Origin of the sequence: Mangrovitalea sediminis (assembly GCF_002514725.1) — a bacterium.
Lineage (GTDB): Bacteria > Pseudomonadota > Gammaproteobacteria > Pseudomonadales > Oleiphilaceae > Mangrovitalea > Mangrovitalea sediminis.
In genome coordinates, this window is the sequence record NZ_NTLB01000008.1 from 115,343 (window position 1) to 171,398 (window position 56,056).

A 56,056-nucleotide genomic window follows, 5' to 3' on the forward strand; every position below is an offset into this window, starting at 1 on the left:
AGAGCTTGCGCCGCCTTAGCGGGAATACTGATCGTATCTGCCCTGACGCAGCTTGCCGGCAGCCGGATGACACGAAAGTCGCGGAAGGAGCCGTTCGAGACGAGAACGGTGTTATCCGCTGTCAACGGTGTCTCCACCTCCTGTCGACTGACAAGGGCATGTCGGTTGAAGCTCTCGCGAACAGCGCGAATATTACGAACGAATGCTTCCAGGACCGGTCCGCCATCAAAGATGTCGACCAGCCCGTTGAAGTTGAACCCTTCCTCTTCGAGCATATGCAACGCAGGCCGGGTGTTGTCGTGCACCTTGCCGATAACCTCTCGTGCGGCTTTCGGAAGGAGCGGCAGATAAATCGGGTACTTGGGCATCAACTCGGCGATAAAGGACTTGTTGCCGAGGCCCGTCAGGTAGTCGGCGTCCTGGAACTCCATGCTGAAGAAGCGACGGCCCAGGGCTTCCCAGAACGGACTGCGCCCTTCCTCGTCGGAGTATCCACGCATTTCGGCAAAGATCTTGTCAGAGAAGAACTCCTGGAAATCCGCGAGGAACAGCGACCGGCAGCGGGACAGGAACAGGCCGTTGCCGCCTTGACGATAGGGTTCCGCCAGGTACAGCGAACAGAGTTCGCTGCAGTTGGTCATGTCATTGGTCAGGAACAGGGTCGGCGTCTGCACATGGATGCCCAGCTCGCTGGAGGCATTGACCATGGTGCTGACCCGGTAGTTGTACCAGACGTCGTCCAGGCCAACTCGCGCATCGATTCCGCAAACACCGGCGCAACGCCCCGTATCCAGGTCTTCCATCGCAAAAAAGTAACGCGCGTGTTCAGGCGCAACCCGTTGCTCGATGGCATCCTCTGCCTGCGCGATCCGGCGAGCCAGCAGGTCCCGGTTGGCAGGTAGCGAGGTCACGCCGACGCCGGCCTCCTCCGCCATGCCATACAACGCATCTAGGTCTTTATTTCGTATCGGTCGAATTACCAGCATGAGCGTTTCCCCTAGAGTGCGATCATGGCAACGTCGTCGTTGTCATTAACCCGCAACACATCTGCAACGTCATTGTGAAGTCGGATCACATCGCCAATACCGTCACTGACATTCGCCAGGCCGCAGCGGAAATCCTCGTTCTCGCCATTAGCGATCATGTAGGCCAGGCCACGGCTGGCATCGCCACGCTTCACGGTTTTCAGACGATGGTTCTTGACGGAATAAAGGTCGTTCAGGCGACATTCGAGAACCGGGCCGCCATCGAAAATATCGATGTGACGTCCCGCACTGAAGCCCTCCCGCTGCAACAACTGGAGCGTTTGCGCCGCGGCTTCGTAGGGGCGGCCGATAGCCTGCCGCGCCGCATCGGACAACAGCGTCACGTAGATCGGATGCGGAGGCATCAGTTCGGCAATGAAGGTCTTACTCTTGATCGCCGAATAGTAATCCGCCGTCGCGAAATCCATGTTGAAGAAGTGACGCCCAAGACTGTCCCAGAAAGGCGACTGGCCGTCCTCGTCCTGCACACCCTGGATTTCGACAATCAGCTCATCGGTAAACCGCTCTCGGTGCTGCGCCATAAACAACAGGCGCGCCCGCGAGAGCAGTTCGAAAGCGGGTTGACCGCGCAACGCGCGGTCGATTGCGAAGGAGCACAGCAGCGAGCGCCCGGTGAGCTCGTGCGTGGGATACAACACCTCGACACGATTGGAGACACCCAACTCATGGGACGAATGAATCAGCTCGTCGCAGCGATAGTTGTAGAACGGCTGCCCCAATCCGGCATGTACGTCGATACCGGCAGTACCATGCACACGCCCGGTCTCGACGTCTTCCAGCACGAACAGAAAGCGCTCGCCCTGCTTCAGTGATGGGTCATCGGCCAGAGAGCGCAGGCTCTGGTCAATCCGCTCACTCAGCTTATCCCGTGACTGGGGCAGCGTCGTGGAGACGCTCGGCCCCTGCCCTACTACCAACTGCTCGATGCCGGCCAGATCTTCGTGGCGGGCAGGTCTAACGATCCACATCGCAATGCTCCTTCGCGCGAACGGCTTCAGGTGACAACACGCGCCACGGCACGTTCGAAGCGCTTGAGGGCTTCGTCGATATCTTCTTCGGGAATGATCAGAGACGGCGCCAGACGCATGACATCAGGGCCCGCAACCAGCACCATGACACCCTCTTCCAGACCGGCAGAGAGGAATTCCTTCGACTTGCCTTTCCATTGATCCGTCAGGGCGCCTCCCAGCAAGAGTCCGCCACCGCGAATCTCACTGAAGATTTCATAGCGGCTGTTGATGGCTTCCAGACCGGCAACCAGCCGGAGGCGGCGCGACTCGACTCCTTCCAGCACAGCCGGATCGCTGACGATATCCAGCACCGCTTCCGCAACGGCACACGCCAGCGGGTTACCGCCGTAGGTGCTGCCATGGGTACCGATGCCTAGACTCGCGGCGATATCGGCGCGGGTCAACATGGCACCTACCGGGAAACCGTTACCCAACGCCTTGGCGGTGGTCAGGATATCCGGCGTCACGCCGAATTTCTGATAGGCATAGAGATGACCGGTACGACCGACACCGGTTTGCACTTCGTCGAACACCAGCAGCGCATTATGGCGATCGCACAACTCGCGCAGGCCTTCCAGGAAACCCGGTGCCGGCGGCAGTACGCCGCCTTCGCCCTGAATCGGCTCAACGACGACAGCGCAAGTCCGCTCGCTGATCAGCGCCTCGACCGAGGCCAGGTCGTTGTAGGTCGCATGATGGATACCGGCCGGTGCGGGCTCGAAACCTTCCAGGTATTTGGGCTGCCCGCCGACACTGACCGTGAACAGGGTGCGGCCATGGAAACTGCTACGGAAGGAGATGATCTCGTGCTTGTCGGGACCGTAGTGTTCCCAGGAATAGCGGCGTGCCAGCTTGAAAGCCGCTTCGTTGGCTTCGCCACCGGAGTTGGCGAAGTAGACGCGCTCAGCAAAAGTCAGGTCACACAGACGCTGGGCCAGGCGGATTGCCGGCTCGTTGGTGAGGACATTGCTCAGGTGCCACAGGCGGTGCGCCTGATCGGTAAGGACCTCCACCAGCTTCGGATGAGCATGGCCCAACCCAGTGACGGCAATGCCGCCTGCCAGATCGATGTACTCTCGCCCCTCCTGGTCCCACACGCGCGAACCGAGTCCGCGTACCGGAATCATTTTGCCCGGCGAGTAGTTGGGCACCATGACATCATCGAACATGGATCTTGTAACTTTTGTATGGCTCATGCTATCCCCTGCGTGACAAGTAAACCTGCCTGGAGTTTACGGGCAGTCAGCTGGTGTCGCTTTCAAGAAAGCGACGCTCACTTGCAGGATTGCGCCAAAACATCTTCGACAATGGTCGGAATCAGGTCGACTTGGAGGGACGCTCGCGGTCCTCGCTGGGCGTGAGACCATAGAGGTTGCGGTAACTGTTGCTGAAGTGCGCGCCGGACGAGAAACCGCAGGCCAGAGCGATATCGGTAATCGACTCCTGAGTACCGCACACTTTCTCCCGGGCACGTTCCATGCGGATCTGCAGGTAGTAGCGGGAAGGCACCGTATCCAGGTAACGCCGGAACAGTCGCTCCAGTTGCCGGCGTGAAACACCGGCGTGGCGGGCCAGATCGTCGGCGGACAACGGCTCCGCAATATTCGCGGCCATTAGCGCTATGGCCTCCGCCAACGCCGGCTGCTCTCGCAGGGCGTTTTCCGACGGCTGCTGCCGGGCCGCGACACCGGGTTCTCCCACTCGCTCCCGCACAAACCACTGGGCCAGGGCTTCTGCCATATCCGAACCCAGCTCACGCCCTATCGCCCAGATCATCATATCCTGGGCTGCGGTCCCCCCCCTGCAGGTCAGGCGATGCCGGTCAACAACAAAGGCATCATCCGACAGGCGAATCAAAGGGTAATGCGCTCGCAACTCACCGGGATTCCAGCTATGAAGGACCGCCCTATACCCGTTAAGCAAGCCGGCTTCCGCCAGGCTAAGTCCTCCCGACGCCAGCCCCCCCAGGACGTCCACGCTATCCCCGTAACCTTTTAACCAGTCCGTCAAACCCGGAATTTCACGGTGCTGGGCAGGGGTTCCACCGCAAACGAGCAGCCAGTCCGGCAAATTTTCCCGCCCCTCGGGTAACGGCACAGGCACCAGCTGCAAGCCCGTCACCCAGGCATCCGCCAACGGATAATGATGGATACGGAAACGCTCTTCGCCAATCAGGCGATTGCACACAAAGAAAGGGTCTGCCGCAGCGGCATAAACCAACGGCGAGCTGCCCGGCAACAAGACAAAACCGACATCGATCTGTTTCAATCGAAATATCCCCGACAGACCGGCAGCCCGTCCCTCAGCATCACGCGTCCCCTGGCCACCACATGCCGCAACGCCAGTGTACGTTTCTCCAACACCAGCAGATCCGCATCGGCACCCACGGCCAGCCGACCTTTACGCGGCAACTTCAAACGCTCCGCTGGATTTTGCGTAATGGGTAGCAAGGCGGTTCCCAATGCAAAACCCGCCTCGAGCACGCACTGGCGCAAGGTGGTCAGCAAGCTGTCCATGCGGCCTATTTGCAATCCAATAAGCTGGCCCTGCGCATCAAAACGGGGCAGGCTGGCGTGACCGTCCGTGGTGAAAGTGACCTGCTCAACGGACACCCCCGCCTCAAGGACCGCAGAGAGGGCCTGGACACAAGGGATATCCCCCGCGGCAATCAGGTCCGGAGTTGTACTTGCCGTAAAGTCGATGACGCCCCCTTTCTGCGCGAAGTCGATGCCGGCCTGAAGCAGATCGCTGCTGCGATTGATGTGAGTCGGCCAGAACTGGGTCAGGGGCAGTGCCGACTGGCGAACCACGTCTAGCAAGGGGGTCAGGCGGGTATCGGCGTCGCCGGTATGAATCATGACAATACCGGCCTTGCCGGCCAGCATGCCGCCGACCCGCGCTTCCGACGCCAATCGGGTCAGTTCGTGACAGCTTGGATGACTGGAACGGTGATCCGAGATTGCCACCTCGCCAACGCCGACGAAACGATCGACCAGTACGATATCCTCCTGGACCGTCGACAGTAGGGTCCGCACCGGGACCTGATAGGAACCGGTGTAGCAATAACAGGTCAGCCCTTCACTCTCCAGGGCCCTGGCCTTGGCCAGCAGCGCAGGCAGCGTCTGGGTGATAGCATCGGTTCCCAGCGCCCCGACCATTGTCGTCACGCCACCGAGGACGGCATCGGTCAGCCGCATTTCCGGAGTCCGGGTGGCAAAACCGCCCTCGCCGCCTCCGCCGGTGATGTGCGTCAACCCGTCCACGAATCCAGGTACCACGTAGCAGTCGTCCGCACACAAACGCTCCAGCGGCAAACCCCGCAATCCTGCCACGTCGGCGCCAAGTGCGGCGACGCGCTCTCCCGCCGTCAGGATGGACAGCTCACCCAGGGGCTGGGGAGCAAAGATTTCGCCACCGTCGATCACCAGCATCATTGTATCGGCACTCATCTTGCTTAAACTCATGCTCGGCCCAAACTTCACATCTTAGGATGGAGAGGCTAAAAATAGAAAGCTGAAGTATCTGGTCTATGCTTGTAATCAGGTTGATACCCAACCCGACTCAGTCCACGGCCAGCCATTAAAAACTACCCCACGTCGGCAGGGAGCGCCAGGATACGTTCATCTTGCCGCGGGGCATAGGCAGTGGTCGATTCTCAGCTCAGTCTCGGCGCAAGGAGAGCAATGACCGACAGGTCCCGGGAATCGTGCCTTGTACAGGTTTAAAACATGAAGCTCTCGCCAAAACAGATTCGCTTTACCCTGTTCCACCGCTCCATGCTGATGACGCTGGCCCTGCTGGTCATCCTGGTCATCGCCTTCGGGCTGGTCATTCGCGGCGTCAAGTCCATCACCAGCACCATCGAAGGGCAGACGGCCTTTATCAGCAGCCAGACCCAGGCTATCAAAACCCAGAACAAACTGGTCCACGAACAGCAGGGTAAACTGCGCCTTCAGACGGCCACGTTCGAGGCCTACGGACTTTACTCGAAATACCTTTACTGGCGCCTCAACTCCGTAGCGAGTGCAGACTCCCAATCCGTCAGCGAAGGCGACAAGGCCGAGAAACAACTGCGCGCAAAGTTGAAATCCATCGGCCAGCTATCCCCGGATCTCGGCGAAGCCACCGACGGTGTCGCCCTCTACCTTGACGACTTCAATTCGGATATAAAGCAAGCCTATGACCTCGCGACAAAGGGGGCTTCGCCACAGCAGATATCGGGTCCCATGGGTTCGGCACAGAGTCAGGCCATCGCCATGAACTCCATGTTTGACGCCATCCTGAGTGAAGCGGCACAGTCGGTGACCGACGCAGGCAGCGGGGTGCTCGGCGCCGGGGAAAAACTGTCCAAGGCAGCGGAACAGGTGCAGGAATCCAGCAACGAGGTAAAGGCGCGGGGTCACCAACTGCAGAAGCACATTCTCCTGATCCTGGCCGCGTCCATCGTGATCAGCATCGTCGTCGGCTGGCTGCTGGCCCGTTCGATCAGTCGTCCCCTGCGTCGCCTCGCCGCCGTTATCATGGACATCGAGCACAACAACGACCTGTCCAAACGGGTTGCCTACGCAGGCCGAAACGAGATCGGCGATATCGGCCAGGCGTTCAACAGCATGCTGCAGAAGTTCTCCGTCATTATTCGCGACCTGGCCAGTGCTGCGGAACAACTGTCGAGCGCGGCTGACGACAGCGCATCCGCCAGCACCTCAACCGATCAGTCGGTGCAACAGCTCCGCTCGGAAACCGACCAGGTGGCGACCGCCAGTAACGAAATGGCCGTGACCGTCAAAGGCATCAACGACCACACCAATGAGGCGGTCACCCAGGCCCGCTCAGCGGCCCAGGCCTGCAAGAATGGCCAGGCCATCATCGCCCAGACCATGCACGACATCGAATCCCTCGCTGACCGCATTTTCGAAAGTTCAGAGTCGGTTCGCGACCTGGCACAGAACGCCGATGGCATCGGTTCCGTGCTGGACGTCATCCGCAGCATCGCCGAACAAACCAACCTGCTGGCTCTCAACGCCGCTATCGAAGCCGCTCGAGCTGGCGAAGCGGGGCGCGGTTTCGCGGTAGTGGCTGACGAGGTGCGTACCCTGGCGCAGCGTACGGGTGACTCCACCGACGAGATTCAGGGCATGATAGAGCGCCTGCAGGCCGAGACCCAGAATGTGGTGAAGCGAATGGAAAGCAGTCGGGAGCAGGCCTCCAGCACCCTGTCCGGCGCCGGCCAGACCACGACAGCTATCGCCGATATCCTCGGCGCCGTCACCGCCATCAACAGCACCAACGAACAGATCGCCCATGCGACCGAGGAGCAGACCGGCGCCGCGGAGAGCATCGACCAGAGTATCGTCAATATCAGTCAGTTGACCGGCGATGTCTCCGATGCCGCCACCCGCACCGCCGCGGCCAGCGAAACATTGCGCCAGATGGTGGACGAACTGCACCGCCTGGTCGTCCAGTTCCGCTGCTGACCGGCCGTTAAAGACCTAAGACCAGCAACCACATCGCTCCTCGGGAAAGGCCGTCACTCTGTGGCGGCTTCCACACCCCGGCTTTTCCAATCCTTCAGCGGGCGTGAAAACGCAGGCGCCAAGAGACGCGTTCTCCTGCAACATTTAGGTCAATGCGACGTTTACGTTAAGACATAGAGAGGGAAGAAGGGAAAGCGCTGTCTGCATACCCGCATGGCACAACGGGTAATGCAGACAGGTTGACCAATGAAACAGGGAAGAGGCACCGAAATCGTAGTGCCTCCGTCAGGGTTACCCGGGCCGCGCCCTCCTGAAACGTGGCCTCACCAGCGCAATGCGTATTCACATGTCTAAAGCCAACACCTTCAGTTGGCGAAATACATGGACTCGAAATAGTCCCGCATTTCGTCGATAACCATCGACTCAAAGGGGTGGGTCAATTCGAACAACAAACTGCTGTCACGCGTCGCTTTCATGGTAAATCCTCCAGATGGTCTGCGGATCGTTTCCCGGCACAGGACCAGGTCATCACCGTCACATTCAATAAGCATCAGGCATGCCAAGGCCGTTTACGGTCAGGTATCCCTTTATCGACACAGGTTTTTTCATCGGCAGGCAGTGGGAAAGACCCGAGCTCCGCGCAAAGAGGACGCACCACCTGAAAGCGTATTGCCCCCAAGACACCCAAAGTAGTGCATAGCACAACAGCCGGTGCTACAGGCATTGCCGCAGCAGGAAGAGAAAAGCAGGAGGGGTAAAAACCAGAAAACCTCCGAACCCAATGGATCCGGAGGTTTCCGGTGGTTCAGCTCGAACCTTATCGCGCAGCGCGTTTCCGCTCGTGCTCCTTGAGCAGTTTCTTGCGCAGGCGGATGTGGTTAGGCGTCACTTCAACGAGTTCGTCATCGTCGATGAACTCCAGCGCCTGTTCCAGCGACATCCGAATGGGCGGCGTCAGGATAATGTTCTCATCCGTACCCGCAGCACGGATGTTGGTCAGCTGCTTGGCCTTGGTCGGGTTGACGACCAGGTCATTGTCCCGGCTGTGGATGCCGATCAGCATGCCTTCATACACCTCTGTGCCCGGCGTCAGGAACAGACGTCCACGCTCCTGCAGGTTGAAGAGTGCGTATCCCAACACCTTGCCATCAACCATCGACACCAGGACGCCATTCTTGCGGCTGGCCATATCCCCGCCCTTGATCGGGCCGTAATGGTCGAAGACGTGCGTCAAGATACCGGAACCCGAAGTCAGCGTCAGGAAGGTGGAACGGAAACCGATCAGCCCCCGGGCCGGCATGACGAACTCAAGGCGGGTACGACCACGGCCGTCCGGCACCATGTTCTTCATTTCGGCGCGACGCTGCCCCATCTCTTCCATCACCGAACCCTGGTGCTGGTCTTCGAGGTCGATCACAACGAACTCGTAGGGTTCCTGCAATTCGCCATCGACTTCGCGGGTTACCACTTCCGGACGCGATACGCCCAGCTCGAAACCTTCCCGGCGCATGGTCTCGATCAGTACGGAAAGATGCAATTCGCCGCGCCCGGATACGACAAAGCGGTCGGCCGTATCGCCCTGCTCAACACGCAGCGCCACGTTATGCAGCAGTTCCTTCTCCAGACGCTCCTTGATATTGCGGCTGGTGATGAACTTACCGTCGCGACCGGCAAACGGCGAATCATTAACCTGGAATGTCATGCTGACCGTCGGTTCGTCCACGGTCAGAACCGGCAAAGCCTCAGGCTTTTGCGGATCGCACAGGGTGTCGGAAATGAACAGCTCTTCGATACCGGAGATACAGACGATATCCCCCGCATTCGCTTCATCGACATTAACGCGCTGCAGGCCGTGGAAGCCTTTGACCTCCAGTATCCGGCCATTACGCTTACGGCCATCCCGATCAACGATCGCAACGGGCTGACCGGGCTTGAGCTTGCCGCGGGTAATGCGCCCGATACCGATGACACCAACATAAGGATCGTAGTCCAGCGAGGAAACCTGCATCTGGAAAGGACCCTCGGCATTAACGTCCGGCGCCGGCACGCGGTCGACGATCATTTCGAACAGCGGCGTCATATCCTCCGCCAGCGCATCCGCCTCGAAACCTGCAATCCCGTTCAGTGCCGACGCATAGACAATCGGGAAGTCGAGTTGCTCGTCGGTGGCACCCAGGCGGTCAAACAGATCGAAGACCTCATTGATGACCCAATCCGGACGGGCGCCAGGACGGTCCACCTTGTTGACCACAACAATCGGCTTGAGACCGCGGGCGAAGGCCTTCTGGGTAACGAACCGGGTCTGAGGCATAGGGCCGTCGACGGCATCCACCAGCAGCAGCACCGAGTCCACCATCGACAGAACCCGCTCTACCTCGCCACCGAAATCGGCGTGCCCGGGGGTGTCGACGATATTGATACGGTAATCATTCCATCGAATGGCCGTGTTTTTCGCCAGGATAGTGATGCCGCGCTCCTTTTCCTGGTCGTTGGAGTCCATGATGCGCTCAGTGCCGGCATTTTTACGGTCCAGGGTGCCGGACTGCTGCAGCAGTTTATCCACCAGGGTGGTCTTGCCATGGTCGACGTGGGCGATGATGGCAATGTTACGAAGCTTATCGATCACTTGAAAATCCTGCGAAACACGCGTTGGAAAAAAGGGCTCGCAGTATAGCGGAAAGGCGCAACATCGCCTATGGTCCGATGCATAGCGAGTATCACCTAGCCACAAATGCACCATTATCGTGCGCCAAGCATGACGCAGCACCATATAAGTGCACATCATCTCGACTGCAGCACTGAAATTCTTCAAACACCCCTACCGACAAAGGCCCGCCAGCCCCGGAAAATGCCTCTTTTAAGTGCAAAACCCCATCCAGGCAAACACATTGGCAAGTAATTTGCACAACGGGCAGGCAACAGCGAGGCTGTTCATCAAGAGAGGGAGGCAAGCTATCAGACCTTCTGGTATGCTGCCGTTGCCCTAATGCGAACAACCGTCCGAAGTCAGTTTCCCTCGCTCGGGCTGCCAGCGAGCGATCTTAAAGCGGTAATCCACTTCGGGCTGTATCGGCGCGATTGCTATCGAAAATAAACGGAGCATGTCTAATGTCTACAAAGACTGTGAATCTGATCAAGGAACACGAAGTAAAGTGGGTGGACCTGCGGTTTACGGACACCCGCGGTAAAGAACAGCACGTCACCATTCCTGTCGGCGAAATCAACGACGACTTCTTCACCGACGGCAAAATGTTCGACGGTTCGTCCATCGCTGGCTGGAAAGGCATCAACGAATCCGACATGATCCTGATGCCCGATGACTCCTCTTCCGTGATCGATCCGTTCACCGAAGAAACCACGTTGAACATCACCTGTGACATCGTTGAACCCTCCACGATGCAAGGTTATGAGCGTGACCCCCGCTCCGTTGCTCGCCGCGCCGAAGATTACCTGAAGTCCACTGGCATCGCCGACACGGCGCTGTTCGGCCCGGAACCTGAATTCTTCGTCTTCGACTCCGTGAAGTTCGAGTCGAACATCTACAAGTCGATGTACGAAATCTACTCCGAGGAAGCTGCCTGGGTTTCCGGCGAGGATTTCGATCGCAACAACACCGGCCACCGTCCGGGCGTTAAGGGCGGTTACTTCCCCGTTCCGCCAGTAGACTCCCTGCACGACCTGCGCGCAGCCATGTGTGCGGCGATGGAATCCATGGGCCTGCACATCGAAGTACACCACCACGAAGTCGGCACAGCCGGCCAGTGTGAAATCGGTGTTGGCGCCAACACCCTGGTTCGCAAGGCCGACGAAGTACAGATTCTCAAGTACTGCGTACACAACGTCGCTCACGCCTATGGCAAAACGGCAACCTTCATGCCGAAGCCGCTGGTTGGCGATAACGGTTCTGGTATGCACGTTCACCAGTCCCTGTCCAAAGACGGCAAAAACATCTTTGCCGGCGACAGCTACGCTGGCCTGAGCGAAACCGCACTGTACTACATTGGCGGCATCATCAAGCACGCGCGCGTGCTCAACGCCTTCACCAACGCCTCCACCAACTCTTACAAGCGCCTGGTTCCGGGCTTCGAAGCACCGGTTATGCTGGCTTACTCCGCACGCAACCGTTCGGCTTCCATCCGGATTCCGTACGTCAACAGCGCCAAGGCCCGTCGTATCGAAGTACGGTTCCCGGATCCGTCCGCGAACCCGTACCTGGCCTTCTCCGCTATGCTGATGGCCGGCCTCGACGGCATCCAGAACAAGATCCACCCGGGCGATGCCATGGACAAGGATCTGTACGACCTGCCGAAAGAAGAAGCCAAGAGCATTCCGACCGTCTGCGAAACCATGCAGCAGGCGCTCGACTACCTGGAGAAAGACCACGAGTTCCTGACTCGCGGCGGCGTCTTCACCGAAGACATGATCCAGGGCTATATCGACCTGAAGCGCGGCGAAGTCCAGCGCCTGAACATGACCACTCACCCGGTCGAGTTCGAGCTCTACTACTCCGTCTAAGTCGACGAGTCCACACTAGTCGCAAGACAAGGCCCCGCTCCGGCGGGGCTTTTTTATGGCATAGATCGCCGGGCCACTCGCCCCACGCCTTAAGATTAACCACCGCCCCACACCCCATCCTTGCATATTTAATAAGCTTACTTATAATATCAACACCAACCATGTGACCCGTTATAAATCATGACAGAGAATACCGAACAGAATTTCGGCTTCCTGCTTTCCGATGCCGCCCGACTCCTCCGACGCAATTTCGACAGACGCGCCAAGACCCTGAACCTGAATCGCGCCCAGTGGTCCGTATTGGCCCGCCTTGCCCGCAATGAGGGCGTCAAGCAGACGGTGCTGGCCGACATATTGGAGGTTTCCCCAATCACCCTGGCCCGCCAGATCGACCGGCTGGAAGCCGGTGGCTGGGTGAAACGGCAACCGGACCCACAGGACCGCCGGGCTAATCGGCTTTACCTGACACCGAAAGCCGGCCCCATGCTGGATGAACTTCGATCCCGAGGCAATGAGAGCCGAGCTGAAGCGCTTGCCGGCCTGAGCGAGCAGGAACGCGCGCAACTCGTCGGCCTCCTTGCGCGGGTGCGAGAGAATCTCGCCAGGGAAGAGTGCCTCCAGAATCAACATGCCGACAAATGAGCAGGACAACGATGCCTGAATCATCACCATCCCAAGCTCGACCCGGCAAGCGCCGACAGACGCTGAGGCGCTGGTTGCTGATCGGCGGTCCATTGATCGCAGCCCTGGGCTGCCTGTATGCATGGATCTTCGGCGGTCGTTATGTGGGCACTGAAAATGCCTATATCAAAGCGCACCTAGTGGAGGTTGCACCACAAGTCAGCGGCCCCATCGATGACATTGCCGTCACCGAGAACCAACCCGTCAAGCGCGGTCAGTTATTGGTGGAAATCGACCCTAAACCCTATCAGGTCGCGCTTGCACAAGCCAAGGCCGAACAGCGCCAAACCCGTAGCGATATCGAAACCCTTAAGGCGAATTACCAGGAAAAACAGGCCCAGCTCACCAAGGCTCGCAACGACCTGGCCTACGCCGACCGGGAATACCAACGCCAGCTTACGCTGTCTAACCGCCACCTGAACTCCGCGTCCCAACTCGATGCCGCCCGGCATGAACAGGACTCGGCAAAACAGCAGGTCCTGGCACTTAACTTTCAGCTACAGAGCATTCGTGCCAGCCTTAACGGCAATCCGAACCTGCCCGCCGAACAGTATCCGGACTACAAGGCCGCTGAGGCCAAGGTCGAGCAGGCGCAACTGAACCTGGATCATACCCGCGTCACGGCGCCCTTTGACGGCATCGCGTCGCAGACGCCAAATGAGGGAGCCTACGCATCGGCAGGACATCCGATCATCAGCGTCGTGGCCAATCGCGATGTCTGGGTGGAGGCCAACTTCAAGGAAACCGACCTGACCTGGATGCACCCGGGAAACCCTGTGACCATTGACGTCGATACCTACCCCGGCCACACATGGAAAGGCGAAGTGGAGAGTATCGCCCAGGCGACCGGCTCGGAGTTTTCTGTACTGCCCGCACAAAACGCCACCGGCAACTGGGTAAAAGTCGTGCAGCGAATTCCGGTCCGCATACGTCTCCAGCCGGCCCCGAACCAACCCGTGTTACGGGCAGGGATGAGCGTCGATGTCGACGTGGATACCGGCTATCACACTGAAGGGCACGGCCCGGTGGCTTCAGCCCTGGCCTGGATTCGTGACTGTATCGCACCTCCCGCCAAGGCCGCCGAGCCGACACCGTAATGACGACCTCAGGCAACGCCGAATATCGGGGACTGGTCACCGTCTCCATCATGCTGGCCACTATCATGCAGGCGCTGGACACCACCATCGCCAATGTTGCCCTGCCACATATGCAGGGCAGCATGTCTGCAACCGACGACCAGATTTCCTGGGTACTCACTTCCTATATCGTCGCGGCAGCGATCATGACCCCCATGACCGGTTTCCTGTCGGCGCGTATCGGCCGCAAACGCCTGTTTCTCCTCTCCGTCGTCGGTTTCACGATATCATCAGTCCTCTGCGGCCTTGCCGGCTCACTGAACGAGATCGTCCTCTTTCGACTGCTACAGGGAGTTTTCGGGGCGGGGCTGGTGCCCTTGTCTCAGGCCGTTTTGCTCGACACCTATCCCCGGGAGCAGCATGGTTCTGCCATGGCCATGTGGGGCGTCGGCGTCATGGTCGGCCCCATTCTCGGCCCTACGTTGGGAGGCTACCTGACAGAATCCTTCAACTGGCGCTGGGTCTTCTTCATCAATATCCCTTTCGGCATTCTCTCGCTGCTCGGCATCATGACGTTCGTCAAGGAAACCGAGCGGGAGCACAAACGCTTCGACCTCTTCGGCTTCGCGCTGCTCAGTATTGCTATCGGCGCGCTGCAGTTACTGCTTGATCGCGGCCAGAGCCAGGACTGGTTTTCCTCGACGGAGATCGTTATCGAAACCCTGGTCGCTGCTGTCGCCTTCTATATGTTCGTCGTGCATATGGTCACCGACGACGCCCCCTTTATCGAGGTCGGCCTGTTTCGTGACCGAAACATGGTTGTGGGACTGATCTTCATTTTTGTCGTCGGCATTATCCTGTTGGCAACGCTAGCCCTGCTGCCCCCCTTCCTGCAGAACCTGCTGGGTTATCCCGTCGTCACCACCGGCCTGGCGCTGGCGCCTCGCGGGATTGGCAGTATGACCGCAATGCTGGTGGTCGGACGACTGATCAACCGTGTCGATACCCGGCTGCTGATTCTGGGCGGTCTGCTGTTAATGGCGCTGAGTCTCTGGCAGATGGCGCAGTTCAATACTAATGTCGACACCCTGACCATCGCCATGACGGGCATCGTCCAGGGATTGGGACTGGGCTTTATCTTTGTGCCCTTGAGCACGCTGACATTTGCGACCCTCAATCCACGCTTCCGCACCGAAGGAACGGCCATGTACAGCCTGATGCGCAACATCGGCAGCAGCATTGGCATATCCATTATGGTCACGCTGGTAGCCCGGAATACACAGATCAACCACGCCACGCTGAGCGAGTACCTGACGCCCTTCCGGAATGCTTTCCAGCACGCCCGCTGGCCTACAGGCCTCTCACCGGATACCGTAAGTGGACTGGCGTATCTCAATCATATGGTGACGGACCAGGCCGCAACCATTGCCTATCTCAATGACTTCCGCCTGATGACCTGGATCTCACTGGCCGCCATCCCCCTGCTGTTACTGCTGCAGACACCGGGCAGGAAGGCAGCGCCGACTGAAGAAAACCTGGAACTGGCTCTGGAGTGAACGGCGTCGGTTTGCCTTAGGCCCGCTTATCGGTCGATAATCCTGCAGGTATCAGCGACCTCGCTATACTGAAGCAGTGCATAGCGGAGACAACAGGATTACCCCCGTGAAAACAGTGTCGAAGAAGTTACTGACGGCGGCGTTTGCCGTCGCCCTCGCCGGACTTACCGTCGCGCGCACCGTATCTGCCGCCGATGTCTACTATTACGATGACAACGGCACGCCAACCTTTACCGACAACCCCAATAAAGGGAAGCCCATCGCGGTCAAACCCCTGCCGACGATCTCGCTGCCGAAATCCGTGCAGGACGTCAATGCCAACAGCACAAACGTCAAGCAAACCAAAATGGCCAAGGGCTATACCATCGTCCATTTCACCTACCCACAAAACGACATCGCGTTCTGGAGTGGTAATGGCAACGTGGTCCTGACCGTAGAGTCGAAACCGCCCCTGCGCAATGGAGACCTGTTCAGCGTTTCCCTGGATGGAAAATCCCTGGGCACCAACACGAATGGCCAATTCCCGATCAACCATATCGATCGCGGTACCCATTCGGCGACGGTGTCGGTGGTTGCCAATGACGGCAGTCTGGTCCAGACCGGACAAACCGTTACCTTTACGGTTCACCGCCCTTCCGCTCTCCGCAAGCAGCCCAACAACTAAATCGAAGCGCACCAAAATAGCGCCATCGCACCGGAAAACGGCGCAATGGCGCACTATTTTTGACCACTCCCTTTTCGATGTTATTCTGACGTGCACCTCCTGCGGGCGCGCTTAGGCCGCGCTGACGCGAGCTCCCCATTTCAAGGCGCCGACGATCCGTTCTGGTTCACTTTTTGCAGAACCGGGAAAGAACCCAGAGGAAGCCCATGCACGCAACGTCATTCTTCAAACGTTTATTGGAAAACCAGACGACAGCGGTACTCGCGCTGGACAATGCGCTGCGGGTGCAATACATCAATCCGTCCGCTGAAATGCTGCTGGAGACCAGCGCCCCGCGCATTATGCAATCCCCCATAAGCGACCTCTTTCTGGAGACCGCCGAGGCGCTGGAAGTGTTGCAACAGTCCGTGCTGACCGGCCACCCCTATACCAAGCGCGAAGCCGAATTCCTGCTGCAGTCCGGGAACCGGATCAAGGTGGACTACTCCGTGTCGCCGCTACTGGGAGAGCAGCCGGGCCTGCTGATGGAGATTCATCCCCGCGACCGCTTGCTGCGAATCACCCGCGAAGAGGAAATGCTGGCGCAGCAGGAGACCACCCGGATTCTCGTTCGCGGCATGGCACACGAGATCAAAAACCCTCTGGGCGGCATTCGCGGTGCAGCCCAACTGCTCGACCGGGAACTCGACAGTCCCGACCTGAAGGACTACACCAGGGTCATCATTGAAGAGGCCGACCGCCTGCGCACCCTGGTCGACCGTATGCTGGGGCCTCGCAAGGCACCTCGCATGGCAAAAACCAATATTCACGAAGTCCTGGAACGCGTTCGTACCCTGCTCGATGCAGAAAGCAAAGGCACCGTTCTTTTCTCTCGCGACTACGACCCAAGCCTGCCCGAGTTTATGGGCGACAGCGAACAGCTGATCCAGGCATTCCTGAATATCGCCCGCAACGCCATGGAAGCACTCGAACAACACAGCGGGCAACAGAACACCCCGGAAATCATGATCCGTACCAGAGCACTGAGGCAATTTACCATTGGCCACTGCCGTTACCGCCTGGTTTGTCGGGTCGACATCATTGACAACGGCCCCGGCATTCCACCCGAGCTGTTGCAGAACATCTTCTATCCCATGATCAGTGGTCGAGCCAACGGAACCGGCCTCGGACTCGCCATCGCACAAGGTATCATCGGCCAGCACCACGGCCTGATCGAATGCGACAGCGAACCCGGACACACTGATTTCATTATCTTTATTCCACTGGAGTTGCCATCATGACTCGAGCCGCCGATGTCTGGATCATCGACGACGACCGTAGCATCCGCTGGGTGCTGGAACGGGCGGTCACGCAGGCCAACATGCAGCCCCACTGTTTTGAAAGTGGCGCCGGCATCATGGAGCGTCTGCAACGGGAAGAGCCCGATGTCATCATCAGCGACATTCGCATGCCCGGTATCGACGGCATTGCGTTACTGTCGCAGATTTCCGAACAGTACCCGGATGTCCCGGTCATCATCATGACCGCGCACTCTGACCTCGAGAGCGCCGTTTCGTCGTATCAATCGGGCGCATTCGACTATCTGCCCAAGCCCTTCGACGTCGATGACGCCATGGAGCTGGTCAAGCGTGCCGTTGCGCACAGCCAGGAGCGCCGCGCCACCCACGAGCCTCCCATCCAGGACAACAGCGGCGGACATACTGAAATCATCGGCGAGGCGCCGGCGATGCAGGAAGTATTTCGTGCCATCGGACGCCTGTCGCACTCGAACATCACCGTCCTCATCAACGGCGAAAGCGGCACCGGTAAGGAACTGGTCGCCCGCGCGCTGCATCAGCACAGTCCCCGTGCCGACCGCCCTTTCATCGCCTTGAATATGGCGGCAATTCCCCGCGACCTGATTGAGTCGGAACTGTTCGGTCACGAGAAAGGCGCCTTTACCGGAGCCGCCGCCGCGCGCCAGGGGCGCTTCGAACAAGCGAACGGTGGCACCCTTTTCCTCGATGAAATCGGCGACATGCCGGCAGATACACAGACACGACTTCTTCGCGTATTGGCTGACGGCGAGTTCTATAAAGTCGGTGGCACAACGCCAATCAAGGTCGACGTCCGCATCATCGCCGCGACTCATCAGAACCTGGAATCCCTGGTCCACGAAGGTAAGTTCCGTGAAGACCTTTTCCACCGGCTGAACGTCATCCGTATCCACCTGCCCCGCCTGAGCGAGCGGCGCGAGGATATTTCCCGCCTGGCACGGCACTTCCTCAAGCAGGCCGCCACGGAACTCAGCGTTGAGCCCAAGCTGTTACGGCGCGAAACCGAGGCCTACCTCTCCACCATGCCCTGGCCCGGCAACGTCCGTCAGTTGGAAAATACCTGCCGCTGGCTGACCGTGATGGCCAGTGGGCGGGAAATCCATATTTCCGACCTCCCGCCGGAACTGCTCAACCGCGAGGACACACAGGCAACAGGAGTCAGTTGGCAGGAAGGCTTACGTAACTGGGCCGACCAGGAATTGAAACGGGGTCAAAAGGGCATTCTGGACAGCGCTGTGCCGGAATTCGAGCGCGTCATGATCGAAACCGCCTTGCGCCATACCGGAGGCCGTCGACGCGATGCAGCCAACCTGCTGGGTTGGGGCCGCAACACGCTGACCCGCAAGATCAAGGAGCTCGGCATGGATGACGGCGACGCCGACAACGAAGGTGAAGACGACGAGGACTAGGCGGTACCTGGGTGGAACAGGGCACTAGGGCCCAGTTCCACCCTCTCCATCACTGTCCCATTTCCCGCCAGTAAATGATGTGGTCATTGCCGCGATAGGTTCCGAAGGTGGCCACCGCGGAGGGATTCGAAAGGCTGCCGACACCGTTGTAGTCATCCTGCAGCCAGAGCGGCATCACCCAGTCTACCCGCACATCCCCCTGATGCCCTGCGCCCGGCGCCTTCAAAACCAAAGCCTCCCCGGCAGCAGGCAAGCCCGCATTCAGATTGAAGGTACCCGGCGCCACCACGCTGGTGGATATCCCCGCGCTCTGGGGTGTCAGCGACACCGTGCTGGTGTCATAGCTGCTGCAGCTGTCATCCCCATTGACGACAAAAGTGCTTCCGTCGAAGTACTCCGCCCGGAAGGGCACGGTCAGGTCATGGGTTTCCGGGCCAAACGCATTGAACAGGGTCATCCGCCCATAACGCACCATAAAGGACGCCGCCGGCTGGAAGCTGAAGAGTGGATTCGCCCCGCTCGCCTTGATCCCGTCGCTGTCGGCCAGACTGTCGATACTGAATGTCAGCGCAGGCGTAAAGGGTGCCACCCGGGCAACCAAGGATTTGGTGTAGGCCACCTGATCCAGCGCGCTGAAGTTGTAGGTCATGACACCGGGGCTGGCGACCCCCAGCCCGGCAGCATGGTCCGTGACCGATACCGCCAGCGGCTTGCCGTCGGTCCCGAGGGCAGCGCTATCCGCGGTCGGCAGCGTCCGCAGGATATCGGACGCCTGCAACTTCTGGAAACCGCCCAAGGTGTAGTTCTGCGTCACCTTACCGTCGGCCGACAGTGCCGTCACCGTCACACTTGGCGGGGTTTGCCAGCTCATCGGATGTCCGGTATACGCGAATGCCGTCGCGCTTGAACAGGTCGGCGCAAGGCTCCCCGGCCCAGCCAGCGTCGCCGTGAAATGATCCGGTGTAAAACGACCGACGGTAGCACTTTCGCCGCCGGGCAGACTTTGCCCCATGTAGTTCTGACCTGCCTTCAACTGGAAGGTAAAGGCACCGACCTCGGAAAGCGTTTCGTTGTTGATTGTGGCCGTTCCCTGATCCGCCGCCGAAAAACTGACCGTGCCGATACCCAAGGTGCCGGTCACGCCACCACTGGGCGCCACCAGGCTGTCGGTCAACGGCAGGTTGTTGGCCTGGAAATTTGGCGTAACGTGATTGCCGGAACAGAATGCCGCCCCGGTTTCACCGGCGCTTTGCCAGCCCACGGCCTGCACTTGCAGAGTGAAGGGCGCACCGGCCGCGCGGAACACGGAGCACTGAGACAGATCGCTTCCCGTGCAGTCGCTGTTCGCCTGCGGCGCCTTGAGACAAAAGCCCGCCGGTACGGTGACAAACGCATTGCTGCTTCCCTGGATTACCTCGCCCGTGGGCTGGCCCTGATTATCCGTCAGCGCCATCCTGGCATGCAGGATCACCTGGCCGGCGTCCGGATAGCGCACATTGAAGGTGGCGGCTGAGGTCGTTGCGTCACCAAAGTTCAGCGGTATCGGACTGAAATTGGTCTGACTCCCCTTATTGTTTGCGGCAATCGCGGTTCCATTGATCGCCAGCTGATTGTTGCTGACACCCGTCTGACAGCTTCCTGGCGCAATGCATTCATACCCCATATCGATCGACTGGGTGCCGGTCAGGAAAGCCTTACAGGCACCCGTCTGGTTATCCGTGCGGACCGCTTCGATCGACAACGTATGGGCATTGGGCGCGATGTCTGAAGCCTTATCCGAAATCTGTCCCGGAATCGGCTGACTGGCGCCATCCACCAGGAACAGGAAGCCGCTGGGACTGAACAGGATATTCGGGTCGTAGCTGGCGCTTTCCGTGACACCGCTGTCGTTAACATTGACGTTGGTCGTCTCAGGATGGGTATCGCGAAGTTCCAGCGTGGCCACCCCCTGATCGCCAGTGGCGAAGGTATAAGTGGCCTTACCGCTGTCGCCAGCGCCATTTGACAAGGCGCCCTTAGCGGAACCCATCGACCAGTCGCCCCGTCCCGTTGAGGTGGACAGGCTGATGGTTCCGGTGTAATCGGTGACCGCCGAGCCATCGCTGGCCGAGGCCTGGATGGTGACCGGCGTCGGCGCGCAGTTGACGGCCGAGCCACTGTGAACGATCTGGAAGTGATCAAGCGAACTCACATTGGGGCAGGAAAACAGCACACCGGTCGGGACCGGCACCCGGCTCCCGCTGACCGGTGTTTGCCAATACAGGCGCGCTCCCGCCAGTCCGGTGTGCTCATACATTTCCATCCGCACGCGATATACCTGCCCCTTGCTCAGGGTGATGGCGTTGGAGGAATGCCAGGTCATCGACTGCAGATGCCAGGCATTGATAATGGGGTTGGAAAGATCGTCCAGATAGAGACGCCCCCCATCATCCGTCTCAATCCAGAGATGATAAGTCCCGGATTCCGGGGCCTGTAGGTAACCATCCCAACGGATCGAGAAGTGATCGGTATTGACGGTTCCGGGGATCGGGCTGCCGCTGCCCCAATAGTTGTCGATCGCGCTGACGCTCTGTTGCGCCACAGGCGAGCCGGATAAGGTTTCGTTGTTCCAGTAGGACGCGACGACGCCACTGGTCGCCGCGGTAAACGTCGTTTGACTCGGATTGGGGCTGATCATCCGCCCGCCGGTATCGAAGAGGTCTTTGACTGTCAGTTGGTAGGTATTGTTATCCTTCAATGGGGATGCCAGTTGCAGCGTTATATCGTAGCCGGACGAACCATAGGCGGCGCTGTTGACCGTGTAGGGCAGACCGGTGTTCTGATCAACAACACTGTAATTGCCCGGTAGGGTCGCCACCGTAGGATCCAAGACACGGGTCCGGCTGGACTGCACGAACTTGACCGTCACCTTGCTGCGGTCGCCGCACACCGAAGAGGCACCTTCCAGACTGGGAGCCGATAACGGCAGACAAGCATACAGATTGGTGGTGGGAATCGTCTGGAAACTGCCACTGCCAGGCGTTTTCCACTGCAGTTTCGCAACGGTCACGCCGCCATTCTCGTAGTACTGCATTCGCACGGCATAGCGTTGGCCGGCGACCAGATGCACCGCTGGCGACTGGTCCGCGTGCGCCGAATGGTCGGTCCAGTTATCGATGATCGGCGTCGACAGGTTGTTCACCCATAACCGGACACCGTCGTCGCTGACGGTTTGAAAGACATAGTCGCCCGTCGTCGGCGCCTCGATCGAACCGTCCCATTCTATGGCGAACTGGTTATCGTTGATGACCGGATCAGGCGATCCGGCTCCCCAGTTGAAGTCCACCGTCGCATCCAGCCGGGTCAGGTCCGGTGTGGTGGTCGGAAACGCCTGGCTGCTCTTGTAGTTATTGTAATAACGGCCGACCAAACCATTCTGGTCGCATTGACACTGCACGACGTCGGTCCATTTCTTACCCGCCGCAACACGACCGACTTCGAAGCTTTCACCGCTGCCCAGGCTCTCGCTCCGCAATCCCAGCTGGCTGATGGACGACACCTGATTGGCACCTGTCAGGGAAATCGTCGCCGTGGGCGTTCCCGGCGCGGATTCACAGTCCGGGTCGACCCACAGCTTGCCCTCATCATAATAACCATCGGAACCCTTGGTGAAAGCCGCAACGACAAAATAGGTCTGGCCCGGCATCAGGCTCTGCGCCCATTGCCGCGAACTCCCCAGGCTGACGAAAAAGTCCTCGGTGCCGGAGCCATTACCATGGTTCATCTGGATACCGTATTCCGGCGTGCTTCCACTGCCGGGCGATGCCAGCCAGAACCCCAAGCCGGCATGACTGCTTGCACTGCCATTGAAGCGGACCAGCATGCCCATATAGATCGTCGCGGCGGTAGACGTCGCCGCCAGGGGGCGATAAGCGACCTGAGGATTGCTCGCCGTGATATCGAGAGCTTTCGTCGCCTTGATACTTTCGCCATTGTCGGCGGTATAACGCAGGGGTGAACTGCTGAGGTCCTCGACACTTTGGCCGCTGTTGCCGGTCCAGGGGCCGCCCCAACCGGTTCCGCCGTTATCGCCGTTGACAGAGCCAACGGAGTAGGCAGAAAAATCATCGAATACGGGGAAGGCCGGAGCGGTCGGTGCCGAGCATAATGCCCCCAGGTCGGCATTCGCCACGGCATTGGCATCATAGCTGTAGCTTGCCGAGGGCGGATAAAACCCGAACCAGCCACTTTGGTTCTGCTCAACACCTGCCACCGTGGTGGCCCCGTCAATCAGCCCGCCGCTCACGTAGTAAGCCCAATACAGGTTACCGGTCACATACACCAGACCGTGTACCGTCGCGTTGCTGCCATAGACCGCTACATTGCCGTTCACCACCAACAAGAGGTGTGAGGGGTTTCCAGACACATTGAACTGCAGGTTGTCGCCGTCAACCTGAAGGTTACCGTCGACGTAGATGCGAACGGTACCGGAACCCTGAACATTCAGCGTGTAGTTATTGTTGTATATCGTCGTGCCTTTAAAGTAATAATCCCCAGCCGTCAGCGTGGTCCCCGACGACGGCCAATTCTGCCAAAGTTTTTTCTGATTCCACTTAATACCGGACAGATCCAGCTGTTTGGCGGGGGTGACCGCGACCTGACTGGTCAACGCCTGCGAAAACACATCACTGCACAACGCCGCCCAGGCCCGGACCGGAACAAGGAACAGCAAACACCAGAAAATCAGCCTGACAGATGCACCCGCTGCGCGCCGCTCGCCCCACCTCATCAGCGAGCCCTCACTTCAACTTCGCGACTCGCCCGATCCAGCCCGTTTCCGCAGAGTCCGGTACTGTGCAGCGTGTAATAATTGACACCGGAAACCTTGTCCGCCCGGCAATCGACGGTCACCCGGCAGCCGCCCAGGCCAGGCTGACTGAATGACTGCTGATACAGGGGAGACACACAGCTGGCGCCGGCACTGCCACCAGGCGGAATCAATTTGCTCAGGGCGACCTGGGCACCGGATTCCGCCGCCAGGAACGCCCGCTCTGACTGGATCTGCAAACTGCTCATTTCGCCACTGCCTCGCTGCATTTCCGCCATTGCCGTGACCACCAGGGCCAGCACGACGATGATAAACAGAGCCAGCGGCAGCCCTACACCGCGCTGCCGCCCGATATGATCCAGTGATTGATGAGTGAAGCGGCGTTCAGGGCACATTATGCAACTGCACCTCCTGCGTCACCGGCATCGTCTCACCGCTGGCCGCATCCACCAGCGTGTAATTGAACGTCACGACCGCATTCCGGTGCAGACTGGCCGGGATATAGACGAAGCTGACGCTGTTCAATTGCAGTGGCGCGCCCACGACCTCCCGGTTCGGATAGGCTCCCGGCAACTGCCCCTCCAAAGTCGATACGTCGGAGACAAATCCGTAACTGCGGTAGCGGTAGAGATACGCCCCTTCCCCGCAAAATGCCATGGGGGCACCTACCACGAAAAAGCGCTGTGTCGGTGAGTCCGTTGGGAATTGCTGGGTTCCGCTGGCAAAAGTCACCTTCACCTGCCCGCTGCCTGAGGGCACCGTAGCAACGGAGGCTGACAGGCTGCCTGTGGTACTGGGACTGTAGAGCGTGGAGTCGATAATCGGATAAACAGCAATATGGCCCGTCAGCGACTGGGTGGGGGAAATGGCCACAGCCTTGAAACTGGAAGCCGCCTTGTCGCGCGGTATCGAAACATAGACGGAGGCACCCAGAACGGGCATAAACTCGACACAGCGCCCATCCGGCGTCACCCGGATACTACCGGGGAGGGCCTGTCGCAAGGCCCGACTGACCTGCTCGGAAATTACCGATGCAGCAATCCCCCGCTGCTGGCGCTGCCCGGTATCAATCGCGCCGCGGGTGCTGTCGCCGACGAATTTCACCGAAACCAGGGCGACGATCGATAGCAAGACGATCACCATGACCAGCTCCACCAATGTGAAACCTGTCTGCCGCCTCATCAGAAATTCCCCCGGTATGCCGAGAACACCATCCTTGACCCGTCCGGCGGAATAATCGTCACCTGAATGCGCTTGGCATTGGCGTTGGTTAACCCAACCTCGGCACCGGCACATTGCACCGAGACCTTCACCTCGTAGCCGTTATATTCGGGCCCCAATGCTCCCTGAGAGGTACGGGGCGGCTTATCGTCCAACCCGTTGTAGTCGTCGACGTCGTTATAGGTGGATCGCGTCTCGCCGGCTTCCGGCCCCGTATGACAGGGACCCGTGTAAGCCGGAATTCCGCCGTTCGGCGTGGCGTTATCGTATTTCTGCGCGAGGATTTCATCCAGGTACAGTTGAGCCAGGGTTACACTGCGGGACTGATACAACGGATCGGCATTGTGACTGGTGAGCGCAGAGAAGGCGCCGACGACGCCAACCACGGCAATACTGATGATAACGATGGTCATCACCAACTCGATCAGGGTCGCCCCTCTCTGACAGAAACCGGCAGCCGATTTCATGGCTGACAGGCTCCCGGATACGCCAAGCCCATGGAGCTGATGCACAGTTGACGTGTGCTATCACCGCTCACGGAAACCTGGGTATTGCTGCCCGTCCTGCCGGCACCATCGTAACTCAGGCTCTGGCTGGCACCATTTCCCAGCTGCACACCATTAAGACTCAAAGTCGCACCGTCACGGCTGGCCTGGAAGGTATCGAGCGTGGTGCCGCTGTCGACCACAGCGAACAACCAGTCCTTTGCCGTTTGGCTGATCACCAGGGAAACCGGGTTACCACTATCCGCATCCGCTAGTGCACGTTGCTGGGCAAAGAGGGCTGCGCTTTGCAGGGTATTGGTGGCGAGTAATGGTGTGTATGTGGAGCGACCGGCAAAAAGTCCGACGCCTAAGGCAGAGAGAATGCCGACGAGGACAAGGACTGTCACTAGTTCAACGAGCGTAAACCCGTACACGCGCAACTCTGAACTGGTTTGTCGCACGTCGCGAAACTCCAATCAAAAGCGGGGTATCGTGTGACAACGATAACCCCGCTCCACATTCAATAGGGGTTACTGACAACCCGTAATATCGTAGGTGATGGTAGGGCTACCACCGGATGCCGCTTCCACGTATTTCACTGAGCAGGTTGGAGGCGACTTTGCCCCCTTCAGCTCAATCAACGCAGTCCCTGCAGTTGAGGTGTCCATGGTGTAATCCTGCGAGCTAATCTGGGCGGCATCCACGATGCTGCCGTTGGAACCGGCTTTTGCCGCCGGGTATCCATTGGTCAGATCGATCTTGGTTCCTTCCACAGTGGCCGTTGTGGCGGCGCTATCGCCAGCGGCCAGAAAAGCCGAGTGTACAATAGAGGACGCCGAGCGAACGGCACCCGCAGTGCCTTTCAAGGTCGCAACCTTTGCATCTCCCCCCAAATCCGCAAAACGCGGCAAAGCGAACGCCGCCAAAATGCCCAAAATCACGATCACCATGACCAGTTCAATCAGGGTGAAACCTTTTTGTTGTTGCATGCATGCCTCCAGGAAAGTACAGCTACTACGTTTAATTATGGTTGAGTCTTCAGGTTTTTCTAGAAATCAGTGGATCAACGTTGTAACGGCGCCGGTATTGGGGTCGTATTCGATGTAATCTCCCGCCGTCGTTGCCTGATAGGTGAAATAACAGTTCCCTCCCGACAGCGAGACCAGGTAATCGATGCCGGTTCCGGCCGTGGTACTGACTTTGGGCCCGTTCGCCTGGAGCAGGGCCCCCCATAGCTGAGCGCAGTCGGTCGCGGTGATCGCCGCTGGGTCGGTATTGCCACTCACCCCCGTCGGCCAGCCGTCGGCGCCGACATCCACAACGTTTTCGCCAAAACCCTGAACGTTCTGCATTGCGCCGGGCGCGCCGTTCGCCGTCCACTGGGAGCGCACCAGTGCAACCGCCGAACCCAGTGCACTGGCTGTACCCTTGACGCTGGACTGATGGGCAGCATCGGAAAGGCGGGCAAACCGGGGCAAGGCAAAGGCCGCCAGGATGCCCAGGATGACGATGACCACCACCAGCTCAATGAGCGTGAAACCCGTTTCTCTTTTCATCTTTATCCCTGCCCTTTGCCGTTTTCCGGAGCCGGCCACCAGCGCACCAGCTCCAACCCGATCAGTCGATCGCCCCGATCGAACCGTCCGTTCCCGTTCCTGTCCTCGAAGTTCAGGCGAACCCGCCAGCGGAACAAACCCTCCCGATCCGCAGCCTGTCCCTCTATCGTCCCGATATCCCGCGAGCGATAGACCAGAACTCCGCCGTCGCCATAAAACCGCTGATAGCACCAGTGCCCGGAGGCGAGCGCCGACGGCGACACACAGATACCACTATAGTTACCGGGTGCGCCCTGCATCCAATTCATGGGATTTGCACCCGCCCATACGGTCGCCATCGGCTCCTGCCGCGGCAACTGCAAGGTTGCCGTCTTGATGACCAACGTTGCCCGAACCTGATTCAGCACCTGTCGAACCGATGCACGCTCTGCCCGCTCGGCCTCCTGCTCAAGACTCCAGAGCAATCGCGAAACGAGCACCGCAATAATCAGCACCGACAGCCAGAACGACAGCCGCCGTCGCATACTGACACGCGTCACCCCATCGACGTAGGGCGACCCCGACATCAGCCTTTCCCCAGCGCAGCCCGTCCCAGATCCCAGATCGGCAGAAAGACGCCCAATGCCAGGATCAGAACCAGAACCCCCATTGCCACGATCAGCAGCGGCTCAATCGACTCCGCCAGCCGCTTCAAGCCGAAGTCGACCTCTTCATCATAGAAATCGGCGACACTGACCAACATCTCATCGACCGCGCCGGTCTCTTCGCCCACCGCGATCATTTGCAGGATCAACGGCGTAAACATCTTGCTGGCACTGGCTGTACGCAACAGGCTGTCGCCCCGCTCAATCCCTGTACGCATATCGCGGATATGGTGTGCGATCCAGGCGTTGTCGACCGCATCCGAGACGACGGTCAGCGCATGCGTCACCGGCATCCCTGCCGACAGCGTGTTGGCAAAATTGCGGGCAAAGCGGCTTAACGTGATCTTTTCCAACAGGTCGCCGATGATGGGAATACGTAGTTTGTAGCGGTCCCAGACCTCCCGCCCCTGGGATGTCTTAACCCAGGCCGCCAGCGCGTAGGACACCACTGCAGCGACAAGCATCATCAGATACCAGTAGTTGATCAGGAAGTTGGAGGTTGCCACCAGCAGCTTGGTCACCCAGGGCAGATCGGCGCCCAGCTTGTTAAAGACCGCCGCAAATTTCGGGATGACCAGGAAGTTGACCACCATTAGCGCCGCAAACAGGGCGGTCAGCACGAAGGTGGGATAACGCATCGCCTGCTTGACGCGACGCTTGGTCTCCCGCTCCAACTCCAGCATCTGCGCCACGCTGAGGAACGACTTATCCAACTGCCCCGTGTTCTCACCCACGTGGATCATGGCGATAAACAGCTCGGAAAACACTTTCCGGTGCGCCTGCATTGCGGTTGCCAGAGAGACACCTCCCTCCAGACGGTTCGCGAGATCATTGAGCACTTCGGACAGGCGTGGTGACCGGGTCGTTTCGGCCAGCCCTCGCATGGTCCGGATAATCGGGATCCCCGCCTTGGTCAGCGCATGCATCTGCCGGGAGAACACAACGAGATCGTCCAACGTGATCTTGGGTTGAAAGATCGGCAATTGGGCTAGGGAGGCGCCCGCCTTACCCGCCGAGGACGACGAGATTTTCAACGGGGTGATACCCCGTCGCATCAGTTCCCCCGCGGCGGCATCCTGACTCGCAGCATCCAGCGTGCCCTGCTGCAGACCACCCTGTGCGTCCCGCCCCCGATACTCGAACTGCATGCTACCGCCCCCTTGGTTCCGCTCAGACCACAGCGTCGTCAGTGAAGACGTCGTTTTCGATGGATGCCGACACGCGGGCGACCTCCGCCAGCGTGGTCACCCCTTCGCGGGCATAATCCAGAGCACAGCTTTCCAGCGGCCGATAATAGGGACTCTGCCGCGCCGCGCGCGCAAAACCGGAGGCGTCGCTACGACGCAGCGCATCCAGCATCTTCTCATCCAGTTCCAACAACTCATGAACACCTATGCGGCCCCGGTATCCCGTGTTACCGCACTGGTAGCAACCCCGTCCGTGGACGAAATGGCCGTCCAAAGACTCCCCCTCCGGAGCCAACGTTGCCTGCAACCAGATCTGTTCCTGCTGGGTGGGCGTATAGGGCGCCTTGCAGTTATCGCACACCCGCCGGATCAGTCGTTGCGCAACCACGGCCACCAGGGAACTGGCCACCAGGAAAGGCTCCGCCCCCATATCCATCAGGCGCATGGCACTGCCGATCGAGTCATTGGTGTGCAGCGTCGACAGTACCAGGTGGCCCGTCATGGCCGCGCGCAGGCCGATCTCAACGGTTTCCTGGTCCCGCATCTCGCCGACCAGGATGATATCCGGATCCTGACGCAGACTGGCTCGCAGGATAGACGCGAAATCCAGTCCGATCTTCGGGTTGACCTGCACCTGGGTGATGCGGGGCAGCCGGTATTCCACCGGGTCCTCCGCCGTGATGATCTTGACCTCGGGACGGTTCAGTTCGGACAAGGCACCATAGAGCGTGGTCGTCTTACCGCTCCCGGTGGGACCGGTGACCAGAATCATGCCGTGGGGACGCTGAATCAGACGCCGAAAACGTTCGAGCAACCTGGCCGGCATCCCCGTCGACGCCAGGTCCAGACTCCCCTCGGACTGGTCCAGCAAGCGCATGACCACGGTTTCACCGAACTGCACGGGCATGGTCGACATCCGCACATCGATGCTGCGCCCCTTGACCCGGATGTTGAAGCGTCCGTCCTGGGGCATCCGCTTCTCGGAAATGTTCAGGCCAGCCATCAGCTTGAGGCGCAAGACCAGCGCTGAGCTGATGCGTTTCTCCTTCATGACATGCTCGTGCAGTACCCCGTCGATCCGCTGACGGATACGCACCACATTCTCGTCCGGCTCGATATGGATATCCGAACTGCGGCTCTGGACCGCATCTTCGAACAGGGTTTGCAACAGCTTGACCACTGGCGCTTCATTAACGTCGGTTTCCGCCGACAGGTCCGCCAGGTCGAAAGCATCTTCACCCAGCTCGTCTTCCAATTCCTCCGCCAGGGAAGCGATCTCATCGGTACGGCGGTAGACGAGGTCCAGGGTGGTCAGCAATTCGCTTTCCCGGACGACCGCCTGTTTGACCGGCTGCTTGAGAATACGGACCAGCTCGTCATAGGCGAAGATATCCATCGGGTCGGTCATGCCGACCAATAGTTCGCCGGACTGCTCAGAGAGGACAATGGCCCGGAACCGGCGGGCCTGGGTTTCCGGTAGCTTCTTGATCAATTCGTTGTTGAACTGGAAGTGGCGAAGCTGGACAAAAGGAATCGCCAACTGCCGCGACAGGAAGTTGAGCAGATTATCTTCGTCGATATACCCCAGGTCGATCAGCGTCCGCCCGAGCTTTCGGCCTGTATTCTTCTGCTCGCGCAATGCGGTCATCAGCTGATCGTCGGTGATGACCTGGTTCTGTACCAGCAGGTCACCGATCCGGATTTTCTTGCGCGGTTCCACCATAACCCTTACTCGTTCTCTTGCGCACTCAAGGTGCTCAACCGCTGAGCGACATACTGCCGCAGTGGCGGATTCAAACCGGAGAGCATCATGGCCTGCCGATAGGCTTCGCGGGCACCTGCCACACGGCGCTCACTGTCCAGCGCAATCCCCAACCCCGCCCACCAGTCAGCGCGACTGTTATCGAGCTGTAGCAACTTGCCCCAAATGGTTGCCGCCTGCGCAGGCTGGCCAGTCTGCTGGTACAGTGTCGCCAGCATGGTGTGGTAATCCGGCCAGTCGCTCAGTTCAGGGATACTTTTTTTCAGCTCGGCCAATGCCGACGGCGCTCCCGATGTTGCCAGCAGCGCCCGGGCCCGGAGCATACGCAGCCGGGGCGACTGCGATGACAGCGATTCCGGCACCAGATCCAGCACAGCCCCATAGCGCTGACCGCTCAATAGACCGCTGACAAGCGCAATGCGGCTGCGGTGCCAGGACTGCCCCGGCGTCGCCGTCTGTCGGAAAAGTGCCATCGCCGCATCATCGTCACCGCGTTCAAGCAGCGTCTGCAACCGCGTCGACAGGGCTTGATCCTGCTCGTCCGGCGTCAGCTTCGCCGGTCGGATCACAGCGGTGTCGGGCGAGGCATCGGCGCTCGCTGCCGTCGCGGCAGCTATCGCTGGTTCCTGCATCGCGACTGCAAAAGGTGCGACCGTCTTGGCGACAGGCTGCGAAACCTCGGCTTGCGCAATACGTGTCGGTTGCGTGTCGGCAGGCGCAGCCTTGTGCCGGTGGGCAACGGCTTTCGGTGGCAAAGGCTTCGGCACAGATCTCGCCTCCGACGCCTTGTGGTGTCGGGTTGCCTGAGGGGCATTCGCCGTCGAAACCGGTGCTGAAGGTTTCGGCGCCGCAGCCGTGGCGGCAACGACTTCTTTCACCACAGGAGGGCGAGCAACGCTCTGCTCATGCACGGTCTCGGGAGCAGTCTTATCAGCAGCAGACATGGCTGAGGGCAAAACCGGTCCGGCGGCAGGAGCGGCCTCCGCAGCTTTCGCGACCGGCGTAACCGGCGTTCGCCAGAACCTCCAACCACCGGCGCCAACGAGTACGGCCACCACGACCATCAGTGCCATCGCCAACCATTTCCAACGCCGAGGCGCCGCTCCAGGCACTGGCGCCGCACCCAGTTGGGGGGATACCGGCACCCCATGCTGCTCCTGACGCTGCCGCTTTTCCACATTCCGCAGCGCATCGTTCAACAGGCTCATGTCCAGCTCCCCAGCCAGTACCAGCGCCGCGGCTGAACACTATCCGTATCGCGAATCGCCTGTCTGACGTGCCAGCGCCCGATAGCTCTGTCTCCACGCCCCCAGGCCGCCAGCAGGGCTTTGTGGGCAAGAATATTCACCAGCCGGGGAATGCCACCCGAGGCGCGTCCAATCATTTTCACCGCCACCGGCTCGAACAGCACAGGTCCGTTATACCCCGCCTGCGCCAACCGGTGCTGCAGGTACTGCGCCACCGCCGGACGATCCAACGGCTGCAATTTCTGCTGGAAGGTAATACGTTGTTTCAGCTGACGAAGACTGGGGCGGTCGAGCATGGCGTCCAACTCCGGCTGGCCAAAAAGCACCACCTGCAGAAGCTTCGTCCTTTCGGTTTCGAGATTGGTCAACAGGCGCAGGGATTCGATGGTTTCCTCCGGCATGGCCTGAGCCTCATCGATCACCAGAACCGGCGTACGCCCGTCTTCCGCCAGCATGATCAGCCGCTCGGAAATGGCCTTGACCCGGCGATGGGTATTGCCTTCAATCGCCATGTCGACGCCCAATTCGTCCGCAACCGCCTCGTACAGGCCGTCCGGCGACAAATGAGGATTCGGGATATAGGCGGTCACGGCGTTGCCCTCGAGGGCGTTGAGCAGCATCCGGCACAACAGTGTCTTACCGGTGCCCACCTCGCCTGAAATCTTGATGAAACCTTCCCGCTGCTGCAGCGCCGCAAGCAACAGTTCCAGCGCCTGGCGATGGGTTTCCGCCCGCAGGAAATAGCGCGTGTCCGGTGTCAGCGCAAAGGGTGTTTCCTGCAGGCCGAAATAGCTCTCGTACATGGGCTGGCACCTATTGGGCGAACATCGGCGCCGGCGACGGGTAGGACTGCAGCGTATCGCGCAACGCATTGAAGCGCTGGCGGCTGCGGGACAGATCCTGATCCCAGACCTGATTGTCGGTCACCACCGGTCGCAGCAGGATGACCAGCTCGCTCTTCGTCGACTGGAAACGCTTCTGCTTGAACAGTTCACCGATTACGGGAATATCGCTGAAGAAGGGAACAGACGCATTGTTGTCCTGGCTCTGGTTCTGGATAAGCCCACCGATCACCACAATCTGACCGTTCCGTGCCTTGATGATGCTGTCAGTCTCACGCACGGTGCTGAGCGCCAGCGGCAGCGTCACGTCCTTATCGCCGATGGTGACGACCTTCTGCTGATCCGTCACATTGCTGACAGAGGGATGCACATGCAGGATGATGGTGCCGTTCTGGCTGATCTCCGGCGTCACATCCAGCGAAATACCGGAGAAAAACGGCGTCAACTGAACGGATGTGGTGGTATTGCTGGTGGTGTTGACGTTGTTCTGGTTGTTGAAATCGATATTGGTTACAAAGAACTCGTCTGTTCCGACCTTGATCACCGCCTTTTGATTATTGACGGTGGAGATACGCGGACTGGACAGCACCTGCACATTACCCTGCTCGCCCAGCAGCTGGATCAGAGCGGTAAAGTCGCTGATTCGCAGCGACGCCGAAAACACGCCACCGATCTCATTACTCGCGATGGCCTTGCCTCCGACCGCTGTCTGCAGATAGCTCTTCTTGTTGCCATCTGCCGCCAGCGACGCGGACAGGTCCTGGAAATGGGTCCAGTCTATGCCCTGCTGATAGCTTTTATTAAGCCTCACTTCGAGGATCTTCGCCTCCAGGATGACCTGCCGTTGGATGATCAGCTGGGTGCGCTGCAGATAGTCTTCTACGGAATGGATCTCGTCCGGCATGGCGCGAACGACCAGCAAGCCCGCGTCGGCATTGGTAATGACCTGACGCCCCTTGCCGTCACCCACGATCATTTTGACCGACTTGTTGAGATCGCCCCAGAAATCGGATTCGGTTTCAGTCGTGATCCGGGTCCCGATCACCTGATTGTTATTGTTGTTCTGGCCAGAATTCGAATTGCTGGACGTGTTACTGGAGTTGCTGTTGCCGTTATCGACCGAGGTGACCTGGCCAGCACTCACCTGAATCTCCGAACCACCCTTGCGCTTGAAGTACAGGTAATTGATGTGAAAGATGTGTGTCTGCAAGCCGCCGGGCAATACCTTGTAAAGATTGCCCTCATGCTGGATATCATAGCCATAGAGCTGGGAAACCACACTCATCACTTCAGGCAGGGTGACCCGTTTCAGCTGCAGACTGATATTACCCTTGACCGCCGGATGCACCACAACGTTATAGCCGGTCCCCTGCACCAGGCTCTGGAAGAAAGTCTGTGCTGGCAGGTCTTTGGCATTGACGTCAAAACGGGCTTCGCTGGGCGTCGGTGCTGGTTTATTCAGCGGCGGCAACAGCGCCTGGGTCACTTCTGGCGGAACCTGATATCCGGGAGCTGGTGTCGACTTCTCCGCCTTCTGGTCAGCCGATAATTCCCGGGAAATCGCATTCACACTGTCCGTCGACGATGCCTGCGCCGTATGCAACAAAGGGTGATTGGCACACCCCGCAAGCAGCAGACAGCCGGCGGTCATGACCGCATTAAACCGAATTTTCATGCGCGAGCCTTTATTGTTACCTGATTCATTGGCGCACCTGAGGCGGCAAGTGCCACTTCAGTACATGCCGAACCCCGTGAATATCCAGAACCACTTCAGTCCGTTCGATCCGCATCACCCTGGCGCCATCAATACGTTCGCCGGGACTCACGGCCGTTCCGTTGATCACGGCAACACGGCGTGACGGGCCAAACAGAATCGACTCAAGGCGAAACGCCGACGCCGCTTTCTGATGCGCTTGAGGGTGGGCCTGGTAATCCGGTGGCCGAGTAGGGTCCTTAAGGCCCGCCGCTATTGCGGAACCCGTGAACAGGACTAGCATCCATGCCGCCAGTTGCTGACGGTCAAACACCAAGCCACTCCTTACTCAAACTGAGGGTTTCCACCTGCAGGTGTACTTCGGCCCGCGGATAATCCGTGACCTTGTACTTAAGAAGCCGCCAGCCAAAATGCTGGTGCATGCTTTCCAGGCTTTTCAGATAGTCCAACACACTAAAAAAGGAGCCCGACACCACCAGCTCGACATCGTGTGCGTACAAGGCAGGCTGCTTTGCCTTTTCGCGTTCATCCGCACCGGTGGACTTTACCTTTTCGCGTTTTGCAGTATCACCATCCAACATCAGCGGCTGCGGCGGTAAATGCCGGACCGCGAGCAACTGGAGCCCCTTTTGGGCACTCAACATACGCCGCAGCAACGGTACCATGGCTTCCGGTGAAACCAGTGTCGCCATCTCGCCCTGAAGTTGTTGCTGGAGCTGATCCCTACGTTGCTCCAACTGCTGGCGCTGCTGGCGCAAGGGTTGATTGGGGTCCTGACGCAGGCGTTGCTGCAACTTCACGACCTGCCCCTGCAACGCAGATTGTTGTTGGTTCAGCTGCGCAATCGCACTGCGTAAATCCTGGTTGCCCGACCATAGCGGCGACACCACCAGTTGCCAGCCCAGGAAGAGCAGAACGAGGGCCAGCGTCGCGGCCATCAGGATACGCTCCCGCATGACCCGCTGGTCAAAAGCCTGCGCCAGATTCCGCGCGATGTCAGGCAGGCTCATGGCTTACCTCCCACGGCGTCTTTCCCCTGGGTAGACAGCACAAAATCCAGTATCGGTTTCTTGTCGTCACGCTGCATATCGAACTCGGCAAAGCTCTTGCCCTTGAACGCTGCTTCCTGCCGCAACCGTTCCAGATAATCCGGAACGGCTTCTGGTTTGGTGGTACGACCCGACAGCGTAACGTCACCCGTCGAACCGTTGAGCACGACTTCCCGTAACCAGAGATCGGAAGCTGACTGGCGAGCCAGGGCTGTCAGGTAGGGAGAGAAGCCCATCTGCCCGGCACCGGACAGCGTGTGTATTTGCGACAGTAAGCGCAGGCGTTGATCGATATCGTTTTTCAGGGCCACGACGGACTGACTCAGCACCGGGTCGATGTGCATCTCGCCCACCGCCTTGGCCAGGCGGTCATCGTCTGCCTGTAGTGCAGAAACACTCGCCTGCAGCGCAGCCTGCTCCGCCAGCAGCGCATGGTGCCGATGCCACAGCCAGAACCCGGCAATGACGAACATTGCCACAAGCGCCGTCGCGCTCCAGGCCAACTGCCGAAAGACCAACGGCTCCTTGCGGGGACGCAGTTCGGCAGTATAGAGATTGACCTCCTGCCTCATGCCGTCACCCCCTGATCGGAAAGCAAAGCTGCACAGGCCAGCACGCTGCGCTCGTCAAGCTCGGGGATCCCCACCCTGGCCGGATCGAGACGAACCACTTCCGCGGCAAGATTGACGTTCAGCATCTCCGCCAGCGGCAGCCCGTCCGCACGTGCAAGCAGATGAATCTGTCGGGGCGGAACCTGCCCCATCTGGCTTTCGTAGTAATCGAGCGAGCGTTGGAGCTCCAGCGCCAACCCCTGTACCGCCATTTCCTGCTGAACCACATCCGACAGGCTCTCTGCCGTCACATCGATACGTCTCGACAGGTACAGCACCGGGCCCTGGGTCAGCACCACCTGCCCGTGATTGGATCGCAGGTAAACGAGCGCCACACATCGATTCCCGCTTTCCAGGCGTGCAGCAAGATTCCGTAGTGCCAGCTCGGCAATGTCGACCCGCGCCAATGTGAGCGCGGCCTCTTCGGTCAGCTTGGCCAGTTCCCGTATCAGGCTTTTCCTCGCGGACACGACATTGATCAGTGCACCACGGCCGCGGGCGGCATCTTCCGGGAATGGAAACACATCGAAAACCGCATCGTCTGGGCTGTAGTCGAGCAAATCCTTCAGGCGCCAACGCACCGCATCCACCAGTTCATTATCTTCGACAGCAGGGCGCTCGATTTGGAAGATCTGGTAGTGGTCCACCGACACAACGGCGTCAACCGGACTCCCCTGAAGGCGACGGGTTTCGACCAAGGCTGTCAGCGCCGGTAGACGCCCCGCGGGGGTACAGTTCTCAAACCCCGTTGCGACCAACGCGCCACTGGCTGACAACTCGGCCCAGGCGATACCGTCAGGACGCACCTCCAGCCCAAGTCGGCCAGTACGTTGCTGGCGCCGGAAAAAATGTGTGATACGGCGAAAACTCACGGGTTTCTCACTAACTTAGAGCCCAATGCGCAGAAGTATAGTCAATATGGACAGACAACCATGTGAATCGAAGTGAAAATTGAAGAAATATTGCCAAATGTAATGCTTTGTTACCATCCACCCCGCGCGACAATGGTAGAAATCGTCCGGGAATGTCAGGAACAGGGCACCCGTAACCGTCATACGAGTAAGCACCAAGGCGCGCCCAACCGCCCATAAAAAAACCCGCTGCGTAAGCGGGTTTTCAAGGTGAACGCATCGATCAGAACGGAATATCGTCGTCGAAATCGTCGACCGTCTCCGGCATACCACCACCGCTCGGCGGCGGTGCATATCCACCGGCAGGTGCATCCTGCGGGCCACTGCTCTGCGCGGGCGCTTGTGAAGGTGCTCGTTGCTGGCTGCCCGCTGACGGACCCGGCCCCATGCCACCTTCACCTCCACGGCTGTCGAGCATCTGCATCTGACCATTGATATCGACAACGATCTCCGTCGTGTAACGATCCTGGCCACTCTGATCCTGCCACTTGCGAGTTTGCAGGCGCCCCTCGATGTAGACCTTGGAGCCTTTGCGCAAATACTGCCCAGCCACTTCGGCGACTTTGCCGAACATGACAACGCGATGCCACTCCGTACGCGGCACCATTTGACCCGTCTGACGATCCTTGTAGCTTTCGTCAGTCGCGATATTGAGATTGGTCACTGCATTGCCATTCGGGGTGTAACGGGTTTCCGGATCGTTACCCAGGTTACCGATCAGGATAACCTTATTGATACCTCTCGCCATTGCTAGCTCCTGTAAACGCGGCCTTGTTTATCGAGCTTCCATGCTCACCATGGCTAACCAGCCACAAAGGGCAACTGTTTGAGCGTTTCCTCATCCAGCGCCTTCTTGTCCACCTTCAAATAGGCAGCCTGCTCGGCGGGGACGATCATCACGTCTTCCACACCGCGAACAGCTGCCAGGGACTGACTGACTTCACCGATGTTAATCGAGTCTAAAGACGCCAACTTTAACACGAAACTGGTGGAATAGCTTGGCTGCGGCATACCGATAATGATCACCAGCCAGATCAACAACAGCGCCACCATCAGCACCAGAACGGGCACTACGCCGAAGTGCTGCAGCACAATACCAGCGATGGCTCCTCCCAGGAAGGCACCGATAAACTGGCTCGTCGAGTAGAGCCCCATCGCCGTGCCTTTACTGCCGGCACGGCACTCCTTGCTGACCAAAGAAGGCAGGGAGGCTTCCAACAGATTGAACGCCATGAAATACAGGAAAATAAAGAACCATACCGCCGCCAAGCTCTGGTGCCAGACCGCCAGCAGAGCCATCGACACAGCCATCAGCGCCACGCTGCCACCCAGGACCTGCTTCATCTTACGGCGCTTCTCACCAATGATGATGAAGGGGATCATGGCAAAGAAAGCGGGCGCGACAACGCTCAAATAGACCCAGGAATGATGCGCCTTGGGGATATGCAGGTTATTCTGGAGGATTGTCGGCACCGAAACGAAAAAGGCCACCAGCACCATATGGAGGGTCATGACGCCATAATCGAGGCGCAGAAGGCGACGATTTTTCAATACGGCAGCAATCCGTCCGGCCACAGCCTCCGTATCGGCATGCACCACCAGTTTAGGCGGCGTTGGCACCACAAAGATCACCACCAGCAGCCCCACACCGGCAAACGCCGCGGTGAGTCCGAAGATACCCTCGAGCCCCCAGAGCTGGCCCAACAAGGGACCGATAACCAGAGAGATGGAGAACGCTACACCGACACCGATACCAATAGTGGCCATCGCCTTGGTGCGACTCTCTTCGCTGGTGACGTCGCTGACCAACGCCATCAGCACACTGGCGATAGCACCAGATCCCTGCAGGAACCGGCCGGCGATAACACCATAGATCGAATCGGAGAACGCAGCCAGCAAACTCCCCAAACCGAACAGGATCAAGCCAATGATAATCAGCGGCTTCCGGCCAAAACGATCGGACAGCATGCCATACGGAATCTGCAGCAACGCCTGGCTAAGCCCGTAGGCGCCAATCGCGAGGCCAGCAAGGCTCTCGGTATAGCCTTTCAGGTGAGTACTCATCAGCATGAAGATGGGCATCACCATGGCCAGACCGAGCATGCGCAGACCATAGACCGCCGCGATGGCGGATACAGATTTGAGTTCGGTTTTCGTCATGAATAGTAACCAGTTGTATGAAGAGTTCTGATTTCGGTCGGCTCACACCGACCCGAAGCGGCGCATTTCGCCAGCGGCAAAGCCAAAATTGGCGGCCATTGTATCAAATACCTTTTTCAACGGATCTTGCTTTGAGCCCAGTAGCACGGAACCAGTATACTTTTCCCTTTGCGTATCGAGAGCGTATATGGACAAAATCCTGATCAAAGGCGCCCGAACCCACAACCTTAAGAATATTGACCTGGATATTCCACGGGACCAGTTGATCGTGATCACCGGACTGTCGGGCTCCGGGAAATCTTCGTTGGCTTTCGACACCCTCTACGCCGAGGGACAGCGTCGCTATGTCGAGTCACTGTCCACCTACGCCCGGCAGTTCCTGTCAATGATGGAAAAACCGGACGTCGACCACATAGAAGGCCTGTCGCCAGCCATTTCTATCGAGCAGAAATCGACCTCACATAACCCCCGCTCCACCGTCGGCACCATTACCGAAATCTACGACTACCTGCGCCTGATGTTCGCACGGGCCGGCGAGCCACGTTGCCCGGATCACGACCTTCCCCTGGCCGCACAGACCGTCAGCCAGATGGTCGATCAGGTCATGACCCAGGATGACGATGCCCGGTTCATGATCCTCGCCCCGGTTATCCGTGAACGGAAAGGCGAGCACGTCCAAGTGATCGAGTCCCTAAGGGCACAGGGTTTCATCCGGCTGCGTATCGACGGTGCCGTCTATGACATCGATGACTTGCCCACGCTGGACAAGAAACGGAAGCACACGATCGAAGTCGTCGTCGACCGCTTCCGCATCAAAGCCGGCATACAACAGCGCATCGCCGAATCCTTCGAAACGGCCCTGGAACTGGCGGACGGCATCGCTATTGCCGCGCCCATGGAGCAAGGCGGCGATGAGCTGATTTTCTCCGCTCGCTACGCCTGCCCCGTTTGTGGTTATTCCATCAGCGAACTGGAACCCAGGCTGTTTTCGTTCAACAACCCCGCAGGAGCCTGCCCCGGCTGCGACGGCTTGGGCGTCAAACAGTTCTTCGACCCCGACAAGGTCATTCAACACCCGGAGCTGACCCTTGCGGAGGGTGCAATAAAGGGCTGGGACCGGCGAACCGTCTACTACTTCCAGATGCTGAACAGTGTCGCCCAGCATTATGGCGTCGATATGGACACGCCCTACACCGACCTGCCAGAAAGCTTCAGAAAGACAGTACTGAACGGTTCCGGCAAGGAGGAAATCACGTTCAAATACGTCAATTCGCGCGGTCATATCATCGACAAGGCTCACCCCTTCGAAGGTGTGTTACCCAACCTCGAGCGCCGTTATCGGGAGACCGAATCCCAATCCATGCGGGAGGAACTGGCACGCTACCTCAGCCAGCAGCCCTGCCCGGACTGCCAGGGATCGCGCCTGCGGCGTAGCGCTCGTCACGTCTATATCAATGATCGCACGCTACCGGACCTCGTACGCCAACCCGTCGGTCAGGCACTGGCGTATTTTGGCACACTGTCACTGGAGGGGCGCCGGGGCGAAATTGCGGACAAGATCCTCAAAGAGATTCGTCAACGCCTGCAGTTCCTGGTCAACGTCGGCCTCGACTACCTGACGCTGGACCGTAGCGCCGACACCCTGTCCGGTGGTGAAGCTCAGCGTATCCGCCTTGCCAGCCAGATCGGCGCCGGCCTGGTCGGAGTGATGTACATACTGGACGAGCCATCCATTGGCCTACATCAGCGAGACAATGACCGCCTCCTGGCCACCCTGACCCACCTGCGGGATCTCGGTAACACTGTGATAGTGGTTGAGCACGACGAGGACGCCATACGCACGGCAGACTATGTGATAGACATCGGCCCGGGTGCTGGCGTCCATGGCGGTCAAGTCATTGCCCAGGGGCGCCCTGCGGACATCATGCGGAACAGGGACTCCCTAACCGGGCAGTACCTGTCCGGCACACGACGCATTCATATCCCCAAGCGGCGAACCCCGGAGAGCGGGCGCTACCTTGAATTGAAGGGCGCCAGCGGCAACAACCTACAAAACGTCGACCTGCGCCTTCCCGTTGGCCTTTTTGTCTGCATAACCGGCGTTTCCGGCTCTGGTAAGTCAACGCTGATCAACGGCACTCTTTACCCGATCGCCGCCACACAGCTTAACAAGGCTTCCACCCTGCCCCACCAGCCCTTCGACAGCATCCACGGAATGGAGCACTTCGACAAGGTTATCGATATCGATCAAAGCCCGATCGGACGCACCCCCCGCTCCAATCCGGCCACCTACACCGGCCTCTTCACGCCGATTCGGGAGCTGTTTTCCGGCACCCAGGAAGCACGGGCACGCGGATACAAGCCCGGACGTTTCAGCTTCAACGTCAAGGGCGGGCGCTGCGAGGCCTGCCAGGGAGACGGGGTTATCAAGGTGGAGATGCACTTCCTCCCAGACATTTATGTCCCTTGCGATGTCTGCAAAGGAAAACGCTACAACCGGGAAACCCTGGAAGTTAAATACAAAGGTAAAAACATCAACGAAGTGCTGGACCTGACGGTCGAGGATGCCCGCGAGTTCTTCGACGCGGTTCCCTTCCTGGCCCGCAAGTTACAGACGCTGATCGACGTTGGCCTTTCCTATATCAAGTTGGGACAAAGCGCCGTAACGCTGTCCGGAGGAGAAGCGCAACGCGTCAAGCTTGCCAAAGAGCTGTCAAAGCGGGATACGGGACAGACACTTTATATTCTGGACGAGCCGACGACCGGGCTGCACTTCTACGATATCGAGCAACTCCTTGGCGTACTCCAGCGACTGAGAGATCACGGAAACACCGTCGTTGTCATCGAACACAACCTGGATGTGATTAAAACAGCCGACTGGATTATCGACCTAGGACCAGAGGGTGGAACCGGGGGCGGAAAAATCATTGCAGAAGGTACGCCGGAAAGGGTTGCCGAAAACACGGACTCGCACACAGGCCGTTACCTCAAACCGCTACTCGAGCGTCATCGCAACCCGGCACCAGACCACGACACCGTGGACGAGGGCATATCCTAACCCCATTGCCTTAAAGAAGCGGGGAGGAGGCCGGCGAAAGCCGGCCCCATTCCTACACAAACCGGGAACTCAAAATCCCGGGACAAAAAAAAGCCGGAATCGAGATTCCGGCTTTTTCTTTTGATGCAGCCCGACGTCGGAATCAATCCTCGTCGTCAACCTCAACAGCGCTGGCTGGACGATCTACCAGTTCTACATAGGCCATGGGCGCATTATCACCAGCTCGGAAACCGCACTTAAGTACGCGCAGGTAACCGCCGGGACGTGCCTTGTAACGCGGGCCCAGCTCGTTGAAAAGCTTGGCAACCGCATCGCTGTCGCGCAGCCGGGCAAAAGCCAGACGGCGGTTCGCAACAGAATCGCTTTTGGCGAGCGTGATCAAGGGTTCCGCCACGCGCCGCAGCTCTTTGGCCTTGGGCAGTGTGGTTTTGATCAGCTCATGCTCCACCAACGACGCCGTCATGTTACGGAACATGGACTTACGATGCGCGCTGGTCCGATTGAACTTACGACCACTCTTACGATGACGCATTGCTCTGATTCCTTACTTAAACTACTAATTGGCGGTCAAACGCCCAAAACCCGATCATCATTCCTGAGACTGGCCGGCGGCCAGTTCTCAAGCCGCATGCCCAGTGACAGGCCACGAGACGCCAAGACATCCTTGATCTCGGTGAGCGATTTCTTACCCAGATTCGGGGTCTTCAGCAGCTCGACTTCGGTACGCTGAATGAGATCGCCAATGTAGTAGATGTTTTCGGCTTTCAAACAGTTGGCCGAACGTACGGTCAATTCCAGATCGTCGACGGGACGCAGGAGAATCGGATCGACCTCCTCCTCTTCCTCAACTTTTTCCGGCTCCTTCTCGTGATCGAAGTCCACGAAAACAGCCAACTGCTGTTGAAGAATAGTCGCCGCGCGGCGAATAGCCTCTTCCGGATCAATCGTGCCGTTGGTCTCCAGGTCGATGACCAGCTTGTCCAAGTCGGTACGTTGTTCTACGCGAGCATTTTCGACTGCGTAGGCTACACGCTGTACCGGGCTGAACGTGGCATCCAACTGGAGACGGCCGATCGCTCGGGTCTCATCATCATTCAGGCCACGCTGATCTGCCGGCTCATAGCCGCGACCACGCGAAACCTTAAGCTTCATGTTGATCTGACCGTTAGCGCCAAGGTGACAGATCACGTGCTCCGGATTGACGATTTCAACATCATGATCCAGTTGAATATCACCAGCCGTAACCGCACCCTCACCCTTCTTGACGACGCTGAGTTCAACTTCGTCACGACCATGAAGCTTGATAGCCAGGCCCTTGAGGTTCAGCAGGATCTCAATAACATCCTCCTGAACACCCTCAATGGCGCTGTACTCGTGGAGAACGCCCTCAATTTGGGCCTCCACCACTGCACACCCCGGCATCGAAGACAGCAAGATTCGACGGAGAGCACTGCCGAGGGTATGACCGAACCCCCGCTCTAGAGGCTCAAGCGTGACCTTCGCATGGGTCTTGCTGATTTCCTGTACTTCGATGTTACGAGGAGTCAAGAATTCATTTACTGAACGCTGCATAGACGCCCCTATCTGCTCTCGTTGGCTACTCACGCTTTACTTGGAGTAAAGCTCGACGATGAGGTTTTCGTTGATGTCGGCAGGCAAATCGATACGTTCCGGAGTTGCCTTGAATACGCCGGACATCTTGTTGGCGTCAACCTCGACCCAGTTCACCGCGGAACGACTTCCAGCCAGCTCCAGTGCACCTTTCACACGGAGTTGATTGCGCGATTTCTCGCGGACGCTGACGGTGTCACCCGGGGCAACCTGATAAGACGGAATGTTGACCGCTTTACCGTTGACCAGGATGGCTTTGTGAGAAACCAACTGACGCGCCTCAGCACGAGTTGAACCAAAGCCCATCCGGTAAACCACGTTATCCAGACGGCTTTCGAGCAACTGCAGCAGGTTTTCACCCGTCGCACCTTTCAGGCGCGCCGCTTCTTTGTAGTAGTTGCGAAATTGACGCTCGAGTACGCCATACATACGACGGACTTTCTGCTTTTCGCGTAATTGCTGACCGTAGTCGGACAAACGACCACGACGAGCACCATGCTGTCCCGGCGCAGATTCGAGATTACACTTCGAATCCAGCGCACGTACGCCGCTTTTCAGGAAAAGATCTGTCCCTTCACGGCGAGACAGTTTGCATTTCGGACCTATGTACCGTGCCATTCCTCACTGTCTCCTGTATTACACGCGACGCTTTTTCGGCGGACGACAGCCGTTATGGGGGATCGGCGTAACATCAGTGATGTTCGTGATCTTGTAGCCGCACGCGTTCAGCGCACGAACCGCAGATTCACGGCCGGGACCAGGCCCCTTGACCAGTACGTCCAGGTTTTTAAGACCGTATTCAGCAGCCGCGTTACCGGCTCTTTCAGCTGCTACCTGTGCAGCAAAAGGCGTACTTTTACGTGACCCACGGAAGCCTGAGCCGCCGGACGTCGCCCAGGACAGCACATTGCCCTGGCGATCAGAAATGGTCACGATCGTGTTGTTGAAGGACGCATGAATGTGCGCGACGCCATCAACAACCGTCTTTTTCACCTTTTTACGGGTACGTGTACCTGGCTTTGCCATGTTTGCCTACCTGTTACTTGCGAATCGGTTTGCGAGGACCTTTACGAGTCCGGGCATTGGTCTTCGTACGCTGCCCTCTAACAGGCAGACCGTGACGATGACGCAGGCCGCGGAAGCATCCGAGATCCTTCAAACGCTTGATATTCATCTGCACTTCACGACGCAGATCGCCTTCAACAGTCATTTTGCTGACTTCATTACGCAACGTATCAAGTTGCTCATCCGTCAGGTCCTTGACCTTAGCGACCGGGTTAATACCCGTTGCATCGCAAAGCTTAGTTGCCGTGGTCTGACCAATACCGAAGATATAGGTCAGAGAGATCACGGCATGTTTATTGTCGGGTATATTGACACCGGCTATACGTGCCATCCATCTAACTCCGCGTTTAAAGCTTCGCTGTGTGGGTTACCGCCACAAAAGGGGCGCAAAATAATAGCGCCTGATCATTAAAAGATCAAGCGCCATTATTCCTCAGCCCCGTCGGGGGGATTAACCCTGACGTTGCTTGTGGCGAGGTTCAATGCAAATGACCCGTACAGAGCCATTGCGGCGGATAATCTTACAGTTACGGCAAATCTTCTTTACCGAAGCGCGTACTTTCATTGTCGACTCCAGTTCACGGGAAGGGACTCACCCCCTTCCGTAGCCCTTAAGATTGGACTTCTTCATCAAGGACTCATACTGATGGGACATCAGGTGAGCCTGAACCTGGGCCATGAAATCCATCACGACCACAACAACAATCAGCAGTGAAGTACCCCCAAGGTAGAAGGGAACGTTACCCGCAACCACCAGGAACTGGGGCAACAGGGACACCGCTGCGATGTAAATAGCGCCGAACAGCGTCAAGCGAGTCAGCACACCATCGATGTACTTGGCGGTTTGATCTCCCGGGCGAATCCCAGGGATAAAAGCGCCGGACTTCTTGAGGTTGTCCGCGACTTCTTTCGGGTTATACATCAAGGCTGTATAGAAGAAGCAGAAGAACACGACGGCCGCTGTAAACAACAACACATACAACGGCTGGCTCGGTGCCAACGCCTGCGAAATCTGATTCAGCCACTCCATGCCTTTACCCTGACCAAACCACTGCCCCAACGACGCCGGGAACAACAGGATGGACGATGCAAAGATCGGAGGGATTACACCCGCCATATTCACCTTGAGCGGCAGATGGCTGGTCTGCTGCGCATACACCCGGCGGCCCTGCTGACGCTTGGCATAATTGATTGTCAGTCGGCGCTGGCCGCGTTCCATGAACACGACAAAAGCAACCACGACAATCGCAAACACCGCGATACCCAACAGGACCAGCAGACTCATTTCACCATTCCGAGCCTGCTCAAGGGTTCTGCCCAGTGCACCAGGCAACCCGGCGACGATACCGGCGAAGATAAGCAGCGATATACCGTTGCCGATACCCCGCTCCGTAATCTGCTCGCCCAGCCACATCAGGAACACCGCGCCGGCGACGAAAGAGATCACCGCCACGAAGTAGAAGCTGAAGCTGTCGGTAAAGGTGACGCCTTGCGACGCCAACCCCACCGCGATACCGAAGCCTTGAACGGCGGCAAGCAGCACGGTCCCGTAACGGGTGTACTGGTTAATCTTGCGCCGGCCGGCCTCACCTTCCTTTTTCAGCTGCTCAAGCTGAGGACTCACTACCGTGAGCAGTTGCATGATGATCGATGCCGAAATGTACGGCATGATCCCCAGCGCAAAAATACTCATGCGCTTGAGTGCACCGCCAGAAAACATGTTGAACATGCCCAGGATAGTTCCCTGGTTCTGATCGAACAGTTGCGCCAGACGCTCCGGGTTAATACCCGGAACCGGAATGTGAGCACCTACTCGATAAACGAGCAGGGCCAAAAGCACATACCAAAGCCGCGAACGCAGCTCTGCCAGGCCCTTTCCCATTCCGGACGGTAATGATGCTGTCTTGGCCATTGAGTCCTCGACGTATCTTAGTCTTCGACTTTACCACCGGCAGCCACGATAGCATCGCGGGCGCCTTTGGTTACACGCAGTCCCTTGACCGTAATCGCACGGGAAAGCTCGCCCGCCAAAATAACTTTGGCTTCGCGAATTTCCTCACGCAGGATATCGGCCTTTTTCAACGCCGCCAGATCGACGACATCGCCTTCGACCTTAGCCAGCTCGTGAAGACGCACTTCTGCGACAAAACGAGCCTTGCGCGACGTGAAGCCAAACTTCGGCAGACGACGCTGCAAAGGCTGCTGACCACCCTCAAAACCGGGTGCGACAGAGCCGCCGGAGCGGGAGGTCAAACCTTTGTGACCACGGCCACCGGTTTTACCCAACCCACTACCGATACCACGACCCAGACGCTTCTTGGAGGGCTTGGAACCAGGTGCAGGGCTCAAATCATTCAGTTTCATCTTACTGCTCCTCGACCCGAACCAAATAGTTGACCTTGTTCACAAGGCCTCGGATGGCCGGCGTGTCCTGTAGCTCAACTGTTTGCCCGATCTTCCGCAGGCCAAGACCTTTAACACACAGACGGTGCTTCGGCTGACAGCCAATCGGACTGCGGGCAAGAGTAACTTTCAATGTTTTATCGTTCGCCATGACTTCAACCCAGTATCTCGTCAACGCTCTTACCGCGTTTGGCTGCGATATCCTCAGGCGCCTGCATTGCCTTGAGGCCCTTGATCGTGGCACGAACAACGTTGACCGGGTTGGTCGAACCATAGCACTTGGCCAGGACGTTGTGGACACCAGCCACTTCCAGCACGGCGCGCATCGCACCACCGGCGATGATACCGGTACCGTCGGAAGCCGGCTGCATGAATACACGGGACGCACCATGCTGGGCGGTAACCGGGTATTGCAGCGTGTGCGCATTCAGCGGAACGTTGACCATGTTCTTGCGCGCAGCTTCCATCGCCTTCTGAATAGCGACAGGCACTTCACGTGCCTTACCGCGACCGAAACCGACGCGGCCTTTGCCGTCGCCAACAACGGTCAGTGCGGTAAAGGCAAAAATACGACCGCCTTTAACCACTTTCGCGACGCGGTTAACCTGCACCAGCTTTTCCTGGAGCTCAGGCGCCTTCTGTTCAGTAACGCTCATCTTCTCCACCTCTTAGAATTGCAGTCCAGCTTCGCGAGCAGCATCGGCGAGAGCCTTGACGCGCCCATGATAACGGAATCCTGAGCGGTCAAAGGCGACGCTCTCGATACCGGCTTTTTTGGCACGTTCGGCAATCAACTGACCAACTTTCTTGGCCCCATCGATGTTGCCCGTAGAGCCCTGACGCAATTCCTTGTCCAACGTCGAAGCCGCGGCCAAAACCTGGCTACCGTCAGCGGAGATGATCTGGGCATACATGTGCCGCGGAGTCCGGTGTACGCTCAAACGATTGACACCCAACTCGCGGATCTTCGTGCGCACTTTCCGTGCGCGACGCAATCTGGATTCTTTCTTCGCGCTCATAATCTATGCCTTATTTCTTCTTGGCTTCTTTACGTCTGACCTGTTCGTCGGAATAACGAACACCTTTACCCTTATAGGGCTCCGGGGGACGGAAAGCGCGGATTTCCGCGGCAACCTGGCCAACCTGTTGTTTATCGATACCGCGAATCACGACCTCAGTTTGAGTCGGGGTTTCTGCGGTGACACCCTCCGGCAGGTCATATTCAACCGGATGGGAGAAGCCAAGCGTCAAATTCAGCTTTTTACCCTGGGCCTGGGCACGATAGCCAACCCCAATCAGCTGAAGCTTACGCTCAAAACCGGCACTAACACCCGTGACCATATTGCTGACCAAGGCACGGGTGGTGCCAGCCAGCGCACGAGACTGCTTTGCGCCATCACGGGCAGCGAAAACGAGCTGATCGCTGTCCTGTTTGACTTCGACCGCCATATGAACGGTCATTTTGAGAGCACCTTTGCTCCCCTTAACTTCGATATCCTGTCCGTTGAGCTTGACCTCGACACCCGAAGGCAGCACGACAGGATTTTTAGCAACCCTGGACATGTCTTACTCCTAGAATACCGTGCAGATTACTTCGCCACCGACACCGGCTTTACGCGCGGCACGATCCGTCATAACGCCCCGGGAGGTGGAAACAATAGCCACTCCCAGACCGCCAGCAACCTTCGGCAGGTCATTAGCACTTTTATATTGACGCAGGCCAGGACGGCTAACGCGCTTGATTTCTTCAATAACCGGCTTGCCCTCAAAATAACGGAGGGTAACCGTCAATGCTGGCTTGTCGTCACTGGAAACGCTGAAGTCTTCGATATAACCCTCGTCCTTTAGGACCTGGGCTACCGAGATCTTCATTTTTGAAGATGGCATGGCCACATCGGCCTTGGATGCCATCTGGGCATTGCGGATACGTGTAATCATATCCGCAAGGGTGTCTTGCATACTCATTGGTATGAGGCTCCTGATCTTTTTAGTTGTGCAGCGGCTCGCCGCACCGCTTACCAACAAACTTGCGTAACGAACTTACCAGCTGGATTTGGTCAATCCCGGTACATCACCGCGCATGCCGGCTTCGCGCAACTTGATACGCGACAGCTTGAATTTACGCAGCACACCGTGAGGACGGCCTGTCAACTGGCAACGATTACGCAGACGGCTGGCACTGGAGTCACGCGGAAGCGCTTGCAGCTTCATTTGCGCGTTCCAACGGTCCTCGTCCGAGCTGTTGGGGTTCTTGATAATCGCCTTGAGTTCAGCGCGCTTGGCAGCATACTTCTCAACTGCCTTCTGGCGCTTCAGCTCACGCTCTTTCATCGATACTTTTGCCATAATTCCCAATCTCTACTTTTTGAACGGGAAACTGAACGCCTGCAACAACGCACGACCTTCGTCATCCGTACGTGCCGTAGTGGTGATCGTGATATCCAGCCCACGGACCTTATCGACTTTGTCGTATTCGATCTCGGGGAAGATGATCTGCTCACGCACGCCCATGCTGTAGTTACCGCGACCATCGAAGGATTTCGAGTTCAGGCCACGGAAGTCACGAATACGGGGCACGGCAATGTGCACCAGGCGATCAAAAAAGTCCCACATGCGCTCCCCGCGCAGCGTTACCTTGCAGCCAATCGGGAAGCCCTCACGGACTTTGAATCCAGCAACGGAACGCTTCGCCTTGGTAATGACGGGCTTCTGACCGGCCAGCTGCTCCAGGTCACGCACTGCATTCTCAAGCTGCTTCTTGTCGCCAATGGCTTCGCCAACACCCATGTTCAGGGTGATTTTCTCGATACGCGGCACCTGCATGATGTTCTTGTAACTGAACTCCTGCTGCAGCGCCTGTATCACTTCCGACTTATAAAGCTCTTTCATGCTCGGCATCGTAACCACCGCTACACTTACTGGTTATCGATAACTTCTTTCGTGGAGCGGAAAATACGGGCCTTGGACCCATCTTCCTTCTCCAGAAAGCCCACCCGATCCGCTTTCTGTGTCTGCGGGTTATAAATCGCCACATTAGACAGATGGATCGGTGCTTCTTTTTCAATGATGCCGCCAGGTGCGTTGGCCATCGGGTTAGGCCGCGTGTGGCGCTTGATCATGTTGATGCCGGATACGATCACCCGGTTATCATCCAACACGCGAAGCACTTTACCACGCTTATCTTTGTCCTTACCCGCAATGACGACGACCTCGTCATCTCGCTTGATCTTTTTCATAACCGGCCTCTAGTCCTTACAGTACTTCCGGTGCCAGTGAAATGATTTTCATGAACTTCTCATTCCGGAGCTCGCGAGTTACCGGCCCAAAAATACGGGTACCGATAGGCGCGTCCTGGTTGTTGAGAAGTACTGCGGCATTACCGTCAAAACGGATCAGGGACCCGTCAGGACGACGCACACCGAATCTGGTACGCACTACCACAGCCTTGAGGACCTGGCCCTTGCGCACTTTACCGCGGGGAATTGCATCCTTCACGGTCACCTTGATGATATCGCCAACGCTCGCGTACCGGCGGTGTGAGCCCCCCAGCACTTTGATGCACATCACTCGACGGGCACCGCTGTTGTCCGCGACGTCAAGCATTGTTTGAGTCTGAATCATGGTTATTCTCCAGCAGAAACCACTTCGTCGTTACGGCAAGACCCACCGACGGGGACGTTAAACCTTCGATGCCTGCTCGACGACTTCCACCAGTTTCCAGGTCTTCGTCTTCGACAGAGGACGACTTTCCTGAATGGTGACGATGTCGCCGATATTGCACTGGTTATTTTCGTCGTGCGCATGGATCTTGGTCGAGCGCCGAAGATATTTGCCATAAATCGGGTGCTTCTCACGGCGCTCAACGAGAACGACAATGGATTTCTCCATCTTGTTGCTCACGACCTTGCCGCTCAGCGTTCTGGCATTCTTTGCAGCTTCAGTCATGTCAGTTTCCTGCCTTCTGAGTCAATACAGTTTTCACGCGGGCGATGTCACGCTTGACCTTGCCGAGTAAATGGCTCTGGTTCAGCTGGCCGGTAGCCTTACGCATACGCAGATTGAACTGCTCTTTGAGCAGGCTCATCAGGTCGCCTTTCAGCTCTTCGACCGACTTTTCGCGAAGTTCTTGAGCATTCATCACATCACCGTCCTAGTCACAAAGGTGGTAGACAACGGCAGTTTGGCTGCAGCCAGCGCAAAGGCTTCACGTGCGATGGACTCAGGAACCCCTTCCATCTCGTAAAGGATTTTTCCGGGCTGGATCTCTGCGACCCAATATTCGACAGAGCCCTTACCGTGGCCCATACGAACTTCCAACGGCTTCTTGGTGATCGGCTTGTCCGGGAAAATCCGGATCCAGATCTTACCACCCCGTTTGATATGACGGGTCATGGTTCGACGAGCCGCCTCGATCTGACGCGCGGTAATACGACCACGATCCGTCGCTTTCAGACCGAATTCGCCAAAGCTCACTTTACTGCCGCGATGAGCGAGACCGCGATTACGGCCCTTCATCATTTTTCTGAATTTAGTGCGTTTTGGTTGCAACATGCGAGCGCCCCCTTACTTGGAACCTTTCTTGCGAGCAGTTCCTTTGTCGGCACGGACTTGGTCCATCCCGCCAAGGATCTCGCCTTTAAAGATCCACACCTTGACACCGATAACACCGTAGGTGGTATGGGCTTCGTGTGTGGCGTAGTCGATATCGGCACGCAGGGTATGCAAAGGCACTCGGCCTTCACGATACCATTCGGTACGCGCGATCTCGGCACCGCCCAAGCGACCGCTCACCTGGATCTTGATACCCTTGGCGCCCTGGCGCATTGCGTTCTGCACCGCCCGCTTCATGGCGCGACGGAACATCACGCGACGCTCGAGCTGATTAGCAACACTTTGCGCGACCAATTTCGAATCCAGGTCCGGCTTGCGGATCTCTTCGATATTGATATGAACAGGAACGCCCATCATGTCGCTGACTTCCCGACGCAGACGATCCACATCCTCGCCTTTCTTGCCGATTACGATACCGGGACGAGCCGTGTGAATCGTAATGCGAGCATTCTGTGCTGGACGCTCGATGACAACCTTACTGACAGACGCCTTTTCCAGACGCTTGTTCAGGAACTCACGAACCTGAATATCGTTAAGCAGGTTCTTGGCGTAACTTTTCTTGTCCGCGTACCAGATCGAGTTGTGCTCTTTGATCACACCCAATCGGATACCGGTCGGATTTACTTTCTGACCCATCTGAGCATCTCCTACTTGTCGGCGACCTTGACGGTAATGTGGCACGAACGTTTCAGGATCCGGTCGGCACGGCCCTTGGCACGAGGCTTAATACGCTTCATGACCGGACCTTCGTCGACACAGATCGTGGAAACCTTCAGTTCATCCACATCCAGGCCTTGGTTGTGCTCAGCATTGGCAATCGCAGACTCAAGAGCTTTCTTGATGATATGCGCTGCCTTCTTTGGGCTGAAAGTCAGAATATTCAGGGCTTCCTCTACGGCCTTACCGCGAACCTGGTCTGCAACAAGACGAGCTTTCTGAGCAGAGAGGCGAGCGCCCTTTAACTTAGCCGCTACTTCCATTTTCTTTCCCCTCAGCTTCAGCGTTTCGCTTTCTTGTCGGCAGCATGGCCGCGGAAAGTACGCGTTGCAGCGAACTCCCCAAGCTTATGGCCGACCATATCTTCAGTCACATACACAGGTACATGCTGACGACCGTTATGCACGGCAATGGTCAAACCTACCATCTCTGGAAAAACCGTCGAACGACGAGACCAGGTCTTAATCGGCCGTTTGTCGTTACTTTCCAGAGCTGCTTCTACCTTCTTCAACAGATGCAGGTCAATGAATGGACCTTTCTTTAAAGAACGTGGCACAGCGTAATCCTCTAAGTCATCAATTACTTGGCCGAACGACGACGTACTATCATCTTGTCAGTACGCTTGTTCTTACGAGTCTTATGCCCTTTGGTCGGGACACCCCAAGGAGTAACCGGGTGACGTCCGCCAGAGGTACGCCCTTCACCACCACCATGGGGGTGGTCAACTGGGTTCATAGCAACACCGCGTACCGTCGGCCGCTTACCGCGCCAACGTGTTGCACCCGCCTTACCAAGCTGCTTGAGGCTGTGTTCGCTGTTGGAAACTTCACCCAACGTAGCGCGACACTCACTCAGCACCTTGCGCATTTCACCGGAACGCAGACGCAGGGTGGCGTAAGAACCTTCCCGCGCGACCAACTGGACAGAAGCACCAGCGCTGCGTGCCAGTTGCGCACCCTTCCCAGGCTTGAGTTCGATACAGTGAATAATCGAACCCACCGGGATGTTGCGCAGCGGCAACGTGCTACCGACCTTGATCGGCGCATCGATGCCAGAACGCACAGAATCACCTGCCTGCAAGCCTTTGGGAGCGATAATGTAACGACGCTCACCGTCGGCATATTTCAGCAAAGCGATGTGTGCAGAACGATTAGGATCGTATTCCAGACGCTCAACAACGGCCGAAATCCCATCCTTGTTACGTTTAAAATCAACTGTCCGATAATGGCGCTTGTGACCACCACCCACGTGACGGGTAGTAATGCGGCCAAAATGGTTACGCCCACCGGTCTTTTTGAGAACTTCCGTCAAGGAGGCTTCGGGGCGCCCCTTGTGCAGCTCCGCACTGACGACTTTGATAACGTGACGGCGGCCAGCGGAAGTCGGTTTCGTTTTAACGATCGACATGATAAGACCCCTTTACCTTATTCCACATCCAGGAAGTCGATATCCTGGCCTTCCGCCAAACGCACATAAGCCTTGCGAACGTCTTGGCGCTTGCCAACACCGCGCATGGTGCGCTTCAGCTTGCCTTTACGGTTCAGCACTTGAACACCTTCAACTTTTACATTGAAGAGCTGCTCAACAGCTTTCTTGATTTCGGGCTTGGTGGCGTCAGGCGCTACACGGAAAACGACCTGGCCGCTTTCGGCACACATCGTGGCTTTTTCCGAAATGAGCGGTCCGAGCAGAACCTTGTAGATACGTTCCTGATTCATCCCAGCAACTCCTCGATCTTCTTCAATGCCGGCACTGTAACCGCGACTTTCTCGAAGGCGATCAGACTTACCGGATCCACGCCAGCAACATCCCGCACGTCAACGTGCGGCAGGTTACGAGCGGCCAGGTAGAGGTTCTGCTCTACGTTATCGGAAACAATCAGCGCGTTACCCAAACCCAGATCGTTCAACTTGGCAGTAAAGGCCTTGGTTTTCGGTGTTTCGAGGACCAAATCCTCAAGCACGACCAAACGATCCTGACGCACGAGCTCAGAGAAGATGGAGCGCATGGCGGCGCGATACATCTTCTTATTGACCTTCTGCGAGTGATCCTGCGGACGCGCCGCAAAAGCAACACCACCAGAACGCCAGATCGGGCTACGGATAGTACCGGCCCGAGCGCGCCCGGTACCTTTCTGGCGCCAAGGCTTCTTGCCGCCGCCGCGCACATCAGAACGGGTCTTCTGTGCACGAGTACCCTGGCGACCAGCTGACATATAAGCGGTCACAACCTGGTGAACCAGCGCCTCGTTAAACTCTTTACCGAAGGCGGCATCGGAAACGGAAACGCCCTTGCCGCTACCAGTGATTGTCAATTCCATCACACCACCCCTCAGGCTTTCACTGCTGGCTTGATAATCAGGTTTCCGCCGGTTGCACCAGGCACGGAACCTTTAATCAGCAGCAGATTGCGCTCAGCATCAACACGGACGATTTCGAGACTCTGAACGGTCACCCGCTCATCACCCATGTGACCGGCCATCTTCTTGCCTTTGAAGACACGACCCGGAGTCTGGTTCTGACCAATGGAACCGGGAGCGCGATGCGACAGGGAGTTACCGTGAGTGGCATCCTGGGTAGCGAAATTCCAGCGCTTGATAACGCCAGCAAAGCCCTTACCCTTGGATTGACCAATAACGTCTACGTATTGGCCTGCCTCGAACTGGGAAACCGTCAGCTCACCACTGGCCGCAAGATCTTCGCCCTCGCCATCAGCAAGACGAAACTCCCACAAACCGCGACCAGCCTCTACACCAGCCTTGGCAAAATGCCCGGCAGCCGGTTTCGTGACACGGGAAGCGCGGCGCGCACCAACAGTAACCTGAACAGCGCGATAGCCATCGGATTCCGGAGTTTTCACTTGCGTGATGCGGTTTGCCTCAACTTCGACAACCGTTACCGGAATAGCTTGACCATCATCCGTAAAAATACGGGTCATACCGGCCTTACGACCGACAACACCAATTGCCATTTTTCACCTCTAAAGTGTACGGGGCTCTAACCCTCTATGGCCTTTCGACAGTTACACTCAGGTCAACGCGAGAGGGCGCGTTAACCCAGGCTGATCTGAACGTCTACACCGGCGGCCAGATCCAACTTCATTAAAGCATCAACTGTCTTTTCAGTAGGCTCGATAATATCGAGCATCCTTTTGTGCGTACGAATCTCGTACTGATCACGCGCATCCTTGTTGACATGCGGAGAAACCAGCACTGTGTACTTCTCTTTGCGCGTCGGCAAAGGAATCGGGCCACGCACCTGTGCACCTGTACGCTTTGCCGTATCGACAATTTCCTGTGTCGACTGGTCGATCAGGCGATAATCAAATGCCTTCAACCGAATTCTGATTTTTTGGCTTTGCATGATGCCCAAAACTCCACGAATTGCAGCTAGGTATTAGCCGACCTTTAAAAAAAGGAGCCGCATTGTATGCATAATACTCAGGGGTGTCAAGCTAACACCTGACACCCCTTCACCTTGCGATTGCGCAGAAAAAAGGGGCTGCACCAAGACAGCCCCTTTTTTCACAGGTTATTCGATTACTCGATCACCTTGGTCACAACGCCCGCACCAACGGTACGACCGCCTTCGCGAATCGCGAAGCGCAGACCATCTTCCATTGCGATCGGCGCAATCAGCGTCACGACCA

General features: G+C 57.8%; 63 protein-coding genes (1 of these 63 only partly in view). 9 read left to right on the forward strand and 54 right to left on the reverse strand.

Annotated features, from left to right (window positions below; genetic code table 11):
• From astA to iadA, 5 genes are all read right to left on the reverse strand, one after another.
• Positions 1–986, reverse strand: partial view of an arginine N-succinyltransferase gene (astA, locus tag CLR77_RS19270; protein WP_097462346.1) — the 5' portion only. 85 nt of this gene lie to the left of the window's left edge; the window shows 986 of its 1,071 coding nt (coding positions 1–986); the start codon lies at positions 984–986; its stop codon lies beyond the left edge, outside the window.
• Positions 987–997: 11 nt separating this feature from the next.
• Positions 998–2,014: an arginine N-succinyltransferase gene (locus tag CLR77_RS19275; RefSeq protein WP_097462347.1), complete on the reverse strand. Its 1,017-nt coding sequence runs from the start codon at positions 2,012–2,014 to the stop codon at positions 998–1,000.
• A 26-nt stretch (positions 2,015–2,040) separates the two neighbouring features.
• Positions 2,041–3,252: an aspartate aminotransferase family protein gene (locus CLR77_RS19280; protein WP_097462348.1), complete on the reverse strand. Its 1,212-nt coding sequence runs from the start codon at positions 3,250–3,252 to the stop codon at positions 2,041–2,043.
• Between the two features lie 121 nt (positions 3,253–3,373).
• Positions 3,374–4,324 (reverse strand): GlxA family transcriptional regulator, encoded by a 951-nt coding sequence (locus CLR77_RS19285; RefSeq protein ID WP_198962838.1) that lies wholly within the window; start codon positions 4,322–4,324, stop codon positions 3,374–3,376.
• Positions 4,321–5,505 (reverse strand): beta-aspartyl-peptidase, encoded by a 1,185-nt coding sequence (iadA, locus tag CLR77_RS19290; protein WP_227520011.1) that lies wholly within the window; start codon positions 5,503–5,505, stop codon positions 4,321–4,323. The genes CLR77_RS19285 and iadA overlap by 4 nt, the downstream gene beginning before the upstream one ends.
• An 816-nt stretch (positions 5,506–6,321) precedes the next feature.
• Here iadA and CLR77_RS19295 point away from each other — a divergent pair.
• Positions 6,322–7,530 (forward strand): methyl-accepting chemotaxis protein, encoded by a 1,209-nt coding sequence (locus CLR77_RS19295; protein WP_454786175.1) that lies wholly within the window; start codon positions 6,322–6,324, stop codon positions 7,528–7,530.
• An 817-nt stretch (positions 7,531–8,347) separates the two neighbouring features.
• Here the strand turns inward: CLR77_RS19295 and typA are convergent.
• Positions 8,348–10,156 carry a translational GTPase TypA gene (gene typA / locus CLR77_RS19300; RefSeq protein WP_097462350.1) on the reverse strand — a complete coding sequence of 603 codons (1,809 nt, stop codon included), beginning with the start codon at positions 10,154–10,156 and terminating at the stop codon, positions 8,348–8,350.
• 482 nt (positions 10,157–10,638) lie between these two features.
• Here typA and glnA point away from each other — a divergent pair, with 482 nt between their 5' ends.
• The 7 genes from glnA (at position 10,639) to glnG (ending at position 18,747) form a co-directional block, all read left to right on the forward strand.
• Positions 10,639–12,045: a glutamate--ammonia ligase gene (gene glnA, locus CLR77_RS19305; RefSeq protein ID WP_097462351.1), complete on the forward strand. Its 1,407-nt coding sequence runs from the start codon at positions 10,639–10,641 to the stop codon at positions 12,043–12,045.
• A 180-nt stretch (positions 12,046–12,225) separates the two neighbouring features.
• Positions 12,226–12,687: a MarR family winged helix-turn-helix transcriptional regulator gene (locus CLR77_RS19310; protein ID WP_097462352.1), complete on the forward strand. Its 462-nt coding sequence runs from the start codon at positions 12,226–12,228 to the stop codon at positions 12,685–12,687.
• An 11-nt stretch (positions 12,688–12,698) separates the two neighbouring features.
• The gene (locus CLR77_RS19315; RefSeq protein WP_158227246.1) at positions 12,699–13,823 is read left to right on the forward strand and encodes an HlyD family secretion protein; all 1,125 of its coding nucleotides are present in this window, start codon (positions 12,699–12,701) and stop codon (positions 13,821–13,823) included.
• Positions 13,823–15,358: a DHA2 family efflux MFS transporter permease subunit gene (locus CLR77_RS19320; RefSeq protein WP_143269449.1), complete on the forward strand. Its 1,536-nt coding sequence runs from the start codon at positions 13,823–13,825 to the stop codon at positions 15,356–15,358. Before CLR77_RS19315 ends, CLR77_RS19320 begins: the two co-directional genes overlap by 1 nt.
• A 106-nt stretch (positions 15,359–15,464) precedes the next feature.
• Positions 15,465–16,022: a DUF4124 domain-containing protein gene (locus tag CLR77_RS19325; protein WP_097462354.1), complete on the forward strand. Its 558-nt coding sequence runs from the start codon at positions 15,465–15,467 to the stop codon at positions 16,020–16,022.
• A gap of 206 nt (positions 16,023–16,228) precedes the next feature.
• Positions 16,229–17,302 (forward strand): nitrogen regulation protein NR(II), encoded by a 1,074-nt coding sequence (glnL, locus tag CLR77_RS19330; RefSeq protein ID WP_097462355.1) that lies wholly within the window; start codon positions 16,229–16,231, stop codon positions 17,300–17,302.
• On the forward strand, positions 17,299–18,747 hold the full coding sequence (glnG, locus tag CLR77_RS19335; RefSeq protein WP_097462356.1) for a nitrogen regulation protein NR(I): 1,449 nt from the start codon (positions 17,299–17,301) through the stop codon (positions 18,745–18,747). The genes glnL and glnG overlap by 4 nt, the downstream gene beginning before the upstream one ends.
• Before the next feature lie 49 nt (positions 18,748–18,796).
• Here glnG and CLR77_RS19340 read toward each other — a convergent pair whose 3' ends face one another.
• The 19 genes from CLR77_RS19340 to CLR77_RS19430 form a co-directional block, all read right to left on the reverse strand.
• Complete coding sequence (locus CLR77_RS19340) at positions 18,797–23,515, reverse strand: DUF6701 domain-containing protein (protein WP_097462357.1); 4,719 nt, start codon at positions 23,513–23,515, stop codon at positions 18,797–18,799.
• Positions 23,515–23,949: a pilus assembly PilX family protein gene (locus CLR77_RS19345; RefSeq protein WP_097462358.1), complete on the reverse strand. Its 435-nt coding sequence runs from the start codon at positions 23,947–23,949 to the stop codon at positions 23,515–23,517. The genes CLR77_RS19340 and CLR77_RS19345 overlap by 1 nt, the downstream gene beginning before the upstream one ends.
• On the reverse strand, positions 23,939–24,736 hold the full coding sequence (locus tag CLR77_RS19350) for a PulJ/GspJ family protein (protein WP_097462359.1): 798 nt from the start codon (positions 24,734–24,736) through the stop codon (positions 23,939–23,941). Before CLR77_RS19350 ends, CLR77_RS19345 begins: the two co-directional genes overlap by 11 nt.
• Positions 24,736–25,242 carry a type IV pilus modification PilV family protein gene (locus CLR77_RS19355; protein WP_097462360.1) on the reverse strand — a complete coding sequence of 169 codons (507 nt, stop codon included), beginning with the start codon at positions 25,240–25,242 and terminating at the stop codon, positions 24,736–24,738. The genes CLR77_RS19350 and CLR77_RS19355 overlap by 1 nt, the downstream gene beginning before the upstream one ends.
• Positions 25,239–25,721, reverse strand: a complete 483-nt coding sequence (locus tag CLR77_RS19360) for a prepilin-type N-terminal cleavage/methylation domain-containing protein (protein WP_097462361.1) — start codon at positions 25,719–25,721, stop codon at positions 25,239–25,241. Before CLR77_RS19360 ends, CLR77_RS19355 begins: the two co-directional genes overlap by 4 nt.
• A 69-nt stretch (positions 25,722–25,790) precedes the next feature.
• The gene (locus CLR77_RS20530) at positions 25,791–26,249 is read right to left on the reverse strand and encodes a prepilin-type N-terminal cleavage/methylation domain-containing protein (protein ID WP_097462362.1); all 459 of its coding nucleotides are present in this window, start codon (positions 26,247–26,249) and stop codon (positions 25,791–25,793) included.
• Between the two features lie 66 nt (positions 26,250–26,315).
• Positions 26,316–26,816 (reverse strand): type II secretion system protein, encoded by a 501-nt coding sequence (locus CLR77_RS19370; RefSeq protein WP_097462363.1) that lies wholly within the window; start codon positions 26,814–26,816, stop codon positions 26,316–26,318.
• A gap of 2 nt (positions 26,817–26,818) precedes the next feature.
• Positions 26,819–27,382: a hypothetical protein gene (locus tag CLR77_RS19375; RefSeq protein WP_097462364.1), complete on the reverse strand. Its 564-nt coding sequence runs from the start codon at positions 27,380–27,382 to the stop codon at positions 26,819–26,821.
• A complete protein-coding gene (locus tag CLR77_RS19380) occupies positions 27,382–28,608 on the reverse strand; it encodes a type II secretion system F family protein (protein ID WP_097462365.1) in 1,227 nt (408 codons plus the stop codon). The genes CLR77_RS19375 and CLR77_RS19380 overlap by 1 nt, the downstream gene beginning before the upstream one ends.
• 22 nt (positions 28,609–28,630) lie before the next feature.
• Entirely contained in the window at positions 28,631–30,370 is a 1,740-nt protein-coding gene (locus CLR77_RS19385) for a GspE/PulE family protein (protein ID WP_097462366.1), read from the reverse strand.
• 5 nt (positions 30,371–30,375) lie between these two features.
• The gene (locus tag CLR77_RS19390; protein WP_097462367.1) at positions 30,376–31,617 is read right to left on the reverse strand and encodes a tetratricopeptide repeat protein; all 1,242 of its coding nucleotides are present in this window, start codon (positions 31,615–31,617) and stop codon (positions 30,376–30,378) included.
• Entirely contained in the window at positions 31,614–32,459 is an 846-nt protein-coding gene (locus CLR77_RS19395; protein WP_097462368.1) for an ExeA family protein, read from the reverse strand. Before CLR77_RS19395 ends, CLR77_RS19390 begins: the two co-directional genes overlap by 4 nt.
• A gap of 10 nt (positions 32,460–32,469) precedes the next feature.
• The gene (gene mshL, locus CLR77_RS19400; protein ID WP_097462369.1) at positions 32,470–34,173 is read right to left on the reverse strand and encodes a pilus (MSHA type) biogenesis protein MshL; all 1,704 of its coding nucleotides are present in this window, start codon (positions 34,171–34,173) and stop codon (positions 32,470–32,472) included.
• Between the two features lie 25 nt (positions 34,174–34,198).
• Positions 34,199–34,525, reverse strand: coding sequence for a hypothetical protein (locus CLR77_RS19405; protein ID WP_097462370.1), 327 nt, complete (start codon positions 34,523–34,525; stop codon positions 34,199–34,201).
• A complete protein-coding gene (locus CLR77_RS19410; RefSeq protein ID WP_097462371.1) occupies positions 34,518–35,222 on the reverse strand; it encodes a type II secretion system protein GspM in 705 nt (234 codons plus the stop codon). Before CLR77_RS19410 ends, CLR77_RS19405 begins: the two co-directional genes overlap by 8 nt.
• A complete protein-coding gene (locus CLR77_RS19415) occupies positions 35,219–35,833 on the reverse strand; it encodes a PilN domain-containing protein (RefSeq protein ID WP_097462372.1) in 615 nt (204 codons plus the stop codon). Before CLR77_RS19415 ends, CLR77_RS19410 begins: the two co-directional genes overlap by 4 nt.
• Entirely contained in the window at positions 35,830–36,744 is a 915-nt protein-coding gene (locus CLR77_RS19420; RefSeq protein ID WP_227520012.1) for a type IV pilus biogenesis protein PilM, read from the reverse strand. Before CLR77_RS19420 ends, CLR77_RS19415 begins: the two co-directional genes overlap by 4 nt.
• Positions 36,745–37,006: 262 nt before the next feature.
• Complete coding sequence (gene ssb, locus CLR77_RS19425) at positions 37,007–37,531, reverse strand: single-stranded DNA-binding protein (RefSeq protein WP_097462373.1); 525 nt, start codon at positions 37,529–37,531, stop codon at positions 37,007–37,009.
• Positions 37,532–37,584: 53 nt separating this feature from the next.
• On the reverse strand, positions 37,585–38,943 hold the full coding sequence (locus CLR77_RS19430) for an MFS transporter (protein WP_097462374.1): 1,359 nt from the start codon (positions 38,941–38,943) through the stop codon (positions 37,585–37,587).
• Positions 38,944–39,130: 187 nt separating this feature from the next.
• Here CLR77_RS19430 and uvrA point away from each other — a divergent pair, with 187 nt between their 5' ends.
• A complete protein-coding gene (uvrA, locus tag CLR77_RS19435) occupies positions 39,131–42,001 on the forward strand; it encodes an excinuclease ABC subunit UvrA (protein ID WP_097462375.1) in 2,871 nt (956 codons plus the stop codon).
• Between the two features lie 142 nt (positions 42,002–42,143).
• Here uvrA and rplQ read toward each other — a convergent pair whose 3' ends face one another.
• The 29 genes from rplQ to CLR77_RS19580 form a co-directional block, all read right to left on the reverse strand.
• Positions 42,144–42,533 (reverse strand): 50S ribosomal protein L17, encoded by a 390-nt coding sequence (gene rplQ / locus CLR77_RS19440; RefSeq protein WP_097462376.1) that lies wholly within the window; start codon positions 42,531–42,533, stop codon positions 42,144–42,146.
• A gap of 35 nt (positions 42,534–42,568) precedes the next feature.
• Positions 42,569–43,573: a DNA-directed RNA polymerase subunit alpha gene (locus tag CLR77_RS19445; protein WP_097462377.1), complete on the reverse strand. Its 1,005-nt coding sequence runs from the start codon at positions 43,571–43,573 to the stop codon at positions 42,569–42,571.
• A 36-nt stretch (positions 43,574–43,609) separates the two neighbouring features.
• Positions 43,610–44,230 carry a 30S ribosomal protein S4 gene (gene rpsD, locus CLR77_RS19450; RefSeq protein ID WP_097462378.1) on the reverse strand — a complete coding sequence of 207 codons (621 nt, stop codon included), beginning with the start codon at positions 44,228–44,230 and terminating at the stop codon, positions 43,610–43,612.
• Between the two features lie 18 nt (positions 44,231–44,248).
• The gene (rpsK, locus tag CLR77_RS19455; RefSeq protein ID WP_097462379.1) at positions 44,249–44,638 is read right to left on the reverse strand and encodes a 30S ribosomal protein S11; all 390 of its coding nucleotides are present in this window, start codon (positions 44,636–44,638) and stop codon (positions 44,249–44,251) included.
• 13 nt (positions 44,639–44,651) lie between these two features.
• Positions 44,652–45,008, reverse strand: coding sequence for a 30S ribosomal protein S13 (rpsM, locus tag CLR77_RS19460; protein WP_097462380.1), 357 nt, complete (start codon positions 45,006–45,008; stop codon positions 44,652–44,654).
• Positions 45,009–45,128: 120 nt separating this feature from the next.
• Complete coding sequence (gene rpmJ / locus CLR77_RS19465) at positions 45,129–45,242, reverse strand: 50S ribosomal protein L36 (protein WP_097462381.1); 114 nt, start codon at positions 45,240–45,242, stop codon at positions 45,129–45,131.
• A 27-nt stretch (positions 45,243–45,269) separates the two neighbouring features.
• Entirely contained in the window at positions 45,270–46,589 is a 1,320-nt protein-coding gene (gene secY, locus CLR77_RS19470) for a preprotein translocase subunit SecY (protein ID WP_097462382.1), read from the reverse strand.
• A 17-nt stretch (positions 46,590–46,606) separates the two neighbouring features.
• Positions 46,607–47,041, reverse strand: coding sequence for a 50S ribosomal protein L15 (gene rplO, locus CLR77_RS19475; protein WP_097462383.1), 435 nt, complete (start codon positions 47,039–47,041; stop codon positions 46,607–46,609).
• A 1-nt stretch (position 47,042) separates the two neighbouring features.
• Positions 47,043–47,231, reverse strand: coding sequence for a 50S ribosomal protein L30 (gene rpmD / locus CLR77_RS19480; protein ID WP_097462384.1), 189 nt, complete (start codon positions 47,229–47,231; stop codon positions 47,043–47,045).
• Positions 47,232–47,235: 4 nt separating this feature from the next.
• Positions 47,236–47,736 carry a 30S ribosomal protein S5 gene (rpsE, locus tag CLR77_RS19485; protein WP_097462385.1) on the reverse strand — a complete coding sequence of 167 codons (501 nt, stop codon included), beginning with the start codon at positions 47,734–47,736 and terminating at the stop codon, positions 47,236–47,238.
• 12 nt (positions 47,737–47,748) lie between these two features.
• Positions 47,749–48,099 (reverse strand): 50S ribosomal protein L18, encoded by a 351-nt coding sequence (gene rplR / locus CLR77_RS19490; RefSeq protein ID WP_097462386.1) that lies wholly within the window; start codon positions 48,097–48,099, stop codon positions 47,749–47,751.
• Positions 48,100–48,109: 10 nt separating this feature from the next.
• Positions 48,110–48,643, reverse strand: a complete 534-nt coding sequence (gene rplF / locus CLR77_RS19495) for a 50S ribosomal protein L6 (RefSeq protein WP_097462387.1) — start codon at positions 48,641–48,643, stop codon at positions 48,110–48,112.
• Positions 48,644–48,652: 9 nt separating this feature from the next.
• Positions 48,653–49,045 (reverse strand): 30S ribosomal protein S8, encoded by a 393-nt coding sequence (gene rpsH / locus CLR77_RS19500; RefSeq protein WP_097462388.1) that lies wholly within the window; start codon positions 49,043–49,045, stop codon positions 48,653–48,655.
• Between the two features lie 75 nt (positions 49,046–49,120).
• The gene (gene rpsN, locus CLR77_RS19505; protein WP_097462389.1) at positions 49,121–49,426 is read right to left on the reverse strand and encodes a 30S ribosomal protein S14; all 306 of its coding nucleotides are present in this window, start codon (positions 49,424–49,426) and stop codon (positions 49,121–49,123) included.
• 12 nt (positions 49,427–49,438) lie between these two features.
• A complete protein-coding gene (gene rplE, locus CLR77_RS19510) occupies positions 49,439–49,969 on the reverse strand; it encodes a 50S ribosomal protein L5 (RefSeq protein ID WP_406564975.1) in 531 nt (176 codons plus the stop codon).
• A gap of 26 nt (positions 49,970–49,995) precedes the next feature.
• On the reverse strand, positions 49,996–50,316 hold the full coding sequence (rplX, locus tag CLR77_RS19515; RefSeq protein WP_097462391.1) for a 50S ribosomal protein L24: 321 nt from the start codon (positions 50,314–50,316) through the stop codon (positions 49,996–49,998).
• Positions 50,317–50,332: 16 nt separating this feature from the next.
• Positions 50,333–50,701, reverse strand: coding sequence for a 50S ribosomal protein L14 (rplN, locus tag CLR77_RS19520; RefSeq protein WP_097462392.1), 369 nt, complete (start codon positions 50,699–50,701; stop codon positions 50,333–50,335).
• A gap of 57 nt (positions 50,702–50,758) precedes the next feature.
• Complete coding sequence (gene rpsQ, locus CLR77_RS19525; protein ID WP_097462393.1) at positions 50,759–51,025, reverse strand: 30S ribosomal protein S17; 267 nt, start codon at positions 51,023–51,025, stop codon at positions 50,759–50,761.
• A gap of 1 nt (position 51,026) precedes the next feature.
• The gene (gene rpmC, locus CLR77_RS19530; RefSeq protein ID WP_097462394.1) at positions 51,027–51,218 is read right to left on the reverse strand and encodes a 50S ribosomal protein L29; all 192 of its coding nucleotides are present in this window, start codon (positions 51,216–51,218) and stop codon (positions 51,027–51,029) included.
• Positions 51,218–51,631 (reverse strand): 50S ribosomal protein L16, encoded by a 414-nt coding sequence (gene rplP / locus CLR77_RS19535; protein ID WP_097462395.1) that lies wholly within the window; start codon positions 51,629–51,631, stop codon positions 51,218–51,220. Before rplP ends, rpmC begins: the two co-directional genes overlap by 1 nt.
• Before the next feature lie 12 nt (positions 51,632–51,643).
• Complete coding sequence (gene rpsC / locus CLR77_RS19540; RefSeq protein ID WP_097462396.1) at positions 51,644–52,327, reverse strand: 30S ribosomal protein S3; 684 nt, start codon at positions 52,325–52,327, stop codon at positions 51,644–51,646.
• Between the two features lie 11 nt (positions 52,328–52,338).
• Positions 52,339–52,671: a 50S ribosomal protein L22 gene (rplV, locus tag CLR77_RS19545; RefSeq protein ID WP_097462397.1), complete on the reverse strand. Its 333-nt coding sequence runs from the start codon at positions 52,669–52,671 to the stop codon at positions 52,339–52,341.
• A gap of 17 nt (positions 52,672–52,688) precedes the next feature.
• On the reverse strand, positions 52,689–52,964 hold the full coding sequence (gene rpsS, locus CLR77_RS19550; protein WP_097462398.1) for a 30S ribosomal protein S19: 276 nt from the start codon (positions 52,962–52,964) through the stop codon (positions 52,689–52,691).
• A gap of 23 nt (positions 52,965–52,987) precedes the next feature.
• Positions 52,988–53,815: a 50S ribosomal protein L2 gene (rplB, locus tag CLR77_RS19555; RefSeq protein WP_097462399.1), complete on the reverse strand. Its 828-nt coding sequence runs from the start codon at positions 53,813–53,815 to the stop codon at positions 52,988–52,990.
• A 17-nt stretch (positions 53,816–53,832) separates the two neighbouring features.
• Complete coding sequence (gene rplW, locus CLR77_RS19560) at positions 53,833–54,126, reverse strand: 50S ribosomal protein L23 (protein ID WP_097462400.1); 294 nt, start codon at positions 54,124–54,126, stop codon at positions 53,833–53,835.
• Positions 54,123–54,728 carry a 50S ribosomal protein L4 gene (gene rplD / locus CLR77_RS19565; protein ID WP_097462401.1) on the reverse strand — a complete coding sequence of 202 codons (606 nt, stop codon included), beginning with the start codon at positions 54,726–54,728 and terminating at the stop codon, positions 54,123–54,125. Before rplD ends, rplW begins: the two co-directional genes overlap by 4 nt.
• 11 nt (positions 54,729–54,739) lie before the next feature.
• The gene (rplC, locus tag CLR77_RS19570) at positions 54,740–55,378 is read right to left on the reverse strand and encodes a 50S ribosomal protein L3 (protein WP_097462402.1); all 639 of its coding nucleotides are present in this window, start codon (positions 55,376–55,378) and stop codon (positions 54,740–54,742) included.
• 80 nt (positions 55,379–55,458) lie between these two features.
• Positions 55,459–55,770, reverse strand: a complete 312-nt coding sequence (gene rpsJ, locus CLR77_RS19575) for a 30S ribosomal protein S10 (protein ID WP_097462403.1) — start codon at positions 55,768–55,770, stop codon at positions 55,459–55,461.
• A gap of 176 nt (positions 55,771–55,946) precedes the next feature.
• Positions 55,947–56,056 (reverse strand): EF-Tu C-terminal domain-related protein (locus tag CLR77_RS19580; RefSeq protein ID WP_198962839.1); only part of this gene is annotated, 110 nt, incomplete at its 5' end.

What these genes read in the sequence shown, in the direction of transcription:
- iadA (WP_227520011.1), bottom strand. Translation starts at nt 5,505, where the DNA reads ATGAGTGCCGATACAATGATGCTGGTGATCGACGGTGGCGAAATCTTT.
- rplO (WP_097462383.1), bottom strand. Translation starts at nt 47,041, where the DNA reads ATGAAACTGAATGATTTGAGCCCTGCACCTGGTTCCAAGCCCTCCAAG.
- rplQ (WP_097462376.1), bottom strand. Translation starts at nt 42,533, where the DNA reads ATGCGTCATCGTAAGAGTGGTCGTAAGTTCAATCGGACCAGCGCGCAT.
- CLR77_RS19310 (WP_097462352.1), top strand. Translation starts at nt 12,226, where the DNA reads ATGACAGAGAATACCGAACAGAATTTCGGCTTCCTGCTTTCCGATGCC.
- CLR77_RS19380 (WP_097462365.1), bottom strand. Translation starts at nt 28,608, where the DNA reads ATGCAGTTCGAGTATCGGGGGCGGGACGCACAGGGTGGTCTGCAGCAG.
- rpmC (WP_097462394.1), bottom strand. Translation starts at nt 51,218, where the DNA reads ATGAATGCTCAAGAACTTCGCGAAAAGTCGGTCGAAGAGCTGAAAGGC.
- rpsN (WP_097462389.1), bottom strand. Translation starts at nt 49,426, where the DNA reads ATGGCAAAAGTATCGATGAAAGAGCGTGAGCTGAAGCGCCAGAAGGCA.
- mshL (WP_097462369.1), bottom strand. Translation starts at nt 34,173, where the DNA reads ATGAAAATTCGGTTTAATGCGGTCATGACCGCCGGCTGTCTGCTGCTT.
- CLR77_RS19320 (WP_143269449.1), top strand. Translation starts at nt 13,823, where the DNA reads ATGACGACCTCAGGCAACGCCGAATATCGGGGACTGGTCACCGTCTCC.
- rplC (WP_097462402.1), bottom strand. Translation starts at nt 55,378, where the DNA reads ATGGCAATTGGTGTTGTCGGTCGTAAGGCCGGTATGACCCGTATTTTT.
- uvrA (WP_097462375.1), top strand. Translation starts at nt 39,131, where the DNA reads ATGGACAAAATCCTGATCAAAGGCGCCCGAACCCACAACCTTAAGAAT.
- CLR77_RS20530 (WP_097462362.1), bottom strand. Translation starts at nt 26,249, where the DNA reads ATGCAACAACAAAAAGGTTTCACCCTGATTGAACTGGTCATGGTGATC.
- rplP (WP_097462395.1), bottom strand. Translation starts at nt 51,631, where the DNA reads ATGTTGCAACCAAAACGCACTAAATTCAGAAAAATGATGAAGGGCCGT.
- CLR77_RS19315 (WP_158227246.1), top strand. Translation starts at nt 12,699, where the DNA reads ATGCCTGAATCATCACCATCCCAAGCTCGACCCGGCAAGCGCCGACAG.
- rpsM (WP_097462380.1), bottom strand. Translation starts at nt 45,008, where the DNA reads ATGGCACGTATAGCCGGTGTCAATATACCCGACAATAAACATGCCGTG.
- rpsJ (WP_097462403.1), bottom strand. Translation starts at nt 55,770, where the DNA reads ATGCAAAGCCAAAAAATCAGAATTCGGTTGAAGGCATTTGATTATCGC.
- rplN (WP_097462392.1), bottom strand. Translation starts at nt 50,701, where the DNA reads ATGATTCAGACTCAAACAATGCTTGACGTCGCGGACAACAGCGGTGCC.
- rpsH (WP_097462388.1), bottom strand. Translation starts at nt 49,045, where the DNA reads ATGAGTATGCAAGACACCCTTGCGGATATGATTACACGTATCCGCAAT.
- CLR77_RS19280 (WP_097462348.1), bottom strand. Translation starts at nt 3,252, where the DNA reads ATGAGCCATACAAAAGTTACAAGATCCATGTTCGATGATGTCATGGTG.
- glnG (WP_097462356.1), top strand. Translation starts at nt 17,299, where the DNA reads ATGACTCGAGCCGCCGATGTCTGGATCATCGACGACGACCGTAGCATC.
- CLR77_RS19445 (WP_097462377.1), bottom strand. Translation starts at nt 43,573, where the DNA reads ATGCAGCGTTCAGTAAATGAATTCTTGACTCCTCGTAACATCGAAGTA.
- rplD (WP_097462401.1), bottom strand. Translation starts at nt 54,728, where the DNA reads ATGGAATTGACAATCACTGGTAGCGGCAAGGGCGTTTCCGTTTCCGAT.
- rpmJ (WP_097462381.1), bottom strand. Translation starts at nt 45,242, where the DNA reads ATGAAAGTACGCGCTTCGGTAAAGAAGATTTGCCGTAACTGTAAGATT.
- CLR77_RS19395 (WP_097462368.1), bottom strand. Translation starts at nt 32,459, where the DNA reads ATGTACGAGAGCTATTTCGGCCTGCAGGAAACACCCTTTGCGCTGACA.
- CLR77_RS19415 (WP_097462372.1), bottom strand. Translation starts at nt 35,833, where the DNA reads ATGAGGCAGGAGGTCAATCTCTATACTGCCGAACTGCGTCCCCGCAAG.
- rplF (WP_097462387.1), bottom strand. Translation starts at nt 48,643, where the DNA reads ATGTCCAGGGTTGCTAAAAATCCTGTCGTGCTGCCTTCGGGTGTCGAG.
- rpsD (WP_097462378.1), bottom strand. Translation starts at nt 44,230, where the DNA reads ATGGCACGGTACATAGGTCCGAAATGCAAACTGTCTCGCCGTGAAGGG.
- rplR (WP_097462386.1), bottom strand. Translation starts at nt 48,099, where the DNA reads ATGAGCGCGAAGAAAGAATCCAGATTGCGTCGCGCACGGAAAGTGCGC.
- rplW (WP_097462400.1), bottom strand. Translation starts at nt 54,126, where the DNA reads ATGAATCAGGAACGTATCTACAAGGTTCTGCTCGGACCGCTCATTTCG.
- rpsK (WP_097462379.1), bottom strand. Translation starts at nt 44,638, where the DNA reads ATGGCAAAGCCAGGTACACGTACCCGTAAAAAGGTGAAAAAGACGGTT.
- CLR77_RS19295 (WP_454786175.1), top strand. Translation starts at nt 6,322, where the DNA reads ATGTTTGACGCCATCCTGAGTGAAGCGGCACAGTCGGTGACCGACGCA.
- CLR77_RS19275 (WP_097462347.1), bottom strand. Translation starts at nt 2,014, where the DNA reads ATGTGGATCGTTAGACCTGCCCGCCACGAAGATCTGGCCGGCATCGAG.
- CLR77_RS19385 (WP_097462366.1), bottom strand. Translation starts at nt 30,370, where the DNA reads ATGGTGGAACCGCGCAAGAAAATCCGGATCGGTGACCTGCTGGTACAG.
- CLR77_RS19430 (WP_097462374.1), bottom strand. Translation starts at nt 38,943, where the DNA reads ATGACGAAAACCGAACTCAAATCTGTATCCGCCATCGCGGCGGTCTAT.
- secY (WP_097462382.1), bottom strand. Translation starts at nt 46,589, where the DNA reads ATGGCCAAGACAGCATCATTACCGTCCGGAATGGGAAAGGGCCTGGCA.
- CLR77_RS19370 (WP_097462363.1), bottom strand. Translation starts at nt 26,816, where the DNA reads ATGAAAAGAGAAACGGGTTTCACGCTCATTGAGCTGGTGGTGGTCATC.
- rplV (WP_097462397.1), bottom strand. Translation starts at nt 52,671, where the DNA reads ATGGAAGTAGCGGCTAAGTTAAAGGGCGCTCGCCTCTCTGCTCAGAAA.
- glnL (WP_097462355.1), top strand. Translation starts at nt 16,229, where the DNA reads ATGCACGCAACGTCATTCTTCAAACGTTTATTGGAAAACCAGACGACA.
- rpsE (WP_097462385.1), bottom strand. Translation starts at nt 47,736, where the DNA reads ATGAGCGTTACTGAACAGAAGGCGCCTGAGCTCCAGGAAAAGCTGGTG.
- CLR77_RS19345 (WP_097462358.1), bottom strand. Translation starts at nt 23,949, where the DNA reads ATGTGCCCTGAACGCCGCTTCACTCATCAATCACTGGATCATATCGGG.
- glnA (WP_097462351.1), top strand. Translation starts at nt 10,639, where the DNA reads ATGTCTACAAAGACTGTGAATCTGATCAAGGAACACGAAGTAAAGTGG.
- rplX (WP_097462391.1), bottom strand. Translation starts at nt 50,316, where the DNA reads ATGAAAAAGATCAAGCGAGATGACGAGGTCGTCGTCATTGCGGGTAAG.
- rplB (WP_097462399.1), bottom strand. Translation starts at nt 53,815, where the DNA reads ATGTCGATCGTTAAAACGAAACCGACTTCCGCTGGCCGCCGTCACGTT.
- ssb (WP_097462373.1), bottom strand. Translation starts at nt 37,531, where the DNA reads ATGGCGAGAGGTATCAATAAGGTTATCCTGATCGGTAACCTGGGTAAC.
- rpsQ (WP_097462393.1), bottom strand. Translation starts at nt 51,025, where the DNA reads ATGACTGAAGCTGCAAAGAATGCCAGAACGCTGAGCGGCAAGGTCGTG.
- CLR77_RS19410 (WP_097462371.1), bottom strand. Translation starts at nt 35,222, where the DNA reads ATGAGCCTGCCTGACATCGCGCGGAATCTGGCGCAGGCTTTTGACCAG.
- rplE (WP_406564975.1), bottom strand. Translation starts at nt 49,969, where the DNA reads ATGAAAGAGCTTTATAAGTCGGAAGTGATACAGGCGCTGCAGCAGGAG.
- rpmD (WP_097462384.1), bottom strand. Translation starts at nt 47,231, where the DNA reads ATGGCGAACGATAAAACATTGAAAGTTACTCTTGCCCGCAGTCCGATT.
- CLR77_RS19390 (WP_097462367.1), bottom strand. Translation starts at nt 31,617, where the DNA reads ATGAGCCTGTTGAACGATGCGCTGCGGAATGTGGAAAAGCGGCAGCGT.
- CLR77_RS19350 (WP_097462359.1), bottom strand. Translation starts at nt 24,736, where the DNA reads ATGAGGCGGCAGACAGGTTTCACATTGGTGGAGCTGGTCATGGTGATC.
- CLR77_RS19355 (WP_097462360.1), bottom strand. Translation starts at nt 25,242, where the DNA reads ATGAAATCGGCTGCCGGTTTCTGTCAGAGAGGGGCGACCCTGATCGAG.
- rpsC (WP_097462396.1), bottom strand. Translation starts at nt 52,327, where the DNA reads ATGGGTCAGAAAGTAAATCCGACCGGTATCCGATTGGGTGTGATCAAA.
- CLR77_RS19375 (WP_097462364.1), bottom strand. Translation starts at nt 27,382, where the DNA reads ATGTCGGGGTCGCCCTACGTCGATGGGGTGACGCGTGTCAGTATGCGA.
- CLR77_RS19340 (WP_097462357.1), bottom strand. Translation starts at nt 23,515, where the DNA reads ATGAGGTGGGGCGAGCGGCGCGCAGCGGGTGCATCTGTCAGGCTGATT.